Raw genomic sequence first — 55,721 nt, 5'->3', positions numbered from 1 at the left:
GGTGGTCCTTTCCTCGGGTGAGTCAGTCCAAGGGAACCTTCTGCGCGGTCGTGGCGATCGCAAACCGAGGTCCCGCCGAAGTGGGACCTCGGTCACAGCGAACCGTCGGATGCCGGGACCTCAGATACCGAGGTCCTTGATGATCTTCGCCACATGGCCGGTGGCCCGCACGTTGTAGAGGGCCTGCTCGACCTTGCCGTCCTCGTCGACGATGATCGTCGAGCGGATCACGCCGGTCACGGTCTTGCCGTACATCTTCTTCTCGCCGAAGGCCCCGTACGTCTCCAGGACGGCCTTGGAGGGGTCGCCGACCAGGGTGACCTTGAGGCTCTCCTTGTCGCGGAACTTCGCGAGCTTCTCCGGCTTGTCGGGGGACACGCCGATGACGTCGTAGCCCGCGCCGGCCAGCAGATCGAGGTTGTCCGTGAAGTCGCAGGCCTGCTTGGTGCAACCCGGGGTGAGCGCCGCCGGGTAGAAGTAGACGATGACCTTGCGGCCCTTGTGGTCGGCGAGCGATACGTCGTTGCCGTCGGCGTCGGGCAGGGTGAAGGCGGGGGCGGTGTCGCCGGGCTGGAGGCGCTCGCTCATGGTTCTCCTCGGTGGAGCGGGATGGACGTCGGGCCGTACGCCGCCGAGCGTAATCGGGGGTGCCGCCGGGTGCGGTGACGACGGAGCTGACAGACTGTCGGCGAAGGATTACCGGACACGACGACGGAGGCAGCGCGGTGTCGGATTCCAGGACCCCGGCGCAGATCGAGGCGGACATCGTCCGCAGGCGCGGGCAGCTCGCCGAGACGCTCGACGAGATCGGGGTGCGGGTGCACCCGAAGACGATCGTCGGCGACGCCAAGGCCAGGGTGGTCTCCACGGTGGACCAGACGGCCGGGCGCGCGTTCGTGGCCGTGAACCGGACCCTGTCCGGCGTACGGGCGCCGTTCGTCAAGGACGACGGCGCGCCGCGGCTGGAGCGGCTGGTGCCGGTGGCGCTGGTGGCGGTCGGGCTCGTGGGGCTGCTGGTGGTGTCGACGAGGCGCCGCAAGCCGTGATCCGCCCCTGTGGCGTGCGGCGGCGGCGTGGGCAGGTAAGTTCTGGGGCGTGAGCGAGAACACCCACGACAAACTGCCTATCCGGATGCTCCATGACCGTGTGCTGGTCAGGACGGACATCCCGGAGGGCGAGCGGCGTTCCTCCGGCGGCATCCTCATCCCCGCGACGGCGGAGGTCGGCCGGCGGCTGGCCTGGGCCGAGGTGGTGGCCGTGGGGCAGAACGTACGGACGGTGACGCCGGGGGACCGGGTGCTGTACGACCCCGAGGACCGCGCCGAGGTCGAGGTGCGCGGAGTGGCGTACGTACTGATGCGCGAGCGCGATCTGCACGCCGTCGCGGCGGACCGGTTCGAGGGCTCCGAGGACTCCACCGGGCTCTATCTGTAGCCGTCCGCGGCAGGGGTCTCCGGCGCTTTGCTACCGTGGGGGGACCCCGACGAGACGCGCCGTACCGGGTCAAACGAAAGACGACGCACCTGTTGTCCGCGTTTTTCGTGCCGGAGGTGCCGTCATGGCTTGGGTTCTGTTGATCGTCGCCGGTCTGCTTGAGGTCGGCTGGTCGATCGGGATGAAGTACACCGAGGGGTTCACCCGGCTGTGGCCGAGCCTGTTCACGGGCGCCGGGATCGTCGCGAGCATGCTGTTGCTGTCGCATGCGGCGAAGACGCTGCCGATCGGTACGGCGTACGGCGTGTGGGTCGGTATCGGCGCGGCCGGTGCGGCGGTGCTCGGCATGGTGGTGCTGGGGGAGCCGGCGACCGCCGCCCGGATCTTCTTCGTCTGTCTGCTGCTGGTGGCCGTGGTGGGGCTGAAGGCGACGTCGGGTCACTGATCCGGCATCGCGGGTATCGCGGGTATCGCCCGCCGGGCCGCCGCTGTCAGGTGCCCGGCGCGTCGGTCAGGGAGGTGCGGGCGCCCGGATCGCTGTCCGCGTCTCCCGTCCCGCCCCCGCCGGTGGCGCCGCCGCCCTTACCGCCGTCGGCCGGTCCTCCGCCCGCGCCGCCGTTTTTGGCCGCGCCGCCGTCGGACTGTCCCGTCGGCCGGCCCTGGGACTGACCGGTCGTCTGCCCCGCCGGCCGTCCCGGGCTCCGGTCCTGCTCGGGCGTCCGGCCGTGGGCCGGGCCGCCGTTCGCGCCGCCCGCACCCGGCCGGTCCTGCGTCCGGCCGTTCGTCTCTTCCGGGGACTGCCCCGGGGCCCGGCCCTCCGCCGCGCCATGCGGGCCGGGCCGGTGTGACCCGTTCGCCTTGCCGGGCGGGCCCGCCTGCTCGTCGTCGGAGGACCACTCCTCCTCGGAGTCCTCATCCAGCCGCAGATCGAACTCCCGCGCCCCGCTGTTGCGGAGAGCGGCGGCCGTGTACCGGCCCCAGATCTCGGCCGGCACTCCGCCGCCGTTGACGCGCTCCTGGCCGAGGGCCCCGTACAACGACTTCTGCGCGGCGGTCACCGGGTCGGCGCCCATCACCGCGACGACCGTCGCCAGGTCCGGGGTGTAGCCCGCGAACCAGGCCGCCTTGTCCTCCTCCGCCGTGCCCGTCTTGCCCGCGGCGGGGCGGCCCGCGGACTGGGCGGCGGTGCCGGTGCCGTCGTCGACGACGCTCCGCAGCATGGAGGTGGTGGTGTCGGCGGCCCGGCGGCTGATGACCTGCGTGACGTTCCGCTTCGGCAGGGCGACGTCCGTACCGTTCCTGGTGATCTTGTCGACCAGCGTGTACATGCCGCGCTTGCCGTGGTTGGCGAGGGTCGCGTACGCCTCCGCCATGTCCAGTACGGAGGCGGTGGCCGGGCCGAGCGCGATGGAGGGCGTCGCCGTCAGGTCGGGGGTGTTCTCGGGGAGACCGAGGGCGACGGCGGTCTTCCTGACCGTGCCGGGGCCGACGTCCTGGGCCATCTGCGCGTAGACGGCGTTGACGGAGTAGTTGGTAGCGGTCCGTACGGAGATGGGCCCGTAGTCGGTGTCGTCCTCGTTGGCGGGGGAGTAGCCGGTTTCGCCGTCGGGGCCCTCGACCATGTGCTGGTTGTCGCCGTCGTAGACGGTGAACGGGGTGATCGGCTCGCCGTACTGGGTCTCGGAGCCGTGCTCGACGGCGGCGGCGAAGACGAACGGCTTGAAGGTGGAGCCGACCTGGTAGTCGCGGCGCGTCGCGTTGTTGACGTACTGCTTGGTGTAGTCGATGCCGCCGTACATGGCGACGACCTTGCCGGTCCTCGGATCGATGGAGGCGCCGCCGACCCGGACGTTGCGGTCGGCCTTGCGGCCGGCGTCGAGCTGTGAGGTGACCTGCTGCTTGACGGCGGCGGTGAAGGCGTTCTGCTTCTTGCGGTCGAGCGTGGTGGTGATCCGGTAGCCGCCGGCGGCCAGCGTCTTCTCGTCGATGATCTTGTTGCCGGTGAGATGCTCCTCGACGGCCTGGACGATATAGCCGCGCTGTCCGGAGAGCCCGATGCCGGCGTGCCTGATCTCGCCGGGCGTCGGGAACTTCATCGTGCGGCGGTCGGCGGGGCTGAGCCAGTCCTCCTTGACCATGCCGTCGAGGACGTAGTTCCAGCGGGCGAGGGCGGCCGGCTTGTTCTCGGGGTGGACGACGACGTCGAACTCGCTGGGGGCGTTGAGCAGGGAGGCCAGATAGGCGCCCTCCGCCGTGTTGAGGTCCTCCACGTCCTTGCCGTAGTACGCCTGGGCGGCGGACTGGACGCCGTACGCGTTCCGGCCGAAGTAGCTGGTGTTGAGATAGCCCCGGAGGATCTGCCCCTTGGTCGCCTCGCGGTTGAGCTTGATCGCGATGAAGAACTCCTTGGTCTTGCGGACGATCGTCTGTTCCTGACCGAGGTAGTAGTTCTTGACGTACTGCTGGGTGATGGTGGAACCGCCCTGGGTGCCCTTGCCGGTGAGGGTGTTCCAGGCGGCGCGGGCCATGCCCTGCGGGTCGACGGCGGGCTCGTTGAAGAAGCCGCGGTCCTCGGCGGCCAGTACGGCCAGCTGCACGGTTTTGGGCACCTGCGCGAGCCTGACGTTCTCCCGGTTGACCTCGCCGTCCCGGGCGAGCTGCGTGCCGTCCGCGTACAGATACACATTGGACTGGGCGGTGGCGGCGGCGTTGGCGGGCGGGATGCTGACGAGCTTGTAGCCCACGACGAGGCCGCCCATGAGGACGAGCACGAAGATCAGGAGTCCGCCGAACAGCGTGCGCCAGGTCGGGAGGGCTCTGCGCCAGCCGGTGCGGGGACGCGCGGGGCGCCCGGCCTGCCCGCCCGGCCGGCCGGGGGCGGAGTGGGGGGCCGAGGGGTCCCGTGGGGACCAGCGCTGCTCCCAGCCGTGCTTCTGTGGCTCGTCACTCATATCAGTGGAGACTCCTCGGCCGCGGCCGGCGGTTCACTTCCGGCCTAACGGTGTCGTATCAGGCGATTCGCGGTGCGGACCCAAGAAACGCTGCGTACCTCTGGGAAACGCTGCCTACTGGCATGAAAGCTGTGTACTCCCATGAAACGCGGACAGATCGGGGGAGTAACGACAGCCGGATAACCGGTCGCGACAGCGGGTCCCCGTGGGCTAGGGTCGTTCGCTTTGGTGCCAGGAGGCCGACGACGCGCTGATGGCGCGGGGGAATCGTGTGGGGGAGGGGGCTGTCGTGCGGCTGTACGCAGTAGTGGCCGCAGGTGGGTTCCGCCGCTACGCGACGTACCGGGTGGCCACCTTCGCGGGGGTGTTCACCAACACCGTCTTCGGCTTCATCATGGCGTACACCTATACAGCTCTCTGGGACGAGCGGCCGCACCTCGGTGGCTACGACCTCTCCCAGGCCGTCACCTATGTGTGGCTCGGCCAGGCGCTGTTGATGACCTGCGCGATGATGGGCGGCGGTTTCGAGGACGAACTGATCGAGCGAATCCGCACGGGTGACATCGCCGTCGACCTCTACCGGCCGGCCGATCTCCAGCTGTGGTGGATGGCCGGGGACCTGGGCCGGGCGGCGTTCCATCTGCTGGGGCGCGGGATCGTACCGATGGTGCTCGGCTCGTTCGCCTTCGAACTGGCGCTGCCGCGGGATCCGCTGACCTGGCTGGCGTTCCTGTTCGCCGTGATGCTCGGGGTGGTCGTCAGTTTCGCGATCCGCTTCCTGGTCGCGCTCTCCGCGTTCTGGCTGATGGACGGTGCGGGCGCGGCGCAGATGGCGATGCTGGCGGGGATGTTCTTCTCCGGGCTGCTGCTGCCGCTCAATCTCTTCCCGGGGGTGCTGGGGGAGGTCGCGCGGGCGCTGCCCTGGTCGTCGCTGCTCCAGGTCCCTGCGGATGTCTTCCTCGGCAAGCACACCGGGTGGGACCTGGCCGGGGCGTACGCGTTCCAGGCCGGCTGGGCGCTGGCCCTGCTGGCGACGGGGCGGCTGCTCCAGACCGTCGCGACACGGAGGGTGGTGGTCCAGGGTGGCTGAGGAGGCGATCACCGAGGCGTCAGTCGAGGCGTCGGGTGAGGCGTCCGTCGAGGCGTCCGTCGAAGCGCGGGCGGAGGGTGTTCCGGCCGCGGAGGCGTGGATTCCGCGCGTGTCGCGGCGGGCCGCCCTGCGCGACGGGCTGCGAGCGTACGGCCTGATCGTGGGGATGTGGATGCGGTCCACGATGGCGTACCGCGCGTCCTTCGTGATGACGGCGTTCGGGAACTTCGCGGCGACCGCCTTCGACTTCGTCGCGATCCTGTTGATGTTCGCGCACGTGGACGCGCTGGGCGGCTACTCGCTGCCCGAGGTGGCCTTCCTGTACGGGACGTCCGCCACGGCCTTCGGCCTCTCCGATCTGGCGCTCGGCTCCATGGACCGGCTGGGGCGCCGGGTGCGGGACGGCACGCTCGACACGCTGCTGCTGCGGCCCGTACCCGTACTGGCGCAGGTGGCGGCCGACCGGTTCGCGCTGCGCCGGCTCGGCCGGATCGCGCAGGGGCTGCTGGTGCTGGGCTACGCCCTGCTGACGGTCGACATCGACTGGACGGTCACGCGGGCGCTGATGCTCCCGATGATGGTGCTGAGCGGGGCGGCGATCTTCTCGGCGGTGTTCGTGGCGGGCGCCGCGTTCCAGTTCTGGGCGCAGGACGCCTCCGAGGTGCAGAACTCGTTCACGTACGGCGGGACGACGCTGTTGCAGTACCCGCCGACGCTCTTCGCGAAGGATCTGGTGCGCGGGGTGACGTTCGTGGTGCCGCTGGCCTTCGTCAACTGGATCCCGGCGCTGTATGTCCTGGGCAGGGAGGACCCGTTGGGGCTGCCGGATCTGGCCGCGTTCCTGCCGCCGCTGGTGGCGGTGGTGTGCTGCGCGCTGGCGGGGGTGGCGTGGCGGGCGGGGCTGAGGGCGTATCGGAGTACGGGGAGCTAGGGGCCGGCGGGGCGCGGAGGCGTACAGGTCGTACAGAATGAATCGGGGCGGAGCGTTTATGAGTACGGATGGCACGGGCTTCATCGAGCTGGACGGCGTCGAGAAGGTCTTCGACGTACGCCGCAAGGCCGGTCTGCTGCGCCGCGAGAAGCATCAGGTGCGGGCGGTAGACGGCATCAGCTTCCGCGTGCCGCGCGGCGAGATGGTCGGCTACATCGGCCCGAACGGCGCCGGCAAGTCCACCACCATCAAGATGCTCACCGGCATTCTGACCCCGAGCGGCGGTCGGCTGCGGGTCGCGGGCATCGATCCGTCCCGGGAGCGTACGAGGCTGGCGCAGCGCATCGGCGTGGTCTTCGGGCAGCGGACGACGCTGTGGTGGGATCTGCCGCTGATCGACTCGTACCGGCTGATGCACCGGATGTACCGGGTGCCGGACGCGCGGTTCCGGGTGAATCTGGAGCGCTGTGTCGAACTCCTCGATCTGGCCGAGCTGCTGGACGTACCCGTACGGCAGCTCTCGCTCGGCCAGCGCATGCGCGGCGATATCGCGGCGGCGCTGCTGCACGACCCGGAGGTCCTGTATCTGGACGAGCCGACGATCGGCCTCGATGTGATCTCCAAGGCCAAGGTCAGGGAGTTCCTGCGGGATCTGAACGCGGAGCGCGGCACGACGGTCCTGCTGACCACCCACGATCTGACCGATATCGAGCAGCTCTGCAAGCGGGTGATGGTCATCGACCACGGGCGACTGCTGTACGACGGTGGGCTGGCCGGACTGCACGAGGTGGGGGAGAGCGAGCGGACACTCGTCGTCGACCTGGAACGCGAGCTTCCGCCGATCGAGGTGCCCGGGGCGCGGGCGGTACGGGTGGAGGGGCCGCGGCAGTGGCTGGCCTTCCCCGCCGCCGAGTCCGCGGCGCCGCTGGTCGCCCGGATCGCGGCGGAATATCCGCTGGTGGACCTGTCGGTGCGGGAGCCGGACATCGAGGCGGTCATCGCCAAGATGTATGCCGATCGATCAGCTGTGTGACGTGAGCCGCACCCGTTGACTAGTCTGCTCGCATGACGAGCGACCGGCCTGATCCGCCGCCCTACCCGCGCCCTGATACGCGTGCCTCCGACGCCGAGCGGGAGCGGGTCGCGGAGCGGCTGCGCGAGGCCGTGGCCGAGGGCCGGCTCGATATGGAGGAGTTCGACGAGCGCCTGGAGTCGGCCTTCAAGGCGCGCACCCATGGCGAGTTGGCGCCGCTGGTACGGGACCTCCCCGCGCCGGGGACGACGACGGATGTGGCGCTCGCGGCCGACGCGTCCGTCGCCGGGCGCGAGGCGAGCGGCTCGGCCGGCGAGGTGAGCAACTGGCAGAGCCGGATCGGCCGGGAGCCGGCCACCTCGAAGGGTGCTTTCGCGTTCTGGGGCGGCTTCGGCCGTAGGGGGACGTGGACGGTGGGCCGTAAGTTCACGGCCGTCGTCTTCCAGGCGGGCGGCGAGATCGATCTGCGCGAGGCGCGGTTCGAGGACCGCGATGTGGTGATCCGCTGCTTCACGATCATGGGCGGGGTGCATGTCACCGTACCGCCGGACATGGACGTCGAGGTCAGGGGCTTCGGGCTGATGGGCGGCTTCGGCGAGGCGGGCGAGGGCGCGGCGAGCCCGGGGTCGCCGCGGGTGATCGTCACGGGCTTCGCGCTGATGGGCGGGGTCGGGGTGGAGCGCAAGGTGCGGGAGTCGGAGAAGCGCCGGCTCAAGGAGGAGCGCAGGCGCCAGAAGCTGGAGAAGAAGGCGGACCGCAAGGAACTGGACTGACGGCAGGGGCAGTTGATAGGGGCAGGGCAGGGCAGGGCCGAGGCGAGGCGGCGTCGGGGTGCGGCGGCGTCGGGGCCTGCGGCGTCGCGGCCTGTGCTGCCGTAGGCGTCATTGCCGGGGCCGTCACCGTCGCGGCGCCTGCGCTGTCGGGGCCGGTTGGGGCCGTCACCGTCGGGGCCGTACGCTCACAGCTGGGCCGGTGCCCGGTCCTCCACCAGCCGGAGACTCAGGTAACGGCCCATCACCCGGTACCCCGCGTCGCTCGGGTGCAGCCCGTCCCCCGAGTCGTACACCGGCCTGATCCGGTCGGGCGCGTACGGATCGCGTACCGCCTTGTCGAAGTCCACGACTTCGTCGAAGACCCGGCCCGAGCGGATCTCCTCGTTGACCCGGTCGCGTACGGACTCGGTGAGGGCGTTGTACCCGCGGTGCGCGCCGAACGGGGTCAGCGTCGAGCCGATCACGCGCAGCCCGCGTGCCTTCGCACGCTGGGCGAGTTCGCGCAGCCCGGCGGTGATCCTGGCGGGGTCGGTCTCGCGGCCCCGCAGGATGTCGTTGATGCCGAGGTCGATGACGACGACCTTGGCACCGGCCCGGTCGAGTACGTCACGCCGGAAGCGGTCGAGTCCGCTCGCGCCGTTGCGCTGCGATGACGCGTCACTCAGGACGCGGTTTCCGCCGATGCCCTCGTTGAGCACGCCGATGTGCTGGTCGCGCAGGCGCGCGGCGAGCACATCGGGCCAGCGGCGGTTCGCCTCGTAGCCGGAGCCGACCCCGTCGGTGATCGAGTCACCGAAGGCGACGACCGCGCCCCGCGCCTCGCGGTTGAGGACATCGACGGCGGTGAGATAGCGCCAGACCCTGCGCGACGGGGTGTACGCGGACGCGTCGAGGTCCCGCGTACGGTCGCCGTCGGCGAGATACGAGGTCTGGAGCGCGTGCCGGTGGTACGTGACGGGCCCGCCGGCGCGCGGGGTGTGGAGCGTGACCAGCAGATCGCCGTCGTACGGCACCCGCAGCGCCACGGGATCGCTGACGATCTGCCCGCCGGGCGGTATGGTCACGGACGCCCGGCGGCCGAAGGACAGCTGCCGCATGGTCCCGGCGACCGCCTCGGGGCCGCCCCCGCCCTCGCCGACCGCCACCGAGGCGCCGCCTATCAGCAGTGGGGCGGGGCTGTAGAGATTGGAGAGGGTGATCCGGACGCTGGTGCCGCCGATGCTGGTGTGCACGACGTTACGGATGGAACGCCCGGGATAACCGACCGGCGCCCCCGGCTCGGCGCCCGCCGGAGCGGCGGCCCAGGTGCCGGTCCAGTTGTCGGCGGAGGCGGGCGCGGCCGTCCCCACGGGGGTGCGTCCGCGCGTACGAGGGTCCCCGGAGCCATCGGCGCCGCTGCCGCCCGCGTTCGCGCGCGAGCCGCTGTCCAGTAGCCCGTACCCGGCCATGATGACGCCGCACACCAGCGCCACCACCGCGACCAGCGCCCCGAGCAGGGCAAATCCGCGATGTCTGGTCATAGCCCCCGAGTCCCCCGTGTCTCCCTCATCACTCCGTACAGAACACATCATCCGACATCACGCGGGAACTCGACGTGCGCCCCGGGAGTACGTCAGGCAGGGACAATGCGGTGGGGGCGGTGCGCGGGGCACGAGAACGGGAGCATGGAGCGTTGAGCAGAGTGCGCTGAGCATGGCGCTTACGCGCACGGGCTTACGCGCACGGGCTTACGCGGACGGGCTTACGCGGACCGGCTTACGTGGATCGGGTGGATCGGGTGGAGCGGATGGAACGTACAGATCCGGAGAGAGCGGTGGAGGGCGGCGGCGTCAGCGGCGGCGTGGGCCTGCCGGCGGGGGCCGGGGCAGATGGTGGGCCGGGGGGATCCAGTGGGTCCGGCTCGTCCGGCTCGTCCGGCTCGTCCGGTGGGTCTGGTGGGTCCAGTGGGGCCGGTGGGTCCGGTGCGCCGCGGCCGTCCGGGACCGGAAAGCGTTCGGGGCTCCCCGCCTTCGCCTATACGGCCGCCGACGAGGAGAAACTGCGCGGCGTCCGCCGGATGAAGACCACCGCCACCGGTCTGCTGCTGCTGGTGGCCCTGGTCTATGTGCTCGCCACCTGGGGGAAGAACTCCGGTCTGGGCGGCTGGACCGGTTTCGTCGCCGCGGCGGCCGAGGCGGGCATGGTGGGCGCGCTGGCCGACTGGTTCGCGGTGACGGCGCTGTTCCGGCATCCGCTCGGTCTGCCCATCCCGCACACCGCGATCATCCCGAACAAGAAGGACCAGCTGGGCACGTCGCTCGGCGCCTTCGTCGGGGAGAACTTCCTCTCGGCCGAGGTCGTACGGAACCGGCTGAGCGCTCTCGGTATCGGCCGCCGGCTCGGCACCTGGCTCGCGGAGCCGGACCACGCGGACCGGGTCACCGCCGAGCTGTCCACGGCGCTGCGCGGCGCGCTGACCGTCCTGCGGGACTCGGACGTCCAGGCGGTCGTCGGCGAGGCGATCACCCGGCGCGCGGACGCGGTGGAGATCGCGCCGGGGCTCGGCAAGACCCTGGACTCGGTCGTCGCCGACGGCGCCCACCACCGCGCGGTCGATCTGATCTGCGCCCGCGCGCACGACTGGCTGGTGGAGCACGGTGACTCGGTCATGGACGCGGTCCAGGGCGGGGCGCCGGGCTGGACGCCGCGCTTCGTGGACCGCAGGATCGGCGACCGCGTCTACAAGGAACTGCTGCGCTTCATCACCGAGATGCGCGACATGCCGGCCCACCCGGCGCGGGGCGCCATCGACCGCTTCCTGCGGGACTTCGCGGCGGACCTCCAGTCGGACACGGACACCCGCGCGCGGGTCGAGCGGCTGAAGTCGGAGCTGCTGGCGCGCCCCGAGGTGCAGGACATCATCGCCTCGGCCTGGGCCTCCGTACGCGCCATGATCATGTCGGCCGCAGAGGACGACCGGAGCGAACTGCGCCTGCGGGCGCGGGCCTCGCTCCTCTCCCTGGGCTCGCGGCTGGCGACGGACGCCCGGCTCCAGGGGAAGCTGGACGGGTGGATCGAGGACGCGGCGGCGTATGTCGTCACCACGTACCGCGGTGAGATCACCTCCCTGATCTCGGACACGGTCGCGAGCTGGGACGCCACCGACACCTCCAGGAAGATCGAGGCGCATATCGGCCGCGACCTCCAGTTCATCCGGATCAACGGCACGGTGGTGGGTGCGCTGGCGGGCCTGCTGATCTATACGGTGTCCCATCTGCTGGGCGCGTGAGGCAGCGCTGGGCGCCCGGTGAAGCGCTGGGCGCGGAAAAAGCGCTGGACGCGTGATCCGGACCCTGTCGTCCGTTCACGCGCCCAGCCACCGTGGGGGAGTTGCTGTTGAGTACGGAGGGCGGGGCGGGACCGTTCAACGAGTAGCCGGGTCATCCACCGGCGCGGCGGCTGACGGCCCAGGACGCGACGGCGACGCCACCCGCGACGGTGAAGACGGCGGGCCAGGCGCCGATCTTCTTCGCGAGAGGATGGGACCCGGCGAAGGCGGCGACGTACGCGACGCTCAGCCCGACAGCCGCCTTGGTCCCGCCGGTACGGTGCCACTGCCGCGCGGCCACGGTGCCGGCGGCGGCGAGCGCGACCCCGCCGAGCGGGCGCTTCTTGGTCCACCGGGCGATCCCGTAACCCCCGACGAGCCCGCCTGCCGCCACGGCCGCCGCCGGAATCCTCGCGGTCGCGGTCGCGGACGTTGTCGATGTCGCAGTCGCAGTCGCTGTCACCTTTGCCGCCTTTGCGTGCTGTTGATGTGATCGATGCGTCGAGCCTAACGAGAAACGGTTGTGGTACCGGGAGCGGGCCATGGGACCGTCGGCGCTATGGGGAACACGACGAGAACGGTGCCGAGCGGCGACGGCGTACGGCTGGCGTGTTTCGACCACAGCGGTGGTGACGGGGCCGGTACCGGGCGGCCCGTACTCCTCCTCCACGGCCTGGCGGGCCACGCCGCCGAATGGGACCCGCTCGTACGGCTGCTCCGGCCCGCGCACCGCGTGGTCGCGTACGACGCGCGCGGCCATGGCGCGAGCGAACGCCGCCCGGCGGACGTCTCGCGTGCGGCGCACGTACGCGACGTGGTGGCGGTGGCCGAACACCTCGCGCTCAACCGGCCCGTCCTCGTGGGCCAGTCGCTGGGCGGCCATACGGCCATGCTCGCCGCCGCGGCTCATCCGGAGCTGTTCGGTGCCCTGGTACTGATCGAGGCGGGCCCCAAGGGCCCCAACCCGGAGCTGCCCGCGCGTATCGGCGGCTGGCTGGACTCCTGGCCGATCCCCTTCGCGTCCATCGAGGCGGCGACGGCGTTCTTCGGCGGCGGGCCAGCCGGCCGCGCGTGGGCGGCGGGCCTGGCGGAACACCCGGACGGTCTGCGCCCGCGCGTCGACCGGGAGGTGATGGTCGCCTGCGTCGCGGAGAACGCCCGCCGCTCCTTCTGGGAGGAGTGGTCACGGGTGCGCTGCCCGACGCTTGTCGTGCGCGGCGAGTCGGGCTGGATGCCGGAGGCGGAGGCTATGGAGATGCGGGTGCGCCGCCCGAGGACGGAGCTACGAGTCATCCCGTCCGCGGCCCACGATGTCCACCTGGACCAGCCGGGGGCGCTGCACGAGGCGATCGAAGCGTTTCTGGCCCACACCCATGCCGGGGCTGACACATCCACATCCCAATCTGACCATATGCCTTGAACGCTACGGAGGACGCAAGAGATCGTCACAGTCCGCCGACGCGTGTCCGCTTTGGGTCCGGCATGGGCACGGAACCCCCATGCCCCGAACCACCGCCGCCGACGCGGCCATCGCCCAGCTGTCCCGTACACAGCGCCGCCTGGCGACCACCCGCCAACTGCGCGCCACCGGCCTGGCCGCCAGCACCACCAACGCCCGCTGCGCACCGTCCGGCCCCTGGCAGCGCCCACTGCCCGGCGTCGTCCTGATACAGACCGGCGCTCCTGACCTGCGTCAACGGCTGCTCGCCGCCGTCCTCTACGCGGACACGGAGACGATCGCCCTCTCGGGCACGAAAGCTGTCCTGACCGGCGAGGCGGCGCTCGCCCTGTACGGGGTACGGGACGCGGGCACGGACCGCGCCGACGTCCTGGTCGCCGCGCGCCGCGGCCTGCGCGACAGGTCGTACGTACACCTGCGCCGCACCAGCCGCTGGCCACCGACCCTCCTGGTCGACGGCATCCCCTGCGTACGCCCGGTCCGCGCGGCCTCCGACTTCGCGGCCCGCGAGCCCTCGCCGGAACGGATCCGCGCGATCCTCGCGACGACGGTCCAGCGATGCAGCTGCCACCCGGAAGACCTCCGCGCCGAACTCCACGCCTCCCACGCCCTCCGCAACCCGGCGGTACGCACGGCCCTGGACGAACTCCGCGCCGGCGTCCGCTCCATCGCCGAAGCCCAGGCCCGCACCACCCTCCGCACCGCCGGCCTCCCGGACGCCCTCTGGAACCCGGCCCTCTTCACCCCGACGGGCACTTTCCTTGCCCGACCGGACGCCTACTGGCCGTTCGCGGGGGTGGCCCTGGAGGTCGACTCGGAGGAATACCACCTGGGCGCAACCGAATACCGCACCACCCTCCGCCGCCGCCTGCTCCTGGAGTCCCACGGCATCAACGTCACCAGCGCGGCCCCAGCCCTGATCCGCGACCACCCCGACGAATTGGTAGCTGCGATCCGCACCAAACTCCACCTGGCCAAATCCCGCCCAAACCCCCCGAACATCATCATCCGCCCGTACCTCTAGCTCTGGCGCCTGAGCTCTCTCAACCCTCATCGCAGTCATAGTGTTGAGCGCCGATCAAGCCAAACAGGGTCTACTTTCAGTCACTCGTTCCACTCGTGCGATAGAACTGATCAGAATCGATCAATCTGTAGGCAGCATGTTCATATGGCTGCGTATCGAGCTGTCTTTGGACACGTTGACAACATCCTCCCCGGTGCTCACTTCGCAACCCGGCAAGATGTCAAGGAAGCCAAGCTTCACAAAGAGCGTGAAGCCGGGATCTCGTGGGGACTGGACGACGAGGGAGAGCGCGCGGCTGACGCGATTGTGCTCAACAATGGCTACGAAGACGATCGTGATCTGTGGAGTGAGGTGCTCTATACGGGTGCCGGCGGTCGAAACCGGAACACCGGGCGGCAGATAGAGAATCAATCGTGGGAAAACCGAGGGAACTCCGGCCTACGGCGCAGCCAGATCAAGGGCTACCCGGTCCGTGTCATCCGCGGCTCTGACGGTGAGCAGAGCCTCTCACCTGTCAACGGATACAGGTATGACGGGCTGTATGGGGTAGTGGACTGCTGGATCGAGAAGGGCAACGCTGGCTTCCAGATCTGCCGGTACAAACTGCTTCGTCTCACGGACGATGAGCAGGAACTCACGTCCCTCGAACAGCAGGTGCAAGAGGCGCTTCGTGGTGCTCCGCGTAGGAGGACTACGACAGTTGAGCGGATCGTTCGGGACACCGAGGTCGTGCGAAGGGTAAAGCGGTGGCACGGATACACGTGCCAAATCTGTGCGCTCGCCCTGACGGTGGGGGCCGACGGTGCCAGCTATGTGGAAGGGGCGCACATCCAGCCTCTCGGAGGGCCGGATGGTGGGCCTGACATTGATGGCAACGTTCTGAGCCTGTGTCCCAACTGCCATGTTCGACTGGATCGTGGGGCTCTCTACTTGACCGATGACCTACAAGTGATTGATCGATATGCGGAGGGCTCTGCTCCTCGTTCAGTACCGCTGAGGACGGTAGAGAAACACCGCATCGAGCAGCGGTTTGTTCGAGCCCATCGCCGACTCTGGCGGATACTGGATTAGGATCACTGATGCTCAGGGCGCGGCCATCGGGTAAGTTCGTGCAAAGGTGCTGCAGTCTCCAAGGGGTTTAACCCGCCGCTATGGCGGAATAGGTCAAGACGTCGGCAGGCAGCGGGAAGTGCAGTTTCCAGGTGATTCCCATCGGCTTGTTGCCCTCATGGGAGACATAGTCTGCCGGGCCCAGCAGCATCCACGGTTGGGGGCCGCCGATGTCTGTCTTCTTGTAGCGGCGGACGAAGAGCATCACGTGTGTGCCCATGTCTCGGTGAGACCTGTAACGGATTCCCGTAGGTGAGGACTCGGATGTCTGATTCTGCGACTCCCAATGGAAAAGGGTGTCGCTCATCGCGTAGTCCTTGTAGCGCGTTTGCGGAGAGAAGTCCTTCTCGTCCTTCTCACGAGTGATCAACAGAGCATCAATCTTCGATTGCTGACACCAGCGGACGCCCTCACGGAAGTTAGTTGGCAATAGGCCACCGATGGCGGACTGGCCGAGTGCGGTGAGGATTTCCTCGCGACTGTATGAAGCATGCAATCGCAACGGCAGGCCGCTGTGCGCATCAGGCAAGGCCGGTGTGACGTGGTCTAGGTGGTTGAGGACGTGCGCGAGAATCTGGCGCAACTCGCTGCGTACCGCGTGCTGGTGAGCCAGGGATGTGAGGCCGGCTTGGTAGGTGTCGAATCCGCCCGACGGCCAAAGGGTGAAGAAGAGCATGCGCGCGTAGGCGCGTTCGAGGTCGGAAAGCTCGTCGTAGGTTGGGGCGTCGTCTTCTAGAAGGCGCGTATAGGCCGCGGCGCGAGCCGTGTCGTCTACGTGGAGGAAAGCAGAAGCTCGCTTCAACAAGGCTGCTTCTGCGTCAGGCGCGCGGGGAGTGAGAAGCTTGGCGCGGCGGAGCAAGGAAGTCCAGGAGTGATCGGATCCACGGTAGAGCTCCTTGATCTCGCGTCCGCTCTCCGCCAGATAGGATGAAAGGCGAGGTTCGCCGATCTGACGGACTTCGTCAGCCAGTTGTTTGACATTCACGCTGATCTGCTGGCGAATGTTGTTGATGATCAGGTCCTTGGCCTTTGACTCAAGGATGATCTGGCAGCCCGAAGGGAGTTGGGGAAAATCGTGCTCGATCGCGGAGACGAGACGGTTTCGCGTGAGGTTCGTGAGCGATCGGAACTGCTCTTCGAAGCGGAACTCCTTGCGGTGCTGACCGATAAAGTCCAACACTGTGAGGACGGCCTTCCCCTCGCAGCGGCGTAGACCACGCCCGAGTTGCTGCAAGAAGACAGTGGCGCTCGATGTTGGGCGAAGTAGGAGCAGAGTGTCTACATCAGGAATATCCAGACCTTCATTGAAGAGGTCTACGGAGAAGATGACTTGCAGCTCTCCGGCCCGCAGTGCATTGAGTGCGGCCTTGCGTTGTTCGCTTGGTGTCTCACCAGATAGTGCAGTGGCGTTGAGTCCTGCCTGCTGGAAGAACTTCGCCATAAAGTGAGCGTGTGCTACGGAAACACAGAATCCCAACGCGCGCATGCGTCCCGGATCAGTGATCTTTTCCTCGACGGCTTTGACGATCAGTCGGGCGCGGGCGTCGTTGCCAGTGAAGAGATTACTGAGGGCGGTGTAGTCGTATGATCCACGCTTCCACTGGATGGCTGTCAGATCGGTGCTGTCGGTGATTCCGAAGTAGTGGAAGGGGGAGAGGAGCTCGTTCTCCAATGCTTCCCACAAGCGCATCTCTGCGGCGATTCGACCGTCGAAGAACTCATCCTGGATATTGAATCCATCCATGCGCTCCGGTGTTGCCGTCAAACCAAGGAGTTCTGTCGGCGTGAAGTGGTCGACAATCTTGCGATAGGTCGGGGCTGTGCCATGGTGAAACTCGTCGATGACCACAACGTCGAAGTGATCGGGAGTGAGCCTATCCAACGCCCGAGCATTGAGTGATTGAACGCTCGCGAAGACATGCTTCCAGGCGGAAGGGATCTCACCGCCGACGAACAACTCGCCGAAGTTCCCGTCGTTAAGGACACCTTGGTAGGTGCGGAGTGACTGTTCCAGGATCTCCTTGCGGTGAGCGATAAAGAGAATCCGCAGATCTCGGCCGAGCTTCCTACGCAGCGCCTTGTAGTCCAGGGCAGCCATGACCGTCTTGCCCGTACCCGTAGCGGCAACGAGGAGATTGCGATGCCGATCATGGACATCCCGCTCTACTTCAAGACGCTCCAACATGTCTTGCTGGTGCGGATATGGGCGCACTTCCAACCCGGAGAGAGTGATGCTCCGCCCCGTGGTGCCGTTGGTTCCCCCGCTGGCCTCTCGCAGCGCCGCGTCCAGGCGCTCCCCATGAACATCGGGGTCGTACGGCTCGAAAGCTGCCTCGCTCCAGTAGGAGTCAAAGGTGGCTTCAAACTTCTTCAGGACATCCGGGGTGGCGACGGAGGAGAGGCGCACGTTCCACTCAAGGCCATCGAGGAGCGCCGCCTTGGAGAGGTTCGAACTGCCGACGTACGCCGTGTCGTATCCGGAACTCCGTCGGAAGAGCCACGCCTTCGCATGCAAACGGGTGGAGCGAAGCTCATAGTTCACCTTCACCTCCGCGCCAAACTCCTGCACCAGTCGATCCAGTGCTCGTCGCTCGGTGGCGCCGATGTAGGTCGTGGTGATGACCCGGATGGGCACTCCGCGCTCACTGGCAGCGCATAGTGCGCCCTCAAGGACACGTAGCCCATGCCACTTCACGAAGGCGCACAACAAGTCGACGCGGTCCGCAGTGGCCAGCTCTGCGCGGAGCTCGAAGCCGAGGTTGGGATCGTCAGGGGAGTTGGTGAGTAGGGCGGTGTCGGACAGTGGCGTGGCTGGGCGGATGGCGTAGACGCCGGGAGCCTTCTGTTCCGCTATCGACATGAGCTGCCGGGGGCCATCGGCGACCATGTCGACCCACTCTTGCGCGCCAGCCAACGTGCTGACCGATTCGAGGATGTGGTTCGCAGCATGGACACGCTCGGCAGCCGGCAAGCCTCGAAGCACGCGTCGGACGGTCTCGGCTACATGCCGAGCCAAGACATGAGGTGTGGATTCGGCGCCCACTTCGACATCGATCGTCCGCCACCCCGTGCTGTCCAACTGCTTGAGGCGGTCTTCGAGCCGCAACGTAATCAGCTGCTCGTAGAGTCCGGTTGCCGGAGATCTGCTGTCGAGCGCGTCCGTCATCCAGGGATCCCCTCATCGAAGTCGCACGTTCGACGTTGATTTTTGCAGCAACCACTGACATCCCGCGCTAATTCGCGCCGTGGCAGTCCCTGTACGCCTTTGTCGAGCCGCACCAGCAGGGGGCGTTGCGGGCTGGGGGCCAGGGGGTGGCTCGGCCTCGGGCTGCGAGGGTGGTGGCGTATTGGGGGAGCAGGTCCGTGTTGGAGGGGGAGGACTGCTCCGAGGCCGCGAACGCCTCGTACGACGGGACCGTGGCCGTAACGATGCCCAGGTTGGGGGTGCCGGTGGCGGCGAGGTCGCGGAGGGAGGATTCGAGGTGGGACAGGTGGGCCTCGTGGGAGGGGTACTCGGTGGCCAGGGTCGGGTACGCGGCGAGGAGTTCGGTCAGTTCCGGGGCCGGCCAGTGGAGCATCGCCACCGGGAACGGGCGGGACAGGGCCGTACGGTACGAGCCGAGCTCGGCGCGGAGGCGGGTGATCTCGGCCTGGAGTTCGGCGGGGTTGTCGGAGCCCAGGGACCAGAGGCGTTTGGGGTCGTGGAGTTCGTCGAGGGTGACCGAGGCGGGGTTGACGCGGTCCGCGAGACCGTCCCAGTCGTCGTGGTCCAGGGCCAGCAGGCGGCGGACGCGGTGGCGGCCGATCAGCAGGTTGTGGACCGGGTAGGGGACCTCTTCGCCGGGGGTGAGGAGTGTGTTGAGCGCGGTCGTGAAGGTGTCGTGAGCCGCTTCGAGCTCGTCGTGGGACTCCAGGGTCTCGGCGACGATCTCCCAGGGGCCCGGGTCCAGCGGGGCCGCGGCGCGCAGGCCGTCGATGATCGCGTGGGCCTCCGCCTCGTGGCCGTACTCCCAGAGGTTGGCGGCCTGGAGCGCCTTCACGAGGTGGGGGTGGTCGGGGGAGGCCGCGAGGAGGGTGTCGTAGAGGCCGGTCGCGCGGTCGCGGTCGCCGGCCAGTTCCAGATGGGCCGCGGCACGGAGGAGCAGGGGCTCGTGATCCTCGGGGTACTGGGCAGCGGTGCGCAGCAGGCGCTCGGCTTCCGTGGTGTGGTCGGCAGGCATGTCGGGGCGCATGACGGACACCGTACTGCCGTGCGGGGCGGGAGCGGAGGGGGGCGGTCGGTCGTGCCTCGTCTAAGGTCCTGACGTGCTCCGACACCGTCCTCATCTGCTCTGGCTGCTGGTTCCCTTCGTGCTGTTCCTGGTGGCGCTGCCCTGGGTGAACCGGGTGGAGCCCGTGATCCTCGGGCTGCCGTTCCTGTCCCTGTGGCTGCTCGGCGCGACGGTGCTGACGCCCGTCGCCGTCGCGCTGGCCTGGCGCGGGGATCAGCGGCTGCGGCGCCGGGAGGGAGCGGAGTGAACGCCGCTGTCGCCACCACGATCTTCGCCGTCTTCATGGTCGGGACGGTCGGCCTCGGGCTGCTCGCCGTCCGGCGGCGTACGGGCGGCGGGATCGCCGAGTGGTCCGTCGGGGGACGCAGTCTCGGCGCCGTCTTCATCTGGGTGCTGATGGCCGGCGAGAGCTATACGAGTTTCAGCTATCTGGGCGCCGCGGGCTGGGGCTACAACTACGGGGCACCCGTCCTCTATGTGGTCGCCTATATGTCCTGCGGCTACGCCGTCGGCTATGTCGTCGGGCCCATGTTGTGGGGCTATGCGCGCCGCCATGATCTTGTGGGGATCACGGACATACTCGCCCACCGCTTCGGACGCCCCTGGCTGGGCGCTCTGACGGCGGTGCTCGCGACCGTCTTCCTCCTGCCGTACATCCAGCTCCAGATCACCGGCATGGGTGTGGTCGTCTCGACCATCTCGTACGGGGCGATAAGCCTTGACTGGGGGTATTTCATCGCCTTCGCGGTGACCACGGGATTTGTGGTGGTGAGCGGGCTGCGGGGGAGCGCCTGGGTCTCGGTGCTCAAGGACGTACTGGTGATCGGCACCCTGGGGTTCCTCGCCGTCTATGTGCCGCTGCACTACTTCGACGGGTACGGGCCGCTCCTCGACCGGCTGGTCGCGCAGAAGGGGGAGTGGCTGACCCTGCCGGGACACGGTGGCGGCGGAGCGGGCGGCAGCGGGCTGGGTACGGCCTGGTTCATCACCACCTCGCTGCTCAACGCGCTGACCGTCGTCATCTTCCCCACCACCGTCGCCGGCTATCTGGGCGCCCGCAGCGCCGACGCGCTGCGCCGCAACGCGATCTGGCTGCCCGCCTACAACGTGCTGCTCTTCATCCCGATGCTGCTCGGCATGGCCGCGCTCTTCGTCGTCCCCGGGCTCACCGGCGCCGGCTCCAACCTCGCGCTCTTCCGGCTTGTCGTCGACTCGCTGCCCGCCTGGGCGGTCGGGATCATCGGGGTCGCCGCGGCCCTCTCCTCCATCGTGCCGATGGCCGTGTTCATGCTGGTGATCGGGACGATGTGGGGGCGCAGCGTGCTCTCGCTCGTGCCGCGCTGGCGGGCCAGGCAGAAGGGCGCCGCGCAGGTGGTCGTCGTGGCGGCGGGCGCGGGCGCGCTGGTGCTGACGTACGCCGCGCCCAACACGCTCGTACGGCTCTCCCTCATCTCGTACGAGGGGATGGCGCAGCTGCTTCCCATGGTGCTGCTGGGGCTGGTGTGGCGGCGGCTGACGCTGGCGGGCGGGCTGAGCGGGCTCGCGGTGGGGGTGGGGACGGTGTGCGCGCTGGTCTTCACCGGCCACGATCCGGTGTGGGGGGTGAACGCGGGGATCGTCGCGCTCGCCGCGAATCTTGTCGTCGCGCTGGTGGTGACGTACGTGGGGACGGCCGACGTCGACCCTCGGCCGGACGCGGATGTGCTCGCGCACGATTCGCTCGATTCCGTCGATTCCGTCGTTGGGGTCGATGCCTTGCCTTCGCCTTCGGGCGGCGCTCCCGTAGCGCCGGCACCGCCGCCGCGCCCAGCACCGTGAGCCCCGCCGGGACGGACTCCACACCGCGCGGGTGGACGGGGAAGGGGCGGGGACAGGGCGAAGCCGCTAGGCGTGCTCACACATGACGCCCGCGGTACGTAACTGGGCGCGTACGGCGAATGCCCGGCCCGCGGCGTCTCCGTACCTCGATCCGGACCCGGGGCATCCGGTACGCCGGGCCCTGCTCCGGTCCCGTCGGCTGCTTCAGCCACTGGAGACCGATCGTGTATAACGGCTGAAGCGGCGTTTGTCGTAGAAGCACTCCGATAAAGCACTCCGATAAGGCACTCCGACACCCGGAACGAGAGGGGCAGGCCATGGTCCGCGCGCTGCGGCTGCCGCGCCCCGCCGGGCTGCTGCTCTTCCTCGTCGCCGAAGTCCTGCTCCTCGACGCCGGCAGCCTCTCCGCCGCCGTCGCGCTCGCCGCCACCGCCACGGCCGCCGCGGGCTCCGCCCTCGTCGTCTGCGCCCTGATCAGCGCGCGCTCCGTACCCGCTCACCCGCGGCACCGGGTACGTACGGCCATCCGCGACCGCGAGCAACGCACCGCCTTCCTGCCCCAACGGGACCCCGACGCCTCGGGCCGCACCCGGCCCCGAGCACCCGGCCGTCTTCTTCCGACGGCCGCGTAGCAGGGGTACGCGGGGCAGGCGTACGCAGAGCGGGGATACGCAGGGGCAAGCGCCCCCTGTACGTACCCACCCTCTTGTACGTACGCACCCTCTCCACACCCCCGCGCGGGTCGTCACGCCGAGCTGATCTCATCCGGCACGACGTGACCCACGGAGGGCTCACCATGTCCGTTTTCGCCAATCTGGTCGGACAACTCGCCAATCTTCTCCAGCCGCTCTTCAGCGCGGGCGCCGCCGCCGCGGCGATCATCCTCTTCACCGCCTGCGTACGGCTGGCGATCCACCCCCTCTCCCGCGCGGCGGCCCGCGGCCAGAAGGCACGTACCAAACTCGCCCCGCAGATCGCCGAACTGCGCAAGAAGCACGGCAAGAACCCCGAGCGCATGCAGAAGGCGCTCATGGAACTGCACGCCAAGGAGAAGGTCTCGCCGCTCTCGGGCTGTCTGCCGAGCCTGCTCCAGATGCCCGCGTTCTTCCTGATGTACCACCTCTTCTCCAACCGGACGATCGGCGGCGAGCGGAACGAACTGCTCGGCCACTCCCTCTTCGCCGCGCCGCTCGGTGACCGCTGGACGGACGCGCTCGCGCACGGCGGGGTGCTGGGTGGCGCGGGGCTCGTGTATCTGGGCCTCTTCGCGATCGTCGCCGGGGTCGCCACCTTCAACTTCCGCCGGACGAAGATCCAGATGGCGCACACTCCCGCGATGCCGGCGGGGCCCGACGGGCAGCCGATGCCGGGCATGGGCGCGATGACGAAGATGATGCCGCTGCTGTCCTTCGCGACGCTCTTCACCGTCGCCGTGGTGCCGCTGGCCGCCGCGCTGTACGTGGTGACGAGTACGACGTGGACGGCGGCCGAACGCTACTTCCTCTACCGGGACATGTATCCGTCGGGCGCGCTGGCCGCCGCCACCTGAAGCCACCGCCACCCCCTGACAGGGCGGTCCAGGGTGTGAACAGGGTCTTGCAGAGTGATCGGATGTCTTGGAGGATCAGCCGATCCCCTCCGATGACCGCACCCATCGGCCGGGTCATGTTCGAGCAGAGGAGACAGACATGAAGCTGCTGCGTGTCGGTACGGCCGGGGCCGAGCGTCCCGCGCTGCTTGACCAGGACGGGACGACCCTCAGGGACCTGTCCGGGCTGGTCACGGACATCGACGGCGCGCTGCTCGCCGATGACGCCGCGCTCGACCGGATCCGGGCGGCGGCCGCGTCCGGCGAACTGCCCGTACTCGACGGGTCGTCGGGCGAACCGCCCGAACTCGACGGATCCGGTCTGCGCATCGGTCCGCCGCTCGCGCGGATCGGCAAAATCGTGTGCATCGGGCTGAACTACCACGATCACGCGGCGGAGACCGGAGCCGAGATTCCGGCCGAGCCGATCATCTTCTTCAAGGCGCCGGACACCGTGGTCGGCCCGGACGACACCGTCCTCGTGCCCCGGGGGAGCGTCAAGACCGACTGGGAGGTCGAACTCGCCGTCGTCATCGGTCGTACCGCCCGCTATCTGGACTCCGCGGCGGACGGGCTGGCGCATGTCGCCGGGTACGCCGTCTCGCACGATGTCTCCGAGCGCGAGTTCCAGATCGAGCGCGGCGGCACCTGGGACAAGGGCAAGAACTGCGAGACGTTCAACCCGCTGGGCCCCTGGCTGGTGACCGCGGACGAGGTGCCCGACCCGCAGGCCCTGGCGCTCAGGCTCCGCGTCAACGGTGAGCTGAAGCAGGACGGGACGACCGCCGAGCAGATCTTCGGGGTGGGTGAAGTCGTGCGGTACGTCAGCCAGTTCATGACGCTGTACCCGGGCGATGTCATCAACACCGGGACGCCGGCCGGGGTGGCGCTGGGCAAGCCGGAGCCCAAGCCGTATCTGCGCGCGGGTGATGTGGTGGAGCTGGAGATCGAGGGACTGGGGCGGCAGCGCCAGGAGTTCAAGGACGCGTGACGCGCGGCGAGGCAGCCGGGGTCGCGAGGCAGCCGGGGTACGGAACGGTCCGCCCGTTCCGTACCCACCCCAACTCCTCAGCCGCGCAGTCGCTCCAGCGCCCGCACCACCATGGCGTGGTCCTCCGCCTGCGGCAGCCCCGAGACCGTCACCGTACCGATGACGCCCGCGCCCTCCACCGCGATCGGGAACGAGCCGCCGTGCGCCGCGTACAGGTCCGGGGCGAGGCGGGAGGACTCCTCGAAGCTGGTGCCCTTGGCGCGGAAGCGCGCGCCCACGAGGAACGAGCTGGCGCCGTACCGCTCCACGACCCGGCGCTTGCGGTCGATCCACGCGTCGTTGTCCGCCGTCGAGCCCGGCAGGGCGCAGTGGAACAGCTGCTGCGCGCCCCGGCGGATGTCGATCGCCACCGGCGCGCTCTGTTCGCGCGCCAGCTCGACCAGCAGAGTGCCCAGCGCCCACGCGTCGTCGTACGTGAAGTGAGACAGGATCAGCCGGGCTTCCTGCGCTTCGAGTTCGGCCACCGTGGCGGTGGGGGTGGGGGTGGGGGTGGCGGAAGCGGCGGTGGTCATGACCGGACCTCCAGCGTGACCGCGGTGCCTTCGCGGGCCGAGCGCCGCGCCGCTTCCAGTACGTCGAGCGCCGCCGCCGCCTCGTGTGCCGTCACCGGCGGCGCGGTGCCCTCGCGCAGTGCGGTGGCGATCCCCGCGTAGTACGCCGGATAGTCGCCCGGCTCGGTCTCCACGGGGTGGCCGCCGCCCGTCAGCGGCGACTCCCCGGCCCCGATCCGGCCCCACAGCGACTCGGGCTCCACGCCCCAGCCGGGACCCCTGCCCGGCCGCCTGCCCTCGCGCAGATCCGCCTCCTGGGGGTCGAGTCCGTGCTTCACATAGCCGGCCGCCGAGCCCAGTACGCGGAAGCGCGGGCCCAGTTGGGCGGTGGTGGCGCTGGCGTAGAGATGGGAGCGCACGCCGTTCGCGTGCGTGAGCGCGATGAAGGTGTCGTCGTCGGCCTCGGCGCCGGGGCGGCGTACGTCCGCCTCCGCGTACACCCGTACCGCCGGGCCGAACAGCACCAGCGCCTGGTCGACGACATGGCTCCCGAGGTCGTACAGCAGACCTCCGATCTCCTCCGCCGCGCCCGACTCGCGCCAGCCACCCTTGAGCTGCGGGCGCCACCGCTCGAAGCGGGACTCGAAGCGCTGTACGTCGCCCAGCTCACCGGCCGCGATGAGCCGGGCGAGCGTGAGGAAGTCGTTGTCCCAGCGGCGGTTCTGGAAGACGGAGAGCAGCAGCCCGCGCTCCTCGGCGAGCGCGGCCAGCTCACGCGCCTCGGCCGCGCTGCCCGCGACCGGCTTGTCCACGACGACCGGCAGACCGGCCTTGAGCGCGGCCGTCGCGATCGGGACATGGGTCTTGTTGGGGGAGGCGATGACGATGAGGTCGAGGCTGTCCGCCCGCTGCCACAGTTCGTCCGGCGAGGCCGCGAACCGTACGCCGGGGAATTCGGCGCGCGCCTGCTTCCTGCGCTCCGGGCTGGAGGTGACGACCGTATCGAGGGCGAGCCCGTCGGTGGCGGCGATCAGCGGGGCGTGAAAGACGGAGCCCGCGAGGCCGTAGCCCACGAGTCCGACGCGCAGAGGGGTGCCGGTACCAGTCATGCGTCCACTTAAGCAACGGTGTTTCCAAAGTGCAAGCAGGAGAGACAATGGCAGACGTGACGGATGTGAACAGAGGGAACGCGGGAGCCAATCTCCCGGTGCTGCGCGGGCACAACGCGGCGCTGGTGCTCGACCTGCTGCGTACGGCGGGCGAGGGCGGGATCAGCCGGCTGGAACTCGCCGAACGCACCGGCCTCACCCCGCAGGCGGTCAGCAAGATCACGGCCAGACTGCGTACGGAGGGCATGGCGGCGGAGGCCGGGCGCCGCGCCTCCACGGGCGGCAAGCCCCGGACCGTACTGCGGCTCGTTCCCTCGGCCGCGCACGCCGTGGGCCTGCATCTGGACCGCGACGAACTGACGGCGGTCCTGGTCGACCTGGCCGGTACGCCGGTGGCCGTACGGAGGGTGCCGCTCGACCTCGGGGCGGGGGCGGAGCGGGTGATCGAGGCGGCGGCGGTACAGGTGGACGCGGTACGGGCGGAGGCGGCGCGGGCGGAGGCCAGGCACGTTGAGGGCGGGCGCGTGGAGTCCGTACAGGAGGGGTTTGGCGTCGGAGGGCCGCTCGGTGTCGGGGTCGCGATGCCCGGGCCGCTCGACCACGCCACCGGCGTACCCCGGCGCGTCACCGGCTTTCCGCAGTGGGACGGTTTCCCGCTGCGCGACGCCCTCGCCGCCCGCCTCCAGCTCCCCGTCGTCCTCGACAAGGACACCAACGCCGCCGCCCTCGGACTGGCGCTGCGCGGGCCCGGCGACTCGTTCGTATATCTCCATCTCGGTACGGGCCTGGGGGCCGGGCTCGTCCTCGGCGGCACGCTCCACCGCGGGGCGCGCACCGGCGCGGGCGAGTTCGGCCACCAGGTCATCCAGCTCGACGGGCCCCTGTGCGAGTGCGGAAACCGCGGCTGTATCGAGGCGCTCTGTCTGGCGGCGGTCGCGCGCGGCGATATGGCGGAGGCCGCGCGGGTGCTCGGCGCCGGGGCGGCGAACCTGGTGGGGCTGCTCGACATCGACCGCGTACTGCTCGGCGGCCGGACGATCGCCGCGCACGAGGAGCCTTTCGTACGGGGAGTGGCCGCCGCCGTCGCCGAACGCGCCCGGGGGGCGGGCATCCCCGTAGCGGCGGCCGAGGGAGGCGCGCACCCGGTCGCGGAGGGTGCCGCGCAGCTGGTCCTGGCGCCGGTGTTCCGGCATCGCCGGAGTGCGGAGCTGGGCTGATCGAGTCTATTTGTCCGATGAGTCAGCCATTTGGGGGTACAGCGCTCGGGCCGGGCCTCCGGCACATGACAGCGTCAGGGATGCGGGCCCCGTGGCGGCCGACCGGCCGGCCAGGCAGCTGCCCCGACCGTCACGCGATCAGCAAAGGCCGTGCGACTCATGCGACCCATGCGACCCTCGTTTTCCTCGCGATCCGACCGCCTCGCCCGAGCCGTTCGACTGCGCCGCGCCCTCACCTTCGGCGTCACCGCCGCCACCGCGATCGCGCCGACAGCCGTGCCTCTGCTGCCCGCGCTCACACCGGAAGCGCGGGCGGCGCAGGTGACGGCTGTCCAGGCGGCCTCGGCCGGTGCGCGTGAGTCGGCGCGTGAAGGCGCGCGTGAAGGCGCGCGTGAGGGGACGCGTGAGCCGAGCTGTGGCGATGTCTCCGGTCGTGACTTCCCGATCGAGGCGCGTATCCATGGCGGGCCCGCCGGTTTCCGGCCCGGCGGCGGCCCCGGGGCCTGGTTTCTGGATCTGACCAACACCACGGACGCGGACTGCCGGCACATCCATCCCGTGGTCGTCCTCGCCGACCGGGACCGGACACTCGCCGTCTCCCAGGTCACGCTCCAGATCAGGCCGGCGACGTCCGGCGACGGAGGGCGGTGGCGCACGCTGTCGCTGGCGAAGACCGACGAGGACGAGATCGTCGGCGTGCTCGACGACGGCTTCCCGGGCTTCGTCGTCCCCGGAGGCCGGACCGTGACCGTCAGCGCGCGGCTCGCCTTCACCGCGGACGCGCGCCCGAACAGGGTCGTGATGAGCGCCGCGACCGTGCAGCGCCGGGGTGGTGACGGTGACTGGGTGGGGCAGTCCAACGCGTACGACTTCGCCGTCGGCGGGGGCGGGGCGAACGGGGACAAGAAGGGTAGCCGCGACAAGGAGGGCGGTGACAAGGAGGACAGGGAGAAGAGGGCGGAGGCGCACACGGAAGCGAGCACTGACCCGGCCCGGACCCCGGACCCGGACGCGGACCCGGACCCGGACTCCGGCATAGCCGTGCCCCCCATGCCCGCCGCCACACCCCCGCCCACCGCCACCCCCGGCGTCTACGAACCCCCCGAGTCCGAACTCGCCCGCACCGGAACCGGCGGCGATCTCGGCGGCGACCTCATCGGCCGGATCGCCGCCGCCGTGGCCCTGCTCGCGGCCGGAGTCGTGCTGGTCGTCGGCGTACGGCGGTTGCGGACCGGGCGCCCCTGACCGGCCGGGCCCGGCTCACGACGACCTGCCCGGCCGGCCTCCTTCCCTCTTGCTCGCGCGGTGGACGGGACCCTGTGCTGTCCATCGCACGCCCTGGTTAGGCTGGGCGTGTCGGACCGTGCATTATTGGCCACCGCAGAGCGGAGAACAGTCCAGTGGCAGAGCGCAAGCCGATCGAGTCCTGGCTCACCGACATGGACGGCGTCCTCATCCATGAGGGGGTCCCGATCCCCGGCGCCGCCGAATTCATCAAGCGACTGCGGGAGTCGGGCAAGCCGTTCCTCGTCCTCACCAACAACTCCATCTACACCCCGCGCGATCTCCAGGCCCGGCTGGCCCGGATGGGTCTCGATGTGCCCGTGGACAACATCTGGACCTCGGCGCTCGCCACCGCCAAGTTCCTGGAGGACCAGCGGCCCGGCGGTACGGCGTATGTCATCGGCGAGGCCGGGATGACGACGGCCCTGCACGACATCGGCTATATCCTCACCGACCATGAGCCGGACTATGTGGTGCTCGGCGAGACCCGTACGTACAGCTTCGAGGCGCTGACCCGGGCGATCCGGCTGATCAACGGCGGAGCGCGGTTCATCTGCACCAACCCCGACGAGACAGGCCCCTCGACCGAGGGCCCGCTGCCGGCGACCGGCGCCGTCGCCGCGCTGATCACCAAGGCCACCGGCAAGGCACCGTACTTCGCGGGCAAGCCCAACCCCCTGATGATGCGGACCGGGCTCAACGCCATCGGCGCGCACTCCGAGACCAGCGCCATGATCGGTGACCGGATGGACACCGATGTGCTGGCCGGTCTGGAGGCCGGGATGGAGACCTTCCTCGTGCTGACCGGTGTGACGACCCCCGGCGATGTCGACCGCTATCCGTTCCGTCCGTCGAAGATCGTCGACTCGATCGCCGATCTGATCGACCGCGTCTGAGTGGGTCCGTGCGGCGTATGAGCGAGTGACCGCGCGCTGCGGATGCGAAAACCCGCGGCGCGCGTGAGTCTGTCGTGTACCAGGAGGTTCACGATGCGTTCAAGGTTGCTCGCTCTCCGTGCTTCGGGGGCGGTCGCCGTACTGGTGGCCGCGCCCGTTCTCGGCGCCGCCGCCGCGCACGCCCATGACTCCGTACGGGTCACGGTCACCCCGTCCGCCGTCGCCCCGGGCGGAGAGATCGAGATCAGGGCCGAGGGGTGCGCGAGTGGTTCGGGCGCCGCCGCGTCGCGGATCTTCGTCGCCGAGGCGGAGCTGAAGGACGGCACCGGCAGCGCGCTGATCGGACCCTCCGTCAAGGCGGGCAGATACGAGATCGACGTGCGCTGTGACGGCCATGGTCACGCGGGCGCGGGCAGCTTCGATGTCGTCGCCCACGCCAGGACCGACCGGCCCGATCACCACGCCAGTCCCGTCGCACCGGTCCGGGCGGGCGGCGGTGGCGCGGCGCCCCTGGCCGCGGACGTGGGTGACGTACGTGACGTACGTACGAACACCCGGGCGGACGCGGAGTCGACCGGTCCCGGGACGCCGCACGCGGTGATCGGCCTGGTCCTGGCGGGCGTCGCCGCGGTCGCCGTGGCGCTCAGGAGCGCTCGGCGGTCGCGCCGCTCCGAGCGGGACTCGGACTGATATGTCCGGCCGGAGCGCGACCCCGGGCATCGGCAGACTGCTGGCCGGAGTGACCTGGGCCGTCCTGCTGCTGGGGCTCTGGCTCTGGGGCCGCGACCTCGGTGAAGGACCCGGCGGGCGGTCCGCGGCGCTCACCACCGGCGATGTGGCGGCGGTCGGCCGCCCGCTGAGGGTGGCGCTGCCACCGGCCCGTACCCCGCTGGAGCCCGCGGAGCCGCGGCGGGTGGAGGTGCCGACGATAGGGATCGACGCGCCGGTCGTGGCCCGCGGGCTCGATGACACCGGAGCGATCGACCCGCCGCCGTACGCGACACCGCGCGCGGTCGGCTGGTACGGCGGCGGGGTCCAGCCGGGCGCTGAGGGCGCCGCGCTCTTCGTCGGCCATGCCGACACCGAGACGAAACCGGCCGTGTTCCACGGGCTGAGCGCGGCCCGGCCCGGCGCGAAGATCCGGGTGACCAGGGCGGACGGGAAGATCGCCGAGTTCACCATCGATGATGTGCGGGTCTTCGGCAGGGACCGCTTCGACGCGAACAAGGTCTATGGGCCGCACAGGAAGTCCCGCGCCGAGCTGCGGCTGATCACCTGTGGCGGGAATTTCGACCGCAAGGCAGGCGCCTACACGGCGAATGTGGTGGTCTCGGCGTATCTCACGGGAGTGACCGAGCCGCGCGACAGCTGACGGGCATTCCGGCCCGGCCCGGGGCCGGTATGCCAGGATTGGCGACGACCGGGCCGGCTCGGTCGGGGCGGCCGGGGGAGGGCGGCCCCGGGCCCCGGACACAGTGACGGTGCACCAAGGGGGAGTGAATGTACGGCAGTTATACCGGTCGCGGCCGTGGTGCCGGGGCCGGACGCGTACGGGCCGGTGTGGCGGCGGCGGGGGCGGTGCTGCTGCTCGCGGGCTGTTCGTCCGACGGCGACGGTGGCGGCGATGGCGGTACGAAGCCGGCGCCGATCGGCCAGCGGCCCAAGGCGGACGCGCCGTACTGGGTCAACCCCGACGGCAGGGCGGCGCGCCAAGTCGCCGCGTACGACAGCGCGGGTGACACCGGGAACGCCGCGCTGATCCGGAAGATCGCCGAACAGCCGGTCGCCGAGTGGATCGGCCCCGACACCCCTGAGGCACAGACCAAGGGCTTCACGGAAGCGGCGACGAAGGCCGACCGCGACGCGCTGCTCGTCCTCTACAACATCCCGCACCGCGACTGCGGCCAGTTCTCCAAGGGCGGCGCCTCGGACGGCAACGCGTACCGCGCATGGGTCGACCAGGTCGCGAAGGGCATCGGCGACCGCCGCGCGACCGTGATCCTGGAGCCGGACGCCGTACTGCACCTGGTGGACGGCTGCACCCCCGGCGAGTTCCACGAGGAGCGGTACGACCTGCTCAAGGGCGCCATCCAGCGGCTCAAGCAGCAGCCGGCGACCTCGGTCTATCTGGACGCGGGCAACGCCGGCTGGCAGACGCCCGACGCGCTCTTCGAACCGCTCCAACGGGCGGGCATCGCCGAGGCGGACGGCTTCTCGGTCAATGTCTCCAACTTCTACCCGACGGCGGCGAGCAAGGACTTCGGCAGGCGACTCTCCGCGAAGGTCGGTGACAAGCCCTTCGTGATCGACACCAGCCGCAACGGCAACGGCCCATACACCCAGGGCGACCCGAGTGAGAACTGGTGCAACCCGCCGGGCCGGGCGCTGGGCGAACAACCGACCACGAAGACCGGCGACCCACTGGTCAAGGCGTACCTCTGGATCAAGCGCCCGGGGGAGTCGGACGGCGACTGCAAGGGCGGCCCGAAGGCGGGGGACTGGTACCCGGCCTACGCCTTGGACTTGGCGCGCGACGGCGGGGGGTAGTCGGGGTGGCCCGGAAGGCTTGATGGCGTGTGGGCCGCCATCACACGCTCCGGCCCACCCCGACTACCCCTCCCGCGCGACACCTTGCGCGTCGTGGGAGTCGCCAACCGCCCCTACGGGATGTCCACCCACACGCCCTCCGAGGGCGTTCCCTCCTCGTCCGTGACGAACAGCATGTACCGGCCCGGCGGGACCAGCGCGCTGTTCTTCGGGATCGTGACCTCGATGCCGTCCGCCGTCTTCGTCATGTCCAGTGCCACCGACCGCTGTTCGACGTCGGTGACATGTGTGACCGCGCTCGGGCGCATCAGTTTCGCCGTCTTGAGCGACGCCGGGTCCTTCGTCCTGAAGGCCGCCGTGCCGCCGCGCTCGACGCTCTTGGGGCCGCCCGACAGCGTGGGGCGTGAGTCGCGGAAGAGGTACGGCGGGGTGTAGATCTCGATCCGCTGCTCGAAGACGCCCGGCTTGGTGTTGGCCTTGTCGGCGTAGAGCGAGTCCGAGCCGAAGATCATGACGCGGCCGTCGGGCAGCAGTACCGAGCCCGAGTGGTAGTTGCGGCCCACCGCCGGGTCGGCCACCCGCTTGTACGTGGACGACTTCGGGTCGTACATCCTGGCCTGGAGGACGTCCGAGCCGCCGCGCCCCCGGTAGTCCTCCGAGCCGCCGGTGACCAGCACACTGTCGTCGGGCAGCAGCGAGGCGCTCGGGTAGCGGGTGCCCTTCTCCAGCGTCGGGCCGTCCGTGAAGCGGGGGTCGGGGTCCTTCAGATCGACCAGCCGGGACTTGTCGCTGGACTTGTCGGACTCACCGACCCCGCCGCCGCCGATGACCATGAACTTCTGGTCCTGCGCGGGCGGCAGCATGACCGTCGCCGAGGTCTCCATCTGATCCGGGTCGCTCAGCCCCGGGATCTTGTCGAACTTGTTCGTCTCCAGATCCCAGATCCCCGGGTCGCGGCCGACATCGGCCGGCCCGTAACCCGCGTTGGAGCCGCTGTAGAAGAGCTTGCCGTTGTCCATCAGGAAGACCGCCGGGTAGGTGGGGAACTTCCTGATGATCCCGGTGTACTCCCAGCTCCTGGTCTTCGGGTCGTAGATCTCGTCCTTGCCCGGGACGATCTGGCCGATCTCGTCCAGGCCCGACATCGCCAGGACCTTGCCGTCCTTGAGCGTGGTCAGCGTCGGGTACCAGCGGGCCTCGTTCATCGGGTCGACCTTGATGTACTTCTCCGCGACCGGATCGAACTCGAAGGCCTCCCTGATGCCCTGGAAGTCCTTCTTGTCGAGCGCGAGCTTCTGCGCGATGCCGTAGACATTGCGGGCGTCGGAGCCCTTCATGCCGTGCACCCGGTAGTTGTCCTCGGTGCCGGTCTCGTACTTCTTGCCGGACTCGCGCGCCTCGACGTAGATACGGCCCAGACCCGGTTCGGTCCGCAGGAACGCGCCCGTCTCCTTGTCGAAGATCTTCGTCGCCTTCTCGACCAGGACGGGGTCCTTGGAGACGAACGTCTTGCCGTTCCCCTTGCCGGTGAAGACCGTGCCGGCGGGGAGCGTGATCGGCTTGTCCGGGTCCTCGTTGTGGACGATCATCAGGCCGCCGGCCTTGGTGACATCGCCCTTGAGCTTCTCGTACCGCTTCGTGCCGCCCGCCACCAGCAGGTTCCCGTCGGGCAGTTGGGTGTGCCCCGAGCAGAACATGTCCTTGGGCGTCGGGATCATCTTGTACTTGTTGGTCTCCGGGTCCCAGAGCACCGACTCGAACTTGCCCGCGTCGAAGTTCTTCTGGTTGTTCCCGGAGCCCGCTATCAGCAGCACCTTGCCGGTGTGCAGCAAGGAGGCGTGGATCGAGTTGATCTTGAAGTCGGCCGGTATGTCGAGGAAGTCCCAGTGGCCGTTCTCCGCCTTGTACTCGGGGCGGTTGATCTTGTACTCGTGGTACTGCTCGGAGCTGAACCGGTAGAGCGCGGGTCCGTTGAAGCCAGCCACCGCGACGATCACCGCGGCGCCTATCGCGATGCGACGGGCGCGGTTCTTGCGGTGGTTGTGCCGGACGGGTATCGCGCTCATTTCTTATGTCCCCCAAGGGAAATACGTACGGTCTGGTCGGTGGCCGTCGCCTGCGGGAGCGCCGAGCCGGGAACGGTGGGCCCCGGCACGGTCGGTGGCGCCTCGCCCGCCGGCCGCGCGTGACCGCCACCGCCGCCACCCCGGTGCGCACCCCGCTGTCCCCGCTGCGCTCGCTGCCCGGACTGTCCCCGTCGCTTCTTCTTCTCCTCGCGCATCCCCCAGCGCCAGGCGATGATCGGCGCCGCCGTGATCAGCATGGCCAGCGTCGCCCACGTGATCATCGCCGGATGGTCGTGCCCGAAGAAGAAGGAGGAGACCAGCGATCCGCCGAAGATCAGGATGAAGAAGAGATGGATCCGGAACGTGCCGAAGAGCGTGTCTGGGCTGGACGAGTCGCCCTTGGGCGTCACCACGAAGCTGCTCTTGCGCCGCAGGACCGCGTCCATCAGGGAACGGGCGTACAGCGGCGCGGACATCGCGGACATCGCCATACCGGCCAGCCCGCCGGAGCCCTCGGGCTCGTGCGGCGAGACATTGTGCCGGCGGTTCCAGATGTAGAGACCGATCTGGAGAGCCGAGGCGTTGCCGTACAGCATCATCCAGATCGCCGGGTCGATCTGCACACCCGAGGCGCCCATCCCCAGGAACAGCGCGCAACTCAGCGCCGCCAGGATCCAGTTGAGCGCTGACATCGGGTAGAAAATGATCATCATCGTGTAGTTGAAGAGCTTGCCGGGCGGCAGCGTGCCGTACCCGCGCCAGTACTGCTTGAGGATCGTCTCGTACGTCCCCCGCGACCAGCGCAGCTGCTGGGTGAAGAAGTCGGTCCAGGCGGTCGGGCCCTCGCCCACGGCCAGCACGTCCGGGGTGTAGACCGAGCGCCACTTCTTGCCGGTGCGCGGATTCCTGGCGCGGTGCATCTCGAAGCCCGTCGCCATGTCCTCGGTGATCGAGTCGTACAGACCGCCGATCTGCTTGAGCGCCCTGATCCGGACGGCGTTGCTCGTCCCGACGAACATGGGCGCGCCGTAGCGGTTGCCCGCGCGCTGGATCAGCGCGTGGAAGAGGAACTGCTGCGACTCGGCGGCCTTGGTGACGAACGTGTCGTAGTTGCCGTAGACCTGCGGGCCGATGACGAAGCCGACATCCGGGTCGCGGAAGTAACCGAGCATCCGCTCCAGGTAGTTGGGCATCGGTACGTGGTCGGTGTCGACGGAGGCGAAGAACTCGTAGTCGTCGCCGTGCGCGTCCAGCCAGGCGTTGTAGTTGCCGTGCTTCGTCTTCGCGCGGTGCGCGCCCTTGGCCTGGTTCCACTTCGCCACGCCCTTGCGGGAGAAGTGATACACGCCGAGGCGGGCGCAGACCTCCTTGACGGCGGGGTCGTCGCCCTCGTCCAGCAGCCATACGTGCATGGGCCCGCGGTGCCGGATCTTCACGGCGGCCTCCAGCGTCTTCGTCACCATCTCCAGGGGCTCCTTGCCCGGTACGAAGGAGGTGAGGAAGGCCACGCGGGTATGGGCCTCGGGCACGACGGGTATGGGGTCGCGCGCCACCAGCGTCGCGTGCGCGTTCGAGAGGACGTTCATCGTACGGAACAGCTCGATCAGTCCGATCGAGACGAGCATCACGATGTCGAGGACGAGCAGCAGGTCGTTCTTGAGGTTCGGGTCACGCTCCGTCCAGTGCTGCGGCTGCATCAGCCAGACGAAGAGACCGAGCGAGAGCAGCGGCGCGGCGCCGAGGAGAAGGGCGGCGCGGATACGGTGCGGCTCCTGCGAGAGCAGCGAACGGTACTGGACCCGGTACGGCTTGGCCGGGTCGGGCCTGGTGAGGGGCCCGGCGAGCCGGCTGTAGTGCTCGTAGTCGTACTTCGGCAGGACGTCCTTCTTCGGCCGCTGCCGGCTCCCGCCCCTTCGGAGATGCGAGGGAATCCGGAGCTGGGTGGTCCGGGAAACGTCGTCGTTCCGCTGGTCGCCGTCTGACGTCGACGTCATGAGCCATCCCCCCGCACGCACGCTTGTCGCGTGATCGGTCGATCGATTCATCCGGAACGGTCCCCCTCGACCATCGCCCCGGACGCGTGAATTGCCGTCCCCGTCCCATAGAGAGGAAACGGCGGCCGTCCGGTTGCATGACGCCGGTCACGGCCACCCGGCACGGACGGGGCCCCCGCCCCCGCCGGACCCACCGCTGGGACATCCCCTCGTACCGCGGCCAACTGTTCGGACCGCATGCCCCATTGGCGTTCACAAGGTCAGTCTGATCGTGTGAAGAACCCTGGGGCATCCGCCCCGGAGGAATCGTATCGTGAGCGGCGCGGCGCGGGGTGTCACCGTATTGTTTCGGGAAACTTCCCAGCTCAGGCGGTACTTCACGGGCTCGTGGGGCGGCCGGGGCAGTTGGCGGTCCCGCGGTGCCTGACGTGAAGACCCTGTGCAGTTGACCGGACCGGTCGGGGCGTCGGTGTACGCCGCGGCCCGTGCCCCTGGAGTGAGTGAAGAGACGAGCGAGGCCCCCTCACATGAAGTGAGGGGGCCTCGACTGTGCGTGCGCCGCCAGGGACTCGAACCCCGGACCCGCTGATTAAGAGTCAGCTGCTCTAACCAACTGAGCTAGCGGCGCCTGCTGACCTGGCCAACTCTACCCGATCGGCTTGGTTGGCCCCGACCATTTGATGGGTGTTGCGGCCTGTCGGATTGTCTTTTCTTCCCCTTGATCCGTCAAAATGCGATTTGTTCTGACAGTTTCGGACAGTTGACGCGTCGGCGCCCGTGCGGCCGCGCCCAAAGATCTTGATGAGTGTGGAGGGGATCGCATGACCGTCCCGGTCTTCGAGGAGTACGAGCCCGCTCCCGACTGCCCCTGTGCGGGATGCGCCGAGCACCGGCGCGATCTGGCCAGAGGGCTGCCGGTGCGGGCCGGTGGTCATCCGGCCGCGCACGGTGCCCGGCGCGCGCTGGTGCTGATGACCGCCGCGGGGGTCGCGCTGGGCGCGACGGGTGCGGGCGCCGACACGGCAGGGGCCGCCGCGCCGTCCGGTACGGCGACCGGAACCTCCGTCGATCCGAATCCGGGCACCCCGCAGGGCGGCAGCGGCCCCCTGCACGGGCGGCCACTGCCCGGCCCCGGGGCGAGCAAGCCGCCGGGCGAACTGCGCGCGACCACCCGGGCCGACATCATCAACCGCGCCAAGCGGTGGGTGCAGGCGCAGGTGCCGTACAGCATGGAGAAGTACTGGTCGGACGGGTACCGCCAGGACTGCTCCGGCTATGTGTCGATGGCCTGGAACCTCTCCGACAACGAGTGGACGGGCAGCCTCGCGGATTTCGGCGTACGGATCTCGCGGGACGAGCTGGAGCCCGGGGACATGCTGCTCTTCCATAATCCGGCCGACCCCAACAAGGGGTCGCACGTCACGCTCTTCGGCGGCTGGACCGACTACACGCACTCCTACTACGTGGCCTACGAGCAGACCAAGCCGCATGCGCGTATGGAGTCCACGCCGGTGGGGTACTGGAGCAACCCCGACCGCTATGTGCCCTACCGCTACAAGGGACTGACCGAGGTATCGGAAGGCAAGGCGCCGAACTCGGCCACGGGCAAGGGGGCCGGGACGTCGGCGGCGTACCCGGGGGCGCGCTCCTTCGGGCCCGGCGCGCGCAACGCGCATGTCACCCGGCTCGGGCGGCTGCTGATCCAGCGGGGCGGCAAGCGTTTCTACAGCCAGGGCCCCGGACCCCAGTGGGGCGAGGCGGACCGGCGGGCCACCCGGGCGTTCCAGCTCGCGCAGGGCTGGCGGGGCGCCGAGGCGGACGGCACGCCGGGGCCCGGGACCTGGCGCCTGCTGGTGAAGGGCCTGGGCAAGAACATCCCGGCCGGGGGAGCGGGCGGGCGCCCCGGCGGCTCCGTCGGCCCCGGCGGCAGCGGTTCCGTCGGCGGCGGGAACGGGAGCGGTACGGGGAAGGCGGCGGCGTTCCCGGGCGTCCGGTTCTTCCGGCCGGGCCAGTCCAGCGTCCATGTCGAGCAGCTCGGCAGGCAACTGGTGAGAAAGGGCTTCGGCAAGCACTACACCTCGGGTCCGGGCCGGCTCTGGACCGAGGCCGACCGGCGCAACGTTGAGGCGTTCCAGCGCGCCCAGGGCTGGCGCGGCAGCGCGGCCAACGGCTACCCCGGTCCGGAAACCTGGCGGCGACTCTTCGCATGACGGAGGCAAGGATGACGACGACTTGGCGGCCGAATGACGACGAGGACGAGCTGAGGGGCGTGTTCACGGTACGGCGCACACCGCCGCCGGTGGAACACGCACCCGAGCCCGAGCCCGAGCCCCAGCTCCAGCCCGAGCCCCGGCCTGATCCCGGGCCCGAGTCCGAGCGGATGCCCCAGCAGGTGACCGAGCCGGCGGTCGAGCCGGCGCTTGAGGACACGGCTGAGCTCGTGCCGGAGCCTCCGCCCTCGTTCCCGGCTCCCGACGATGGCGGAGGCGACGGTAGAGGCGACGGCGGTGGCGATCACGCCCGCTGTTCGGAGCCCGTGTTCTTCGGGAAGGATGATCCCGCTCACGACGTACCCCCTCACGCCGAACCCGCTCCCGCCGACCCCATGAGCGCGCCCATCGCGACCGGCCCCGTCGCTGGTCCCGTCGCCGGTCCCGGCGGCGAGGACACATACGCCGCCCGCCCGGTCCTCGCGGCCTTCGGTGCCCAGGCGCCCGGCGCGGGGGCCGCTCCGTTCGTACGTACCGTGGGCGGTGCGGCGGGCCGCCCGGCCGGTACCGGCGGGACTCCCCGGTGGAGCCCGCTCATCGTGGGCGAGAGCACCCAGGAGATCCCCGTCCATCTGCTCTTCCGGGACGAGGCCGACGCGCTCGAAACCGCCGGACACGCCACCGGCCGCACCGCCGGACCCCCCGTCAGGCCCACCGTCGTCGGACGGCGCTGGGGGACCGGGGAGCAGCCCCGGGTCCGCCGGGTGCCGGGCCCCGCGCCCATGCCCGCCGTGCCGACGCGCGCGGCGCCGCCCGCGGACCCCAGGCTCGCCGAGCGGCCGGGGCCGGTCCTGCCGGGTTGGGCCGCCGCCCTCGTCGGGTGCGTGGCACTCATCGCCTGCGCGGCGGTGGTGTGGTCGACCGGTGCCGTACCGGACAAGGCGTCCAAGATCCTCGGGCTGCCCTGGCGTCCCTACCACGGCATCGGACTCGTCCAGTGGGCCGCGCTCATGGTGGGGGTGACGGTCATGCTCTTCGCCTTCGGCGGGCTCGGCCGGAGCCGGGTCGGCCAGGCGTGGGTGCTGACGCTCTTCGGTGACTACCGGGGGAGCGTGCGCCGTACGGGACTGCTGTGGGTGAGCCCGCTGCTGCTGCGCCGCCGGGTGGACGTACGGCTGCGGCACTGGCGCAGCGAGCCGATGCCGGCGGTGGACTCGAACGGGACCGCGCTGCGGGTCGTCGTGCTGGTGGTCTGGCGGGTGCGGGACACCGTACGCGCGGCGCTCGGCGTCCCGGACCACGAGGAGTATCTGCGGGAGCAGGTGGAGGCGGCGATGGCGCGGGTCCTCTCGCAGCTGCCGGCCGACGCGTTCCACGACGAGGCGCCGCCGCTGCGCAACGCCGAGGCCGTCGGCGACGCTCTGACCAGGATGCTGTCGGCGGAGTGCCGGCCGGTCGGCGTCGATGTCTTCTCGGCGCAGCCGACCCGGATCGAGTACGCGCCGGAGGTCTCGGCGGCGATGCAGCGCAGCCGGATCGCGGCGATCGACGCCAAGCACCGGGACACCGTGCTGACCTCGGTGGTCGACGCGGTGCACGACACCGTGAACCGGCTCACCTCGCGGGGACTGGTGGAGCTGGACGACTACGAGCGCAAGGCGTTGGTCAAGGACCTCACCGTCGCGTTCTACACGGGCCGCCAGGGGGCCGCGGAGAAATGGTGACCGGCTGGCTGTAATTGGTCTGGACCTGGCCCGTACTTGTTATGGACACGGTCAAGTTCTGTCCATACTCTAGGACTTGGTCTAGACCGCAGATGTGCTCACCCTGCACGCGCGCAGCACGGCTCACCGAACTCCCCACGTTCTCTGGAGCGAAGCATGCGAAAGAAGATTGGCGCGGCCGTGGTCGGCCTCGCGGTCGCGGGCGTCTCCCTGCTCGCCACCGGCAGCGCCAGCAGCCACGGCTACACCGACTCACCCATCAGCCGCCAGAAGCTCTGTGCCAACGGCACGGTGACCAACTGCGGCAACATCCAGTGGGAACCGCAGAGCGTCGAGGGGCCCAAGGGCTTCCCGGCCGCCGGCCCCGCCGACGGCAAGATCTGCTCCGGCGGTCTCGGCCAGTTCGCGCAGCTCGACGACCCGCGCGGCGGTGCCTGGCCCACCACGAAGGTATCGAGCGGCCAGAGCTACAACTTCCGCTGGCAGTTCACCGCCCGGCACGCCACGACCGACTTCAAGTACTACATCACCAAGAACGGATGGAACTCGAACGCACCGCTCACCCGTGCGGCCCTCGACTCCCAGCCGTTCCTGACGGTGCCGTACAACAACCAGCAGCCGCCCGCGACGCTCTCGCACTCGGGCACGCTGCCGTCGAAGTCGGGCCGGCACCTGATCCTGGCTGTCTGGACCATCGCTGACACGGGGAACGCGTTCTACGCCTGCTCCGACGTCCAGTTCTGAGGTAAGTCTCCGCAGTAGGAACCTCGGGGAGCGCGGCTCTTCCCGGTCCGCCGCCGTGCGGTCCGCGCTTCCCGAGGCTCGTGGCTCCCGGAGGTTCGTGGCTCCCCGAGGCTCGTGTCACTCACGCGTGCCGGCGAATTCCACCGGCCGCCGGCGCAGGGAGAGTGCGGCCGGGATCACCGCCGAGACCGTGGCGAGCACCGCGCACGCGCCCGCCGCCGCACCCAGCGCGTTCCACGGCAGTACGAGCGGGGAGCCCGCGTGGAGGACGCTCAGCGCGCCCCGCAACCCGCCCAGTCCGACCCCGGCGACCAGCGTGCCGAGTACGGCCCCGACCGCCACGACCAGTAGCGCCTCCGCCGCGACGAGCCGTAGCATCTGGGGCGCGGTGGCGCCCGCGAGCCGGAGCGCGGCCAGCTCCCGCACCCGGTCGGACCCCGCCATGACCAGGGTGTTCGCCAGGGAGATCCCGGTGTAGAGCAGCGCGATGCCCAGGACCAGCAGGAACCCCGTCCGCGTTCTGCCGTCGGTCTCGGGGTAACTGGCCGCCACCCACGCGTCCTTGGTGAACACCTGCCCGCCCGAGCGCCCGGCCGCCGCGCGCAGACCGGCCGCCACGGCGCTCGCGTCGGCGCCCTCCGCGAGCTTCACCTCGATCCGGTCGACGGGCGCGCCCGGGGCGTTGCGCGGCGTCACATACGCCCCGTTGTCGCCGGTCCCGATGCGCATGACGGCGGCGATCCGCAGCGAGGCGCGCGTACCGTCCGCCCGCCATATGTCCACGGACTCGCCGACCGTATGCCGCTCCCACTCCTCGGTGACGATGATCGAGCGGTCGTCCAGATCGGTCACCCGGCCCGCGGCGAGCGGCAGTCGGGCCGTCGCGGCGAGCGCCGCCGGATCGGCCGCGCGGGTGTCGGACCGGATGAGCGCGACCCCGTCCTCCAGTACGTGGACGGCGCTCGCGGCGGTGGGGGAGACCACGGCGCCGGGGACCCGCCGTATTCGCTCCACCGTCGCGGCGTCGAAGCCCGATCCGCCCGCGCCCGATCCGCCGGCGCCTCCCTCTGTCGCGGCCTCCCTGCCCGGCCCGGAGATCACGAAATCCGCCGTGGTCCGCTGCCGGATCTCGTGGGCCTTCGCCTCGTCGATCGTCGCCGTGGCCCCGAGCAGGGAGCCTGTCAGCGCGACCGTCACCAGCACCGGCGCGGCGACGGCCGCGGTGCGCCGTACCCCGGCCGCCGCGTTCTCCCGTACCAACAGGCCGGTCGCGCCCGGCAGCCGGGCGGGCAGCCACGCGAGCAGCCGGGCGAGCGGAGGCACCAGCACCGGTGCGAGCAGCGCGCACGCGACGATCAGCGGCATCGGGCCGCTCGTGTACGACTTACGGCCCAGCAGCCCGCCCGGCTCGGTCAGCAGGGCGTGGACCGGCAGCCCGATCCCCGTCAGCAGCAGCCCCGCGCCGAGGAACCACCGGCCGCGGGTCATCGTCCCGGTGTCCACCGCCGCGTCACGCAGCGCCTCCACGGGCCCCGTCCTCCCGGCCCGCCGGGACGCCGCCACCGCACCCGAGAGCGCCACGAACAGCCCGCTCCAGAAGGCCAGTTGGTACGGCCAGGTGTACGACCCGATGGCGAACCAGCGCGGTGCGAGCCCGCCGTCCACCAGCCACGCCGCCAGCAGGGGCGCTCCCCGCGCGCCCAGCGCGCAGCCCGCCGCCGAGGCCACCACCCCCACTACCATCGCCTCCGCGAGGACCATGCGGCGGATCTGGCCCGGAGTGGCGCCCGCCGTGCGCAGCAGGCCGAACTCCCGGCGCCGCTGCGCGACCGCGAAGGCGAACGTCGACGCGACCACGAAGACCGAGACGAAACCGGTGACCCCGGCCGCTGTGCCGAGCATCGCGTTCACCGCCACCAGCGCCTCGCTGTCGCGCTCCGGATCGGCGTCCGCGTCCTTCCTGCCGGGGCCCGTGAGCACCCGTACGCCCGCCGCGTCCGCCGAGCCCGCCACCTTCTCCCGTACCGCCCGTGGATCGGCGTCCACCACCAACTGGTCCACTCGCGGGGAGAGTTGGGACGCGCGGTCGTCGGTGTAGAAGAGTGCCCGCTCGAAGCCGAGATCCCGGACCGTACCGACGATCGTCAGCGTCCCCCGGTCGGTACGCACCCGCCGGCCCGGCGCGGTCCAGTCGCCGGTGACCACGGCCTCGTCCGCCGCCCTCGGCGCCCGCCCCGTGTCGAGGCGGTACGGCGCGAAGGCGGCCGTGGACCAGGGGTGACCCACCAGCCCGGCCGGGCCGCCCTCGGCCCGTACCGCGAACGTACGGTCCTCGACGGATCGGCCCAGCGCGGCCAACTCCCGTGCCAGGGACGGCGGTACGGGACGGGGACTGTCCAGCTTCGCGACCCGGTCCCCGATCCGGGTCGGCACGCGCAGGGTGTCCGCGCCCTTCACCACGACCCGCGCCCCGGCGAACCGCTCGGGGCGGCGCTCGGGCGCGTCCAGACTCGCGGCCAGGGCGAGCCCCATGGTCGCGATCAGCCCGACCCCCAGGGAGAGCGCGATGAAACTGCCGACGAAGCTGGTCCAGCGGCTGCGCAGCGTACGCAGGGCGACGCTCAGCACGGCACGGCCTCCAGCGCGGTCATCCGGGCCGCGATCTCCTCGGCGGACGGCGCCGAGAGCTCGCCGCCGACCCGTCCGTCGACCAGGAACACGACGCGGTCGGCATATGAGGCGGCGACCGGGTCATGGGTGACCATCACGATCGTGGAGCCGTCCCGGTCGGCCAGGGAGCGCAGTATGGCCAGCACCTCACGGCCGGTCCGTGAGTCCAGCGCTCCGGTCGGCTCGTCCGCGAACAGCACCTCGGGGCGGGTGATCAGGGCACGGGCGAGCGCGACCCGCTGCTGCTGCCCGCCCGACAGCTCGGTGGGCCGGTGCTTCGCGCGGTCGGCCAGACCGACCCGGTCCAGTACGTCCCGCACCCGGGCCCGCGAGGTCCTGCGCCCGGCGAGCCGCAGCGGCAGCGCCACATTCTGCTCGGCCGTCAGCGCGGGCAGCAGATTGAAGGACTGGAAGACGAAACCGACGCGCTCGCGGCGCAGCAGGGTCAGTCCTCTCTCGGTCAGCTCCGTCAGCTCGGTCCCGCCGATGGACACCGACCCCGAGGTGGGCCGGTCGAGGCCCGCCGCGCACTGGAGCAGGGTCGACTTGCCGGAGCCGGAGGGGCCCATCACGGCGGTGAAGGTGGCGCGGGGGAAGGAGAGGGAGACATCGTCGAGGGCGGCGACGGCACCGTCTCCCGATCCGTGGATCCTGCGCACGGAGCGCAGTTGAATCGCGTCGCCGCGCGGGTCGCCATGTGCGTCACCCGGCCCGTTGCCGAGCCCGTCGCGATGTGTGTCGTAGGTCATGGGATCAGTTCACTGTCGCGCGCCGCCCAGCACACCAGTGCGGGACATAGTCCTGGGGTAGGGCAGGCACTACCCCGGACACTCCGTCTGGATGGATGGCCCGTTGTCCGGTTCGCCTTCTACGGTCCTCCCATGCGCTCCCCCTCCCGCACCGTGTGGCAGGCCCTGGCCCGGCCGGACTTCCTGCTCTCGCCCTGGCCGTGGCGCGCTGCGGCGTATCTGCTCAGCGGCGTACCGGCCGGGGTCGCCGTGCTGGTGGTGGCGGTGGCCGTCATCGCCGTCGGCGGGGCGCTCTCCCTCGTACTGGTCGGGCTGCCGCTCCTCGCCCTGGCGGCGCTCGGCGGGCTGCCGGTGGCCCGGCTGGAGCGGTTCAGGACGCGGCTGATCGATGGGCGGCCCGCCACCGATCCGCACCGGCGGCCGGCCGAACCGGGGCTGTGGCCCTGGCTGCGGACCCGCTTCCAGGAGCGGCCGACCTGGCGGGAACTGGGGTACGCCGTGCTCCTCGCGCTGGTGCTGTGGCCGCTCGACGCGATCGCCGTCACCCTCTGTCTGCTGCTGCCGCTCGCCATGGCCGCCACACCGGTCCTGCTGGCCACTGTGGGGGAGGGCCAGGAGGTGAAGGTCGTCAAGGTGTGGACGGTCACCTCCTGGCCCATGGCGTACGCGTTCGCCGTGCTCGGGCTGCTCTTCCTCGCGGTCTGCTGTTACGCGCTCGGCGTGCTGGCCGGCGCCCGCGCCGAGCTGACCCGGGCCCTGATCGCGCCCCGGGAGACCGCGTTGGGCGAGCGGGTCACCGAACTGAGCCGTTCCCGGGTGCGGTTGGTGGACGCCTTCGAGGCGGAGCGGCGCCGGATCGAACGGGATCTGCACGACGGCGCCCAGCAGCGGCTGGTCGCACTGACCATGACGCTCGGTCTGGCCCGGCTCGACGCCCCGCCCGGCCCGGTCGCCGACCGTATCGACGCGGCGCACCGTGAGGCCGGCGAGGCGCTGGCGGAGCTGCGCGAACTGATCCGGGGCATCCACCCCAAGGTCCTCACCGACTACGGACTCGCGGCGGCCGTCGCGGATGTGGCGGACCGTTCGGCGCTGCCGGTGGACGTACGAATAGAAACGGCGTGGCGGTTCTCCGACGCGGTGGAGGCCACCGCGTACTTCGTGGTCTGCGAGGCGCTGGCCAACGCGGGCAGACACAGCGGCGCGAACCGTGTCACCGTCTCCGGCCGGTACGGCGACGGGCGGCTGGCGCTGGAGATCGAGGACGACGGCGACGGCGGCGCCCGCGCGGGCGGGGGAAGCGGACTGACCGGACTGGCCGACCGCGTCTCCGTACTGGACGGCAGGCTCTCGCTGTCCAGCCCGGCCGGCGGCCCGACGGCCCTGCGGGTCGAGATCCCCTGCGTGCTCAGGGAAGTTGACGCGTAGTTCAGGCGTCCCGTCCGCCGCATCGGCCGGACGCAGATCGGTCAACTGGGGACGGATGTGTCAACTGGACACCGTCCCAAGGGAGTTCGCTGTCCGAGGGGTTTGCCGACGCCGGGATTTGGGGGACCATTCCCGCGTCGGTCATCGCGCGTAGACCCATGCGACAGCCGCGCCGCTCACTCTATGGACGCTCCGTACCCACCCGGGTGCGAAGCGTCTGTCCCCCCATGTCCCCCCATACCTCGCCCGGAGGATCACCGTCATGCGTCGACGTCTGGCACTTCCGCTCGCCTCAGCCGTACTCGCCCTCGCCGCCTCCCTGGTGACGGCCTCTCAGGCCGCCGCCGCCCCGGCCGACAAGCCGCAGGTCCTCAGCAGCTGGACCCAGGAGTCGGCCGCCAGCTACAACTCCTGGGTCTCGGCCCGGGGGAACCAGGGCGCGTGGTCGGCCTATGGTTTCGACTGGTCCACGGACTACTGCTCGTCCTCGCCGGACAACCCCTTCGGCTTCCCGTTCCAGACCGCCTGTGCCCGCCATGACTTCGGCTACCGCAACTACAAGGCGGCCGGTCAGTTCGCGGCGAACAAGGCGCGGCTGGACTCCGCGTTCTACGCGGACCTGAAGCGGGTGTGCTCGGGGTACTCCGGCGCCACGAAGGTGTCCTGCGACGGACTGGCGTGGACGTACTACCACGCGGTCGACATCTTCGGCGTGAGCCCGATGGTGGACGGTTCGCGGTCCGTGGCCTGAGGATCTTGAAAGCGGGAAGGCCCCTCGCTTCCGCGAGGGGCCTTCCCCTGTCTGTGCGCCGCCAGGGACTCGAACCCCGGACCCGCTGATTAAGAGTCAGCTGCTCTAACCAACTGAGCTAGCGGCGCCTGCTGACTCGAAAATAATACCCGGTGGTCCGGGGTGCTCAGGACCACCGGCGGGACCACCGCCAGGACGGGGGTAAAAACCTAGATCGTCAGCGAGAGGGCCAGCGGCGCCGCCCTGCGGTTCAGGGCCTCCGCCGCCACCCGCAGCCGGTGGGCGTGCTCGACCGGGAGCGACAGCGCCAGGCAGCCCACCGTGGAGCCCGCCGTCAGCGGGACCGCGGCGCAGACCGTCCCCAGCGCGTACTCCTGGAGATCGAGCACCGGAACCGTCGGCGCCTGGCTGTCCAGCCGGGAGAACAGCAGCCGCTCGCTGGTGATCGTCCGGGAGGTGAACCGGGCGATCTTGTGGCGGTCCAGATGGTCCCGGCGGCCGTCCCTGTCCAGCTGGGTCAGCAGACACTTGCCGATCGCGCTGGCGTGGCCGGTGGCGCGGAAGTCCACGTACTCATTGACCGCGGGCGTCAGCGGACCGTCGGCGACCTGAGTGACCTTGATCTCACCGTCGATATAGCGGCTGAGATAGACGGCCGCCCCGACCGAATCGCGCAGTTCGTCCAGCGCGCTCTGCAGCCTGTCCTCCAGGGCCTGCCGCCGGGCCGCGCCGGAGCCGAGCAGCGCCAGCGACTCGCCGATCACATACGCGCCGTCCGCGACCTGCTCCACGTAACCCTCGCGCCGCAGCAAGGAGAGCAGGGGAGCCAGATGACCGGCCGGCAGCCCGCTCTCCCGGGCTATCCGGGCCTCGGTCACCCCGCCGCCGTACGTGGACACGGTCTCCAGGACACGCAGCACGTACCGCACCGAGTGGAACGGCGCGGTCGGCTCCGGCTTCAGCACCACGGTTCCCCCTCAGCAGGTTGTGACCGCAAGCTCACGCACCACGATAGCCGTCAAGAGCCTTTGCCGGGGCGGCGGTTGCCCACATGGGGCGGGCGGGCCGGCGCTCTGGGCTGGGAGGTATCGCTCTGGCATATGCCAGAGGCGTACTTACCCATGGGGGTGCGCGGGGATACGAGGAGATACGAGGTCAGAGCACCGCGCCCAGGAACTCGCGCGTACGTTCGTGCTCCGGCTCGGAGAAGATCTTCTCCGGCGGGCCCGATTCGATGACCTTGCCGGCATCGAACATCAGAACGTCGTCGGAGATGTCCCTGGCGAAGTTCATCTCGTGGGTCACACAGACCATGGTGATGTCCGTGGTGCGGGCGATGTCCCGGAGCACATCGAGCACGCCGGCGACCAGCTCGGGGTCGAGCGCCGAGGTGACCTCGTCGAGCAGCAGGATCTTCGGGCGCATCGCCAGCGCGCGGGCGATCGCCACCCGCTGCTGCTGCCCGCCCGAGAGCTGGGTCGGCTTCGCCCCGCAGCGGTCGCCGAGGCCGACCAGATCGAGCAGCTCACGGCCGCGCTCCTCCGCCTCGTCCTTGCTCAGCCCCAGCACCTTGACCGGGGCCTCGGTGACATTGCGCAGGACGTTCATGTTGGGGAAGAGATTGAACTGCTGGAAGACCATGCCGATGTTCTTGCGCACTTCACGGACATGCTTGCTGTCGGCGGGGAAGAGTCTGTCGCCATTGATGGTGATGACGCCCTCGTCCGGTTTCACCAGGGTCATCAGCAGCCGCAGGATCGTCGTCTTGCCGGAGCCGGACGGGCCGATCAGGGTCACATGCTTTCCTGGCCGTACGGAGAAACAGAGATCGTCCAGCACGGTGTTCTTGCCGAACCGCTTGGTGACATTGTCGAAACGGATCAGCTCGCCCGCCGGATCGGTGGCTTTCGGATCGGGGATCTCGGGGGTGGATATGTCAGCGGACAAGACGACGCTCCAGGGCTCGCATGAGAAGAGAAGCCGGGTAGGCGATGAGAATGAAGGCGATACCGACGACGGTCAGCGGTTCGGTGTACTGGAAGGTGGCCGCGCTCTCCAGCCGGGACTGCTGGAGCATTTCCAGCACACTGATTCCGGCGAGCAGGGGCGTGTCCTTCAGCATCGAGATGACGTAATTGCCCAGCGCGGGCACGATCCGCCGGATCGCCTGCGGCAGGATCACCGCCATCCATGTACGGCCGGCCGGCAGACTGAGCGCGGTGGCCGCCTCCCACTGTCCGGGCGGCACCGCGTCGATACCGGCCCGGTAGACCTGGGCGGTGTACGTCGAATAGTGCAGACCGATCGCGATCGTGCCGGTGGTCAGCCCGGAGAACTGCACACCCCATTCGGGCAGCACGAAGAAGAAGAAAAACAGCTGCACGAGCAGCGGGGTGTTCCGGATGAACTCGGTGATGACATTGACAGGCCACCGGACGAAACGTGTCGGCGCCCGGAATCCGATCGCCCAGACCAGACCGAGCGTGAAGGAGAGCAGCGAGCCGAGCACCAGCACCTGAAGGGTGAGGAGCAGGCCGTCCCAGAAACGTGGCATGAAGTCCGCGACAGCGGACCAGTCCCAATTGTTCATCGGGCCCCTCCCGGTGTCGCCGTGATGCCGATGCCGACCTTGGTCCTGCGTTCAAGTGCCCGCATTCCACGGGCGAGGACAAACGCGAGCACGAAATAGATCACCAGCGTCACCGAGTAGATCCGCGCGCTGTCCTGGGTGGCCAGCCGCACCAGATAGGCGGCGAACGACACATCCGCGACGCCGAGCAGGGAGACCAGCGCGGTGCCCTTCAGCAGCTCGATGAGGAGGTTGCTGAACGGCGGGATCATCTCCGGGACCGCCTGCGGCAGCAGGATCAGCCGCATGCGCTGCCAGGGGGAGAAGTTCAGGGCGATGCCGGCCTCGCGCTGCGCGGGTGCCACGGAGTTCAGGGCGCCGCGTACGACCTCGGCGCCGTACGCCCCGTACGACAGCCCCAGCGCCAGCACGGCGGCCCACATCGGGACCAGGGCCCAGCCGAACAGGCTCGGCATGACGAAGAACAGCCAGAACATCAGCACCAGCGCCGAGGTGCCGCGGAAGATCTCGGTGTAGAGGCCCGCGAGGAAGCGGACGAAGCGCGAGCTGTGCGTACGGGCCGTACCGACGGCGAAGGCCACGGCCGTGGCGAGCGCGGCGCTGTACAGCGTGAGCTGAACGGTGATCCAGATACCGGGCAGCACCCAGTGGGTCCAGAGGCCGGCTGTCATGCGCACAGCTCCTCTGCCGTCAGGGTGGTCATCTCCGATTCCGTGAAGCCGAACGGCTTGAGGACGCGGAACAGCTCGCCGCTCTTCTTCATCTTGTGGATCTCGGTATTGAAGGCGTCCCGGAGGCCGGAATCGGTGGGGCGGAAGGCGAAACCGCCGCCGTCGATCTTCTTCTTTCCGTCCACGACCGGCGCGAACGGCTTGGTGGCCTCCGCCTTGTTGCTCTTCTTCACCACTTCGCGGCCGGTGAGCGCGGTGCCGGCGAATACGTCGACCCGGCCGGACTCGACCGCGTTCAGCCCCGCGACGGGGTCCTGGAGGATGACGAGTTCCTTCTCCGGGACCCCGGCGGATATCGCGTAGTCGATTTCCGCGTAACCGGTGCCGGTGGCGATCGTCGCCTTGGTCCGCACCACGTCCTGGTACGAATGCAGCCCTTTGGGGTTGCCCTTGCGCACGATGAACGAGTCGAGCATCTGGTACTCGGGATCGGCGAAGATGACCTGCGCGCAGCGCTCCTTGTTGATGTACATCCCGGCCGAGACGACATCGAACTGCTGCGAGTTGAGGCCGGGTATCAGCGAGGAGAAATCGGTGGCCACGGGCTGTACGGCGCCGATGCCCAGCCGCTTGAAGATCACCTTCGCCAGCTCCACCGCCTCACCGGTGAAATCGCCCTGGTCGTTGATGAATCCGTACGGTGCCTCGCCCGCGATACCGAGCCGCACCGTGCGCTGTGATTTCAGCCGGGCGAGCGTGTCACCGGACGGAATCCTGCTGCAGCCGGCGGCGCCGAGCGCCCCCGCGGCGCCCAGCGCCGCCGTGCCCAGCAGAAGAGACCGGCGGCCCAGCGACCGGTGACCCGGTGACCAGGGGCCTATGGACCGTTTTGCGGTTCTTTCCTTGTCGTGCTCTGGTGGTGAAGCCATGGGCGCGCGGCTACCCGACTCCATACGGGTTATGCACATCAATTCGAGCCGATCTTGAGATCGTCCCGCGCCCGGTCGGGTGCCCTTGACTCAGTGGATCAGATGAGGACCATGAGGACATGGCCGACCGATTTGTGACTGTGTCGCTCGACAAGCGCGGGGTGCACTGCACCGCGAAACTCCTGGACGACCGGGCTCCGGTCACCTGCGCGGCGGTGTGGGAGGCGCTGCCGCTGGGCTCGGACGTGTATCACGCGAAGTACGCGCGCAATGAGATCTACGCGCTCTTTCCGGCCTTCGCCGCCGAGGAACCACCGCTGGAGAACCCGACCGTGACCCCGATCCCCGGGGACCTGTGCTACTTCACCTTCTCCGACACGGAACTGGGCACGTCCTCGTACGGCTACGACGAGAAGGCGGTGCGCGGCCGGCGCACCGTCGTGGACCTCGCCCTCTTCTACGAGCGCAACAACCTGCTGATCAACGGGGACATGGGCTGGATCCCGGGCATCGTCTGGGGGACGGTCGTGGACGGCCTCGACCGGATGGCCGAGGCCTGCCAGGACCTGTGGCGCGCGGGCGCCATCGGCGAGACGCTCAGCTTCCGGCGGGAGTAGACGAGGAAGTCCGAAGTCCCGTCTGCCCGGGGGCGGACGACGCTACTTCGGACTTACTCGTCTACCCCGGCGCGGGAAGGCGCGGCACCGCGCCCGACTCGTACAGCGCGTGCGCGGCGCGCAGCACCAGCGCGTCCGCGTGCCGTGCGGCGACCAACTGCACGCCGATCGGCAGTCCGTCCCCGTCCACCCCGCACGGCACGCTCGCGGCGGGCTGCTGCGTCAGATTGAACGGGTACGTGAACGGCGTCCACCCCGTCCAGCGCCGCTGGCCCGAGCCCCGTGGCGTCTCCCGGCCCGCCTCGAACGCGGTGATCGGCAGCGTGGGCGTGACCAGCAGGTCGTACGACTCATGGAACCGGCCGAACCGCCGGCCCAGCTCCATCCGCGCGTCGACCGCGGCCAGATAGTCCAGCGCGCTGCAGCGCTCACCGGCCGCGACGATCTCGCGGAGGCCCGGATCGAGCAGCTCGCGCTGCTCCGCGCCGAACGGCTCCACCAGCCGGGCCGCGCCGCTGAACCACAGGGTGTGGAAGGCCTCCACCGGATCCGTGATGTCCGGATCGGCCTCCTCGATATACGCCCCCAGCTCGGCGAGCCGGCCCACCGCGCGCCGTACGGCCGAGGCCACCTCCGGGCGCACCGCGACCTGATTGCCGAAGGTCGGGGAGTACGCGATCCGCAGCCCCTTGACGCTGCCCCCGCCCGCCGCTCCTCCCGCGCCCGCCGAGCCCTCCGTGAGCGCGGCGGACAGGCTGGGCGCCGGGGCGAGCTGCGACCAGTCCCGCCAGTCGGCGCCGCTGATCACATCCATCAGCAGCGCCGCGTCCGCCGCGTCCCGGGTCATCGGCCCGGCGTGCGCGAGCGTGCCGAACGGGCTGGACGGATAGAGCGGCACCCGGCCGTAGGTCGGTTTGAACCCGAAGATCCCGCAGAAGGAGGCCGGGATACGGACCGAGCCGCCGCCGTCCGTACCGATGGAGAGCGGGCCCGCGCCCAGCGCCACGGCCGCCGCGCTGCCGCCGCTGGACCCGCCCGACGTCCGGGACGGATCGTACGGATTACGGGTCACGCCGCTCAGCGGCGAGTCGGTGACGCCCTTCCAGCCGAACTCCGGGGTGGTGGTCTTGCCGACGAGGACCGCGCCGTGTTCCCGCAGCCGCGCCACCGCCGGCGCGTCCTCGTCCCAGGCGCCCCCGGCCCGTACGGTCCGGGAGCCGCGCAGGGTGGGGCTGCCGCGCTGGAGGAAGATGTCCTTCACCGAGACCGGCACCCCGTCGAGCAGCCCCCGCGGTTCCCTCCCGCACCAGCGGGCGGTGGACGCCTCCGCCTGGGCGAGCGCCGCCTCGGCGTCCACCCGTACGAAGGCGTTGACCAGCGGCTGCACCACCTCGATCCGGTCCAGTACGGCACGGGTCGCGTCGAGCGGCGAGAAGTCGCCCCTCTCGTAACCGGCCAGGAGCTGCCGTGCGGTGAGGTCGGTGAGACGCGTGGGGTCGGTCGTGTGATCAGTCATGCATGGGGACGTACCCACGTTTCTTGTCCACCACGTTCGGCAGGGGCTTTCCGGCGGCCCAAAGTTCATACAGATCCACGAACTGCTCGCCCAGCCGGTCGCGCCAGCCGACCGTGTCCCCGCTCATGTGCGGGGAGATGATCAGGCCGGGAACGTCCCAGAGCTTGCTGCGCGCGTCCAGCGGCTCCCGCGCGAAGACATCGAGCGCCGCGCCCGCGATCCAGCGTTTGGACACCGCCGCGACGAGATCGTCCTCCACCACGAGCTGACCGCGGCCCACATTGATGAAGCGGGCGGAGGGCTGCATCAGACCGAAGAGCCGTGCGTCGAACATGCCGCGTGTCGCGTCCGTGAGCGGCGCAGCGGAGACCACCCAGTCGGCCCGGATCACCAGCCGGTCCAGCTGGTCGGCGCCGTGCACCCCGGGGCGCGCCGTACGGCCGGTGACGGCCACCGTCACGCCCAGCGCCCGCAGCGTCCCGGCCACGGCCCGGCCGATCGGGCCCGCGCCGATCACGACCGCCCGGCTGCCCGCGACCTGAAGGCCCTCCCGATGGCGCCAGCGGCGCTGGCGCTGGAGCTCCAGCGTGCCGGGCAGATCCTTGGCCATGGCGAGCACCAGCCCCGCCACATACTCGGCGATCGGCGCCTCGAAAATGCCCCGGGCATTGGTCACGACCGTGTCGGAGTCGACCAGCTCGGGGCAGAGCAGCCGGTCCACCCCGGCGCTCGCGGTGTGCACCCAGCGGGGCCGCGGCCCCTCGCCGGGCCAGGCGTTCCGTACCGCGTCGGAGGTGAAGTCCCAGACCAGCAGGGTGTCCGCGTGGGGGAGTTCGGCCGCGAGACCGGCTTCGTCGACGGAGACGATCCGTGCCTTTCCGGTGAGCCGGCCCAGCCGTGGCGGAGGGTCGGCCTCCAGGACGAGGAGGGTGGGTGCTGGCATGAGGAGGAGCCCTTCTGCCGGGGCCGGACCGGCGGCGATTCCGCCGTCTGCCGGGCGGGAGTCTGCCGATGATCGGGCCGGGCGGGGTTCCCTCGGGATTTCCCTCGGGAAAAATCCGTGCAACGTCTGAGATGGGCGGATTGACCACGCTCGCACCTGGCTCCTACCGTCGTCAACAAGAGCCTGATATGGGGGCCTGCAATGGAAGTCTCCTTTCTGGGTGGTCCAGAGCCGCAGCGTGGTGTCGGCGTGGTCGCTCCCTTCGATTTCGCACTCGACCGTGAACTGTGGCGGTGGGTGCCCGACGATATTTCCCTGCGCGTCACCCGTACCCCGTACGTGCCGGTGGAGGTCTCCCTCGACCTCGCCCGGCTGGTCAGCGAGCACGAGACCCTCGGTGAGGCGGTCAGGGCGCTCGGCGCCTCGGAGCCCGAGGTCATCGCGTACGCCTGCACCTCCGGCAGTTTCGTCGGTGGCGCGGCCGGCGAGCGCGCCATGTGCGAGGCGATGAACCGGGCCGGCGAGGTCCCCTCGCTCACCACCTCCGGAGCCCTGGTCGAGGCGCTGGAGGAGCTGGGCGTGGGCCGAATAGCCCTGGTCACGCCCTATACGGAGTCGGTCACCCAGTCGCTGGAGGACTATCTGGGCGAGGTCGGGGTAACTGTGACGGGTCGCGCTTTTCTGGGGCTGACCCGGCACATCTGGAAGGTGCCGTACCGCTCGGTCGTGGACATGGCGCGGCAGGCCGTCGTCGGGGCGGCCGACGCGCTCTTCATCAGCTGTACGAATCTGCCGACGTACGACGCGATTCCGCAGCTGGAGGCCGAGCTGAGGATGCCCGTCCTGTCCGCCAACCAGGTGACGATGTGGGCGGCACTGCGCAGGCTCGGGGCACACGCCGTCGGTCCGTACCAGGGGCTGCTGCTCGACCGGCCGTCGTCGCATGAGGTGCCGACGATGGCGCCGGTGGAGCCCTTGCCGCCGGTCGCGCCCGTCTCACCGGCCGCACCGATCGGGCCGGTCGAGCCGTTCGGGCCGGTCGGGGCAGCGACCCCGCCGGGGCAGGCCGCCCTGCCGGCGGAGCCGCTGCCGGAAGATACGGAAGGATGGACATGACCACCGTCGGACTCCTCTACCCCGGGCATTCGGCCGAGGACGACTACCCCCGCATGGAGATGATGTTCGGCAGCGACATCAGGCTGGCCGTCGTCCACACCGATATCGGCGAGGACGCCCACCGCGTCGACGCGCTGCTCCGGATGGGCGCGGATGAACGGCTCGCCGAGGGGGTGGAGGAGCTGCGCCTGGCCGGTGCCGAGTCCGTGGTCTGGGCCTGTACCAGCGGAAGCTTCATCTACGGGTGGGAGGGCGCCCATGAGCAGACGCGCGCTCTGGCCACCGCCGCCGGACTGCCGGCGTCGAGCACCTCGTTCGCCTTCGCCCACGCCGTACGCGCGCTGGGCGCCAAACGGGTCGCCGTTGCCGCCACCTACCCGGCGGATGTCACCGCCTACTTCGCCGCCTTCCTCAAGGCGGCCGGGATCGAGGTCGTCTCGGACCGGGCCAGCGGCATCATCACCGCGGCCGAGGTCGGTACGTGGGAGCGGGAGCAGGTCCTCGAACTGGCCCGCGCGGGCGACCATCCGGACGCGGAGGTCGTCCTGCTCCCGGACACGGCCCTGCACACGATCGCGTATCTGGTGGAGCTGGAGGAGACCCTCGGCAAGCCCGTCCTCACCGCGAACCAGGTGACGGTCTGGGAGGGGCTGCGGCTCGCGGGGCGCAGGGCGTGGGGGCGCCGGCTGGGGAAGCTGTTCGAAGGCCGGGAGTACGAGGCCCGGTGACGGTCCCGGGCCGTGGCCGGGCATACGGCCCGGGAATAATCCGGGGTCCGGCCCGGGAATAAACGGAGTGACCCTCCCGTTGTAGCCGTACCGTACGTACTGGATACGCAGGAGGGTCTGACCGGTGGACGACGCGAGCCGAGGCATGACGGACGGCATCAGGGGCACGGCGCACGGTACCGCGCCCGTACCCCTCTCGGTACTGGACCTGGTCACGGTGGGCAGCGGCTCCACGGCCACCCGGTCGCTCCGGACGAGCGTCGCGCTGGCGAAGCTCGCCGAGCGCAGGGGATACCACCGGCACTGGGTCGCCGAGCACCACTCGATGCCGGGCGTCGCCTCGTCCTCCCCGGCCGTGATCCTCGCCCATCTCGCCGCCCACACCGAGCGCATCCGGCTCGGCTCCGGTGGCGTGATGCTGCCCAACCACGCCCCGCTGGTGATCGCCGAGCAGTTCGGCACGGTGGAGGCGCTCGCCCCGGGCCGGGTCGATCTGGGCCTCGGCCGCGCGCCCGGCACCGACGGGGCGACGGCCGCCGCGCTGCGCCGCACCGACCGGCTGAACGAAGGCGCCGACGACTTCCCGCAGCAGCTCGCCGAGCTGACCCGCTTCCTGGACGACGACTTCCCCGACGGCCACCCGTACTCCCGGATCCACGCGGTACCGGGCCCGGTCCAGGGCCCCGCCGGCCGGCCGCCGATCTGGCTGCTCGGTTCCTCCGGCTTCAGCGCCCGGCTGGCCGGGGTGCTGGGGCTGCCGTTCGCCTTCGCCCACCACTTCTCGGCGCAGAACACCGTCCCGGCACTCGATCTGTACCGGGAGTCCTTCCGCCCCTCCGCGGTCCTCGACGCGCCGTACGCGCTGATCGGTGTCTCGGCCCTGGCCGCCGA

At 70.1% G+C, this 55,721-nt stretch carries 50 protein-coding genes, 2 tRNA genes and 1 riboswitch (1 of these 53 running past the window's edge); of the genes, 31 read left to right on the top strand and 21 right to left on the bottom strand.

What is annotated here, in order from left to right:
- Positions 1 to 120 precede the first annotated feature (120 nt).
- Positions 121 to 588, bottom strand: a complete 468-nt coding sequence (gene bcp / locus IF11_RS0130845; protein ID WP_030355073.1) for a thioredoxin-dependent thiol peroxidase — start codon at positions 586 to 588, stop codon at positions 121 to 123.
- A gap of 137 nt (positions 589 to 725) precedes the next feature.
- Here bcp and IF11_RS0130840 point away from each other — a divergent pair, with 137 nt between their 5' ends.
- The 3 genes from IF11_RS0130840 (at position 726) to IF11_RS0130830 (ending at position 1,879) form a co-directional block, all read left to right on the top strand.
- Positions 726 to 1,046 carry a DUF3618 domain-containing protein gene (locus IF11_RS0130840; RefSeq protein WP_030355072.1) on the top strand — a complete coding sequence of 107 codons (321 nt, stop codon included), beginning with the start codon at positions 726 to 728 and terminating at the stop codon, positions 1,044 to 1,046.
- Positions 1,047 to 1,131: 85 nt separating this feature from the next.
- Entirely contained in the window at positions 1,132 to 1,434 is a 303-nt protein-coding gene (locus tag IF11_RS0130835; RefSeq protein ID WP_051746386.1) for a GroES family chaperonin, read from the top strand.
- A 25-nt stretch (positions 1,435 to 1,459) separates the two neighbouring features.
- A riboswitch (guanidine-III (ykkC-III) riboswitch) is annotated at positions 1,460 to 1,524 on the top strand.
- A gap of 34 nt (positions 1,525 to 1,558) precedes the next feature.
- A complete protein-coding gene (locus tag IF11_RS0130830) occupies positions 1,559 to 1,879 on the top strand; it encodes a DMT family transporter (RefSeq protein ID WP_030355070.1) in 321 nt (106 codons plus the stop codon).
- A gap of 46 nt (positions 1,880 to 1,925) precedes the next feature.
- Here IF11_RS0130830 and IF11_RS0130825 read toward each other — a convergent pair whose 3' ends face one another.
- Complete coding sequence (locus IF11_RS0130825) at positions 1,926 to 4,385, bottom strand: transglycosylase domain-containing protein (RefSeq protein ID WP_030355069.1); 2,460 nt, start codon at positions 4,383 to 4,385, stop codon at positions 1,926 to 1,928.
- Positions 4,386 to 4,674: 289 nt separating this feature from the next.
- Here IF11_RS0130825 and IF11_RS0130820 point away from each other — a divergent pair, with 289 nt between their 5' ends.
- From IF11_RS0130820 to IF11_RS0130805, 4 genes are read left to right on the top strand one after another with little or no spacing between them, the layout of a single operon-like run.
- Positions 4,675 to 5,475 carry an ABC transporter permease gene (locus IF11_RS0130820; RefSeq protein ID WP_030355068.1) on the top strand — a complete coding sequence of 267 codons (801 nt, stop codon included), beginning with the start codon at positions 4,675 to 4,677 and terminating at the stop codon, positions 5,473 to 5,475.
- The gene (locus tag IF11_RS0130815; protein ID WP_420894599.1) at positions 5,468 to 6,406 is read left to right on the top strand and encodes an ABC transporter permease; all 939 of its coding nucleotides are present in this window, start codon (positions 5,468 to 5,470) and stop codon (positions 6,404 to 6,406) included. The genes IF11_RS0130820 and IF11_RS0130815 overlap by 8 nt, the downstream gene beginning before the upstream one ends.
- A 58-nt stretch (positions 6,407 to 6,464) precedes the next feature.
- Positions 6,465 to 7,439, top strand: a complete 975-nt coding sequence (locus IF11_RS0130810) for an ABC transporter ATP-binding protein (protein WP_030355066.1) — start codon at positions 6,465 to 6,467, stop codon at positions 7,437 to 7,439.
- A gap of 32 nt (positions 7,440 to 7,471) precedes the next feature.
- Positions 7,472 to 8,212, top strand: coding sequence for a DUF1707 SHOCT-like domain-containing protein (locus IF11_RS0130805; protein ID WP_030355065.1), 741 nt, complete (start codon positions 7,472 to 7,474; stop codon positions 8,210 to 8,212).
- A gap of 185 nt (positions 8,213 to 8,397) precedes the next feature.
- Here the strand turns inward: IF11_RS0130805 and IF11_RS0130800 are convergent, their stop codons facing one another.
- The gene (locus IF11_RS0130800; protein WP_030355064.1) at positions 8,398 to 9,732 is read right to left on the bottom strand and encodes an SGNH/GDSL hydrolase family protein; all 1,335 of its coding nucleotides are present in this window, start codon (positions 9,730 to 9,732) and stop codon (positions 8,398 to 8,400) included.
- A 266-nt stretch (positions 9,733 to 9,998) separates the two neighbouring features.
- On the opposite strand from IF11_RS0130800, the gene IF11_RS0130795 reads away from it, so the two are divergent.
- Positions 9,999 to 11,480 carry a DUF445 domain-containing protein gene (locus tag IF11_RS0130795; RefSeq protein ID WP_078491011.1) on the top strand — a complete coding sequence of 494 codons (1,482 nt, stop codon included), beginning with the start codon at positions 9,999 to 10,001 and terminating at the stop codon, positions 11,478 to 11,480.
- Positions 11,481 to 11,631: 151 nt separating this feature from the next.
- Here IF11_RS0130795 and IF11_RS0130790 read toward each other — a convergent pair whose 3' ends face one another.
- Positions 11,632 to 11,913, bottom strand: a complete 282-nt coding sequence (locus IF11_RS0130790; RefSeq protein WP_030355062.1) for a hypothetical protein — start codon at positions 11,911 to 11,913, stop codon at positions 11,632 to 11,634.
- Positions 11,914 to 12,078: 165 nt separating this feature from the next.
- Here IF11_RS0130790 and IF11_RS0130785 point away from each other — a divergent pair, with 165 nt between their 5' ends.
- The 3 genes from IF11_RS0130785 to IF11_RS39575 all read left to right on the top strand — a co-directional run bounded on the left by IF11_RS0130785 (position 12,079) and on the right by IF11_RS39575 (position 15,073).
- Positions 12,079 to 12,939: an alpha/beta fold hydrolase gene (locus tag IF11_RS0130785; RefSeq protein WP_051746376.1), complete on the top strand. Its 861-nt coding sequence runs from the start codon at positions 12,079 to 12,081 to the stop codon at positions 12,937 to 12,939.
- A gap of 79 nt (positions 12,940 to 13,018) precedes the next feature.
- Positions 13,019 to 14,002, top strand: coding sequence for a hypothetical protein (locus IF11_RS0130780; RefSeq protein WP_030355060.1), 984 nt, complete (start codon positions 13,019 to 13,021; stop codon positions 14,000 to 14,002).
- Positions 14,003 to 14,146: 144 nt separating this feature from the next.
- A complete protein-coding gene (locus IF11_RS39575; protein ID WP_078491009.1) occupies positions 14,147 to 15,073 on the top strand; it encodes a YDG/SRA domain-containing protein in 927 nt (308 codons plus the stop codon).
- 67 nt (positions 15,074 to 15,140) lie between these two features.
- Here IF11_RS39575 and IF11_RS0130770 read toward each other — a convergent pair whose 3' ends face one another.
- Positions 15,141 to 18,278, bottom strand: a complete 3,138-nt coding sequence (locus tag IF11_RS0130770; protein WP_030355058.1) for a DEAD/DEAH box helicase — start codon at positions 18,276 to 18,278, stop codon at positions 15,141 to 15,143.
- A 67-nt stretch (positions 18,279 to 18,345) separates the two neighbouring features.
- Positions 18,346 to 19,344, bottom strand: coding sequence for an SEC-C domain-containing protein (locus IF11_RS0130765; protein ID WP_030355057.1), 999 nt, complete (start codon positions 19,342 to 19,344; stop codon positions 18,346 to 18,348).
- A 73-nt stretch (positions 19,345 to 19,417) separates the two neighbouring features.
- Between IF11_RS0130765 and IF11_RS0130760 the strand changes: the two genes are divergently transcribed.
- The 5 genes from IF11_RS0130760 to IF11_RS0130740 all read left to right on the top strand — a co-directional run bounded on the left by IF11_RS0130760 (position 19,418) and on the right by IF11_RS0130740 (position 23,780).
- Entirely contained in the window at positions 19,418 to 19,630 is a 213-nt protein-coding gene (locus IF11_RS0130760; RefSeq protein ID WP_240627720.1) for a DUF3311 domain-containing protein, read from the top strand.
- The gene (locus IF11_RS0130755) at positions 19,627 to 21,201 is read left to right on the top strand and encodes a sodium:solute symporter family protein (RefSeq protein WP_030355055.1); all 1,575 of its coding nucleotides are present in this window, start codon (positions 19,627 to 19,629) and stop codon (positions 21,199 to 21,201) included. The genes IF11_RS0130760 and IF11_RS0130755 overlap by 4 nt, the downstream gene beginning before the upstream one ends.
- A gap of 317 nt (positions 21,202 to 21,518) precedes the next feature.
- A complete protein-coding gene (locus tag IF11_RS0130750) occupies positions 21,519 to 21,833 on the top strand; it encodes a DUF6412 domain-containing protein (RefSeq protein ID WP_030355054.1) in 315 nt (104 codons plus the stop codon).
- A 164-nt stretch (positions 21,834 to 21,997) separates the two neighbouring features.
- The gene (locus IF11_RS0130745; protein ID WP_030355053.1) at positions 21,998 to 22,750 is read left to right on the top strand and encodes a YidC/Oxa1 family membrane protein insertase; all 753 of its coding nucleotides are present in this window, start codon (positions 21,998 to 22,000) and stop codon (positions 22,748 to 22,750) included.
- Positions 22,751 to 22,889: 139 nt separating this feature from the next.
- Entirely contained in the window at positions 22,890 to 23,780 is an 891-nt protein-coding gene (locus tag IF11_RS0130740) for a fumarylacetoacetate hydrolase family protein (RefSeq protein ID WP_030355052.1), read from the top strand.
- Positions 23,781 to 23,857: 77 nt separating this feature from the next.
- On the opposite strand, the gene IF11_RS0130735 is transcribed toward IF11_RS0130740, so the two are convergent.
- A complete protein-coding gene (locus tag IF11_RS0130735; protein ID WP_030355051.1) occupies positions 23,858 to 24,352 on the bottom strand; it encodes a heme-degrading domain-containing protein in 495 nt (164 codons plus the stop codon).
- On the bottom strand, positions 24,349 to 25,440 hold the full coding sequence (locus IF11_RS0130730) for a Gfo/Idh/MocA family oxidoreductase (RefSeq protein WP_030355050.1): 1,092 nt from the start codon (positions 25,438 to 25,440) through the stop codon (positions 24,349 to 24,351). Before IF11_RS0130730 ends, IF11_RS0130735 begins: the two co-directional genes overlap by 4 nt.
- Before the next feature lie 47 nt (positions 25,441 to 25,487).
- Here IF11_RS0130730 and IF11_RS0130725 point away from each other — a divergent pair, with 47 nt between their 5' ends.
- From IF11_RS0130725 to IF11_RS0130700, 6 genes are all read left to right on the top strand, one after another.
- A complete protein-coding gene (locus IF11_RS0130725; RefSeq protein WP_037729008.1) occupies positions 25,488 to 26,657 on the top strand; it encodes an ROK family transcriptional regulator in 1,170 nt (389 codons plus the stop codon).
- 168 nt (positions 26,658 to 26,825) lie between these two features.
- Positions 26,826 to 27,902 carry a hypothetical protein gene (locus IF11_RS42810; protein ID WP_051746375.1) on the top strand — a complete coding sequence of 359 codons (1,077 nt, stop codon included), beginning with the start codon at positions 26,826 to 26,828 and terminating at the stop codon, positions 27,900 to 27,902.
- A gap of 155 nt (positions 27,903 to 28,057) precedes the next feature.
- Positions 28,058 to 28,837, top strand: a complete 780-nt coding sequence (locus tag IF11_RS0130715) for an HAD-IIA family hydrolase (protein WP_030355047.1) — start codon at positions 28,058 to 28,060, stop codon at positions 28,835 to 28,837.
- 93 nt (positions 28,838 to 28,930) lie between these two features.
- Complete coding sequence (locus IF11_RS0130710) at positions 28,931 to 29,527, top strand: hypothetical protein (protein ID WP_030355046.1); 597 nt, start codon at positions 28,931 to 28,933, stop codon at positions 29,525 to 29,527.
- A gap of 1 nt (position 29,528) precedes the next feature.
- Positions 29,529 to 30,209, top strand: coding sequence for a class F sortase (locus IF11_RS0130705; protein WP_030355045.1), 681 nt, complete (start codon positions 29,529 to 29,531; stop codon positions 30,207 to 30,209).
- 128 nt (positions 30,210 to 30,337) lie between these two features.
- Positions 30,338 to 31,384: a glycoside hydrolase family 6 protein gene (locus IF11_RS0130700; protein WP_030355044.1), complete on the top strand. Its 1,047-nt coding sequence runs from the start codon at positions 30,338 to 30,340 to the stop codon at positions 31,382 to 31,384.
- A gap of 113 nt (positions 31,385 to 31,497) precedes the next feature.
- Here IF11_RS0130700 and glxA read toward each other — a convergent pair whose 3' ends face one another.
- The 3 genes from glxA to IF11_RS0130685 all read right to left on the bottom strand — a co-directional run bounded on the left by glxA (position 31,498) and on the right by IF11_RS0130685 (position 36,072).
- Positions 31,498 to 33,450 carry a radical copper oxidase GlxA gene (glxA, locus tag IF11_RS0130695; RefSeq protein WP_030355043.1) on the bottom strand — a complete coding sequence of 651 codons (1,953 nt, stop codon included), beginning with the start codon at positions 33,448 to 33,450 and terminating at the stop codon, positions 31,498 to 31,500.
- Positions 33,447 to 35,444: a glycosyltransferase family 2 protein gene (locus tag IF11_RS0130690; RefSeq protein ID WP_030355042.1), complete on the bottom strand. Its 1,998-nt coding sequence runs from the start codon at positions 35,442 to 35,444 to the stop codon at positions 33,447 to 33,449. The genes glxA and IF11_RS0130690 overlap by 4 nt, the downstream gene beginning before the upstream one ends.
- Before the next feature lie 554 nt (positions 35,445 to 35,998).
- Positions 35,999 to 36,072 (bottom strand) — tRNA-Lys (locus IF11_RS0130685).
- Positions 36,073 to 36,265: 193 nt separating this feature from the next.
- Here IF11_RS0130685 and IF11_RS0130680 point away from each other — a divergent pair.
- From IF11_RS0130680 to IF11_RS0130670, 3 genes are all read left to right on the top strand, one after another.
- Positions 36,266 to 37,654 (top strand): peptidoglycan-binding protein, encoded by a 1,389-nt coding sequence (locus IF11_RS0130680; protein WP_030355041.1) that lies wholly within the window; start codon positions 36,266 to 36,268, stop codon positions 37,652 to 37,654.
- An 11-nt stretch (positions 37,655 to 37,665) separates the two neighbouring features.
- Complete coding sequence (locus tag IF11_RS42460; RefSeq protein WP_244888267.1) at positions 37,666 to 39,378, top strand: SPFH domain-containing protein; 1,713 nt, start codon at positions 37,666 to 37,668, stop codon at positions 39,376 to 39,378.
- Positions 39,379 to 39,534: 156 nt separating this feature from the next.
- Positions 39,535 to 40,122 (top strand): lytic polysaccharide monooxygenase auxiliary activity family 9 protein, encoded by a 588-nt coding sequence (locus IF11_RS0130670; protein ID WP_030355039.1) that lies wholly within the window; start codon positions 39,535 to 39,537, stop codon positions 40,120 to 40,122.
- 117 nt (positions 40,123 to 40,239) lie between these two features.
- On the opposite strand, the gene IF11_RS0130665 is transcribed toward IF11_RS0130670, so the two are convergent.
- Together IF11_RS0130665 and IF11_RS0130660 are read right to left on the bottom strand one after the other, a co-directional pair.
- The gene (locus tag IF11_RS0130665) at positions 40,240 to 42,750 is read right to left on the bottom strand and encodes an FtsX-like permease family protein (protein ID WP_030355038.1); all 2,511 of its coding nucleotides are present in this window, start codon (positions 42,748 to 42,750) and stop codon (positions 40,240 to 40,242) included.
- A complete protein-coding gene (locus tag IF11_RS0130660) occupies positions 42,744 to 43,541 on the bottom strand; it encodes an ABC transporter ATP-binding protein (protein WP_078491008.1) in 798 nt (265 codons plus the stop codon). Before IF11_RS0130660 ends, IF11_RS0130665 begins: the two co-directional genes overlap by 7 nt.
- 132 nt (positions 43,542 to 43,673) lie before the next feature.
- Between IF11_RS0130660 and IF11_RS0130655 the strand changes: the two genes are divergently transcribed.
- Positions 43,674 to 44,969, top strand: a complete 1,296-nt coding sequence (locus tag IF11_RS0130655) for a sensor histidine kinase (protein ID WP_240627896.1) — start codon at positions 43,674 to 43,676, stop codon at positions 44,967 to 44,969.
- Positions 44,970 to 45,231: 262 nt separating this feature from the next.
- Positions 45,232 to 45,720 carry a phospholipase gene (locus IF11_RS0130650; protein WP_030355035.1) on the top strand — a complete coding sequence of 163 codons (489 nt, stop codon included), beginning with the start codon at positions 45,232 to 45,234 and terminating at the stop codon, positions 45,718 to 45,720.
- Between the two features lie 54 nt (positions 45,721 to 45,774).
- Here the strand turns inward: IF11_RS0130650 and IF11_RS0130645 are convergent.
- The 6 genes from IF11_RS0130645 to ehuB form a co-directional block, all read right to left on the bottom strand.
- A tRNA-Lys gene (locus IF11_RS0130645) sits at positions 45,775 to 45,848 on the bottom strand.
- A gap of 81 nt (positions 45,849 to 45,929) precedes the next feature.
- Positions 45,930 to 46,688 carry an IclR family transcriptional regulator gene (locus IF11_RS0130640; RefSeq protein ID WP_030355034.1) on the bottom strand — a complete coding sequence of 253 codons (759 nt, stop codon included), beginning with the start codon at positions 46,686 to 46,688 and terminating at the stop codon, positions 45,930 to 45,932.
- Positions 46,689 to 46,875: 187 nt separating this feature from the next.
- Complete coding sequence (gene ehuA, locus IF11_RS0130635; RefSeq protein ID WP_051746373.1) at positions 46,876 to 47,667, bottom strand: ectoine/hydroxyectoine ABC transporter ATP-binding protein EhuA; 792 nt, start codon at positions 47,665 to 47,667, stop codon at positions 46,876 to 46,878.
- On the bottom strand, positions 47,657 to 48,310 hold the full coding sequence (ehuD, locus tag IF11_RS0130630) for an ectoine/hydroxyectoine ABC transporter permease subunit EhuD (protein WP_030355032.1): 654 nt from the start codon (positions 48,308 to 48,310) through the stop codon (positions 47,657 to 47,659). Before ehuD ends, ehuA begins: the two co-directional genes overlap by 11 nt.
- A complete protein-coding gene (gene ehuC / locus IF11_RS0130625; RefSeq protein ID WP_030355031.1) occupies positions 48,307 to 48,981 on the bottom strand; it encodes an ectoine/hydroxyectoine ABC transporter permease subunit EhuC in 675 nt (224 codons plus the stop codon). The genes ehuD and ehuC overlap by 4 nt, the downstream gene beginning before the upstream one ends.
- On the bottom strand, positions 48,978 to 49,910 hold the full coding sequence (ehuB, locus tag IF11_RS0130620) for an ectoine/hydroxyectoine ABC transporter substrate-binding protein EhuB (RefSeq protein ID WP_078491007.1): 933 nt from the start codon (positions 49,908 to 49,910) through the stop codon (positions 48,978 to 48,980). Before ehuB ends, ehuC begins: the two co-directional genes overlap by 4 nt.
- A 119-nt stretch (positions 49,911 to 50,029) precedes the next feature.
- Between ehuB and IF11_RS0130615 the strand changes: the two genes are divergently transcribed.
- Complete coding sequence (locus IF11_RS0130615; protein WP_030355029.1) at positions 50,030 to 50,527, top strand: DUF3830 family protein; 498 nt, start codon at positions 50,030 to 50,032, stop codon at positions 50,525 to 50,527.
- Between the two features lie 61 nt (positions 50,528 to 50,588).
- Here the strand turns inward: IF11_RS0130615 and IF11_RS0130610 are convergent, their stop codons facing one another.
- Both IF11_RS0130610 and IF11_RS0130605 read right to left on the bottom strand, forming a co-directional pair.
- Entirely contained in the window at positions 50,589 to 52,043 is a 1,455-nt protein-coding gene (locus tag IF11_RS0130610) for an amidase (RefSeq protein WP_030355028.1), read from the bottom strand.
- Positions 52,036 to 52,986, bottom strand: coding sequence for a D-2-hydroxyacid dehydrogenase (locus IF11_RS0130605; RefSeq protein ID WP_030355027.1), 951 nt, complete (start codon positions 52,984 to 52,986; stop codon positions 52,036 to 52,038). The genes IF11_RS0130610 and IF11_RS0130605 overlap by 8 nt, the downstream gene beginning before the upstream one ends.
- Before the next feature lie 201 nt (positions 52,987 to 53,187).
- On the opposite strand from IF11_RS0130605, the gene IF11_RS0130600 reads away from it, so the two are divergent.
- From IF11_RS0130600 to IF11_RS0130590, 3 genes are all read left to right on the top strand, one after another.
- A complete protein-coding gene (locus tag IF11_RS0130600; RefSeq protein WP_157848465.1) occupies positions 53,188 to 54,102 on the top strand; it encodes a maleate cis-trans isomerase family protein in 915 nt (304 codons plus the stop codon).
- Positions 54,099 to 54,830 (top strand): maleate cis-trans isomerase family protein, encoded by a 732-nt coding sequence (locus tag IF11_RS0130595; protein WP_030355025.1) that lies wholly within the window; start codon positions 54,099 to 54,101, stop codon positions 54,828 to 54,830. The genes IF11_RS0130600 and IF11_RS0130595 overlap by 4 nt, the downstream gene beginning before the upstream one ends.
- A gap of 145 nt (positions 54,831 to 54,975) precedes the next feature.
- Positions 54,976 to 55,721, top strand: the 5' portion of a protein-coding gene (locus IF11_RS0130590) for an LLM class flavin-dependent oxidoreductase (RefSeq protein ID WP_030355024.1). 316 nt of this gene lie beyond the right edge of the window; 746 of the gene's 1,062 nt are visible here — the first part of the coding sequence; it begins with the start codon at positions 54,976 to 54,978; the stop codon falls past the right edge of the window.

The organism is Streptomyces scopuliridis RB72 (assembly GCF_000718095.1).
In the GTDB taxonomy this organism is placed as follows: domain Bacteria; phylum Actinomycetota; class Actinomycetes; order Streptomycetales; family Streptomycetaceae; genus Streptomyces; species Streptomyces scopuliridis.
This window is presented reverse-complemented; position numbering and strand designations above follow the sequence as displayed.

Bases quoted from the DNA above. Each gene is read 5' to 3' on its own strand.
- IF11_RS0130795 (WP_078491011.1), top strand. From the start codon at position 9,999: ATGGAACGTACAGATCCGGAGAGAGCGGTGGAGGGCGGCGGCGTCAGC.
- IF11_RS0130785 (WP_051746376.1), top strand. From the start codon at position 12,079: ATGGGGAACACGACGAGAACGGTGCCGAGCGGCGACGGCGTACGGCTG.
- IF11_RS42460 (WP_244888267.1), top strand. From the start codon at position 37,666: ATGACGACGACTTGGCGGCCGAATGACGACGAGGACGAGCTGAGGGGC.
- IF11_RS0130680 (WP_030355041.1), top strand. From the start codon at position 36,266: ATGACCGTCCCGGTCTTCGAGGAGTACGAGCCCGCTCCCGACTGCCCC.
- IF11_RS39575 (WP_078491009.1), top strand. From the start codon at position 14,147: ATGGCTGCGTATCGAGCTGTCTTTGGACACGTTGACAACATCCTCCCC.
- IF11_RS0130735 (WP_030355051.1), bottom strand. From the start codon at position 24,352: ATGACCACCGCCGCTTCCGCCACCCCCACCCCCACCCCCACCGCCACG.
- IF11_RS0130600 (WP_157848465.1), top strand. From the start codon at position 53,188: ATGGAAGTCTCCTTTCTGGGTGGTCCAGAGCCGCAGCGTGGTGTCGGC.
- IF11_RS0130610 (WP_030355028.1), bottom strand. From the start codon at position 52,043: ATGACTGATCACACGACCGACCCCACGCGTCTCACCGACCTCACCGCA.
- IF11_RS0130810 (WP_030355066.1), top strand. From the start codon at position 6,465: ATGAGTACGGATGGCACGGGCTTCATCGAGCTGGACGGCGTCGAGAAG.
- IF11_RS0130660 (WP_078491008.1), bottom strand. From the start codon at position 43,541: ATGACCTACGACACACATCGCGACGGGCTCGGCAACGGGCCGGGTGAC.
- IF11_RS0130780 (WP_030355060.1), top strand. From the start codon at position 13,019: ATGCCCCGAACCACCGCCGCCGACGCGGCCATCGCCCAGCTGTCCCGT.
- IF11_RS0130825 (WP_030355069.1), bottom strand. From the start codon at position 4,385: ATGAGTGACGAGCCACAGAAGCACGGCTGGGAGCAGCGCTGGTCCCCA.
- IF11_RS42810 (WP_051746375.1), top strand. From the start codon at position 26,826: ATGCGACCCTCGTTTTCCTCGCGATCCGACCGCCTCGCCCGAGCCGTT.
- IF11_RS0130650 (WP_030355035.1), top strand. From the start codon at position 45,232: ATGCGTCGACGTCTGGCACTTCCGCTCGCCTCAGCCGTACTCGCCCTC.
- IF11_RS0130800 (WP_030355064.1), bottom strand. From the start codon at position 9,732: ATGACCAGACATCGCGGATTTGCCCTGCTCGGGGCGCTGGTCGCGGTG.
- IF11_RS0130690 (WP_030355042.1), bottom strand. From the start codon at position 35,444: ATGACGTCGACGTCAGACGGCGACCAGCGGAACGACGACGTTTCCCGG.
- IF11_RS0130770 (WP_030355058.1), bottom strand. From the start codon at position 18,278: ATGACGGACGCGCTCGACAGCAGATCTCCGGCAACCGGACTCTACGAG.
- IF11_RS0130740 (WP_030355052.1), top strand. From the start codon at position 22,890: ATGAAGCTGCTGCGTGTCGGTACGGCCGGGGCCGAGCGTCCCGCGCTG.
- IF11_RS0130710 (WP_030355046.1), top strand. From the start codon at position 28,931: ATGCGTTCAAGGTTGCTCGCTCTCCGTGCTTCGGGGGCGGTCGCCGTA.
- ehuB (WP_078491007.1), bottom strand. From the start codon at position 49,910: ATGGCTTCACCACCAGAGCACGACAAGGAAAGAACCGCAAAACGGTCC.
- IF11_RS0130670 (WP_030355039.1), top strand. From the start codon at position 39,535: ATGCGAAAGAAGATTGGCGCGGCCGTGGTCGGCCTCGCGGTCGCGGGC.
- IF11_RS0130730 (WP_030355050.1), bottom strand. From the start codon at position 25,440: ATGACTGGTACCGGCACCCCTCTGCGCGTCGGACTCGTGGGCTACGGC.
- IF11_RS0130835 (WP_051746386.1), top strand. From the start codon at position 1,132: ATGCTCCATGACCGTGTGCTGGTCAGGACGGACATCCCGGAGGGCGAG.
- IF11_RS0130655 (WP_240627896.1), top strand. From the start codon at position 43,674: ATGCGCTCCCCCTCCCGCACCGTGTGGCAGGCCCTGGCCCGGCCGGAC.
- ehuC (WP_030355031.1), bottom strand. From the start codon at position 48,981: ATGACAGCCGGCCTCTGGACCCACTGGGTGCTGCCCGGTATCTGGATC.
- ehuD (WP_030355032.1), bottom strand. From the start codon at position 48,310: ATGAACAATTGGGACTGGTCCGCTGTCGCGGACTTCATGCCACGTTTC.
- IF11_RS0130725 (WP_037729008.1), top strand. From the start codon at position 25,488: ATGGCAGACGTGACGGATGTGAACAGAGGGAACGCGGGAGCCAATCTC.
- IF11_RS0130745 (WP_030355053.1), top strand. From the start codon at position 21,998: ATGTCCGTTTTCGCCAATCTGGTCGGACAACTCGCCAATCTTCTCCAG.
- IF11_RS0130595 (WP_030355025.1), top strand. From the start codon at position 54,099: ATGACCACCGTCGGACTCCTCTACCCCGGGCATTCGGCCGAGGACGAC.
- IF11_RS0130765 (WP_030355057.1), bottom strand. From the start codon at position 19,344: ATGCGCCCCGACATGCCTGCCGACCACACCACGGAAGCCGAGCGCCTG.
- bcp (WP_030355073.1), bottom strand. From the start codon at position 588: ATGAGCGAGCGCCTCCAGCCCGGCGACACCGCCCCCGCCTTCACCCTG.
- IF11_RS0130615 (WP_030355029.1), top strand. From the start codon at position 50,030: ATGGCCGACCGATTTGTGACTGTGTCGCTCGACAAGCGCGGGGTGCAC.
- glxA (WP_030355043.1), bottom strand. From the start codon at position 33,450: ATGAGCGCGATACCCGTCCGGCACAACCACCGCAAGAACCGCGCCCGT.
- IF11_RS0130830 (WP_030355070.1), top strand. From the start codon at position 1,559: ATGGCTTGGGTTCTGTTGATCGTCGCCGGTCTGCTTGAGGTCGGCTGG.
- IF11_RS0130605 (WP_030355027.1), bottom strand. From the start codon at position 52,986: ATGCCAGCACCCACCCTCCTCGTCCTGGAGGCCGACCCTCCGCCACGG.
- IF11_RS0130750 (WP_030355054.1), top strand. From the start codon at position 21,519: ATGGTCCGCGCGCTGCGGCTGCCGCGCCCCGCCGGGCTGCTGCTCTTC.
- IF11_RS0130705 (WP_030355045.1), top strand. From the start codon at position 29,529: ATGTCCGGCCGGAGCGCGACCCCGGGCATCGGCAGACTGCTGGCCGGA.
- IF11_RS0130805 (WP_030355065.1), top strand. From the start codon at position 7,472: ATGACGAGCGACCGGCCTGATCCGCCGCCCTACCCGCGCCCTGATACG.
- IF11_RS0130700 (WP_030355044.1), top strand. From the start codon at position 30,338: ATGTACGGCAGTTATACCGGTCGCGGCCGTGGTGCCGGGGCCGGACGC.